At 68.6% G+C, this 54544-nt stretch carries 56 protein-coding genes, 1 tRNA gene and 1 riboswitch (2 of these 58 cut by a window edge); of the genes, 24 read left to right on the top strand and 33 right to left on the bottom strand.

What is annotated here, in order from left to right; all coding sequences use genetic code 11:
- On the bottom strand, positions 1 to 221 hold the 5' portion of the coding sequence (locus ACFY3V_RS23085) for a hypothetical protein (RefSeq protein ID WP_389776058.1). It extends 169 nt beyond the left edge of the window; the window shows 221 of its 390 coding nt (coding positions 1–221); its start codon is at positions 219 to 221; its stop codon lies off the left edge, out of view.
- 214 nt (positions 222 to 435) lie between these two features.
- On the opposite strand from ACFY3V_RS23085, the gene ACFY3V_RS23090 reads away from it, so the two are divergent.
- Positions 436 to 687, top strand: coding sequence for a hypothetical protein (locus ACFY3V_RS23090; RefSeq protein WP_389776060.1), 252 nt, complete (start codon positions 436 to 438; stop codon positions 685 to 687).
- Between the two features lie 121 nt (positions 688 to 808).
- Positions 809 to 1636 (top strand): hypothetical protein, encoded by an 828-nt coding sequence (locus tag ACFY3V_RS23095; RefSeq protein ID WP_389776063.1) that lies wholly within the window; start codon positions 809 to 811, stop codon positions 1634 to 1636.
- 217 nt (positions 1637 to 1853) lie between these two features.
- Here the strand turns inward: ACFY3V_RS23095 and ACFY3V_RS23100 are convergent, their stop codons facing one another.
- Positions 1854 to 2219 carry an AAA family ATPase gene (locus tag ACFY3V_RS23100; protein WP_389776066.1) on the bottom strand — a complete coding sequence of 122 codons (366 nt, stop codon included), beginning with the start codon at positions 2217 to 2219 and terminating at the stop codon, positions 1854 to 1856.
- A gap of 41 nt (positions 2220 to 2260) precedes the next feature.
- On the bottom strand, positions 2261 to 2395 hold the full coding sequence (locus ACFY3V_RS23105) for a hypothetical protein (protein ID WP_389776069.1): 135 nt from the start codon (positions 2393 to 2395) through the stop codon (positions 2261 to 2263).
- A gap of 484 nt (positions 2396 to 2879) precedes the next feature.
- Here ACFY3V_RS23105 and ACFY3V_RS23110 point away from each other — a divergent pair, with 484 nt between their 5' ends.
- The 3 genes from ACFY3V_RS23110 (at position 2880) to ACFY3V_RS23120 (ending at position 6039) form a co-directional block, all read left to right on the top strand.
- Positions 2880 to 4157 (top strand): extracellular solute-binding protein, encoded by a 1278-nt coding sequence (locus tag ACFY3V_RS23110; RefSeq protein ID WP_389776072.1) that lies wholly within the window; start codon positions 2880 to 2882, stop codon positions 4155 to 4157.
- A gap of 72 nt (positions 4158 to 4229) precedes the next feature.
- Complete coding sequence (locus tag ACFY3V_RS23115) at positions 4230 to 5186, top strand: carbohydrate ABC transporter permease (protein ID WP_389776075.1); 957 nt, start codon at positions 4230 to 4232, stop codon at positions 5184 to 5186.
- A 10-nt stretch (positions 5187 to 5196) separates the two neighbouring features.
- Positions 5197 to 6039 (top strand): carbohydrate ABC transporter permease, encoded by an 843-nt coding sequence (locus tag ACFY3V_RS23120; protein WP_362902042.1) that lies wholly within the window; start codon positions 5197 to 5199, stop codon positions 6037 to 6039.
- Positions 6040 to 6264: 225 nt separating this feature from the next.
- On the opposite strand, the gene ACFY3V_RS23125 is transcribed toward ACFY3V_RS23120, so the two are convergent.
- A complete protein-coding gene (locus ACFY3V_RS23125; RefSeq protein WP_389776078.1) occupies positions 6265 to 6693 on the bottom strand; it encodes a hypothetical protein in 429 nt (142 codons plus the stop codon).
- Positions 6694 to 7112: 419 nt separating this feature from the next.
- Positions 7113 to 7844, bottom strand: coding sequence for a LysR family substrate-binding domain-containing protein (locus ACFY3V_RS23130; protein ID WP_389776080.1), 732 nt, complete (start codon positions 7842 to 7844; stop codon positions 7113 to 7115).
- A gap of 54 nt (positions 7845 to 7898) precedes the next feature.
- Here ACFY3V_RS23130 and ACFY3V_RS23135 point away from each other — a divergent pair, with 54 nt between their 5' ends.
- The 3 genes from ACFY3V_RS23135 to ACFY3V_RS23145 all read left to right on the top strand — a co-directional run bounded on the left by ACFY3V_RS23135 (position 7899) and on the right by ACFY3V_RS23145 (position 10108).
- The gene (locus tag ACFY3V_RS23135; RefSeq protein WP_389776083.1) at positions 7899 to 8276 is read left to right on the top strand and encodes a DUF5997 family protein; all 378 of its coding nucleotides are present in this window, start codon (positions 7899 to 7901) and stop codon (positions 8274 to 8276) included.
- A 629-nt stretch (positions 8277 to 8905) separates the two neighbouring features.
- Positions 8906 to 9403, top strand: a complete 498-nt coding sequence (locus tag ACFY3V_RS23140; protein ID WP_389776086.1) for an RNA polymerase sigma factor — start codon at positions 8906 to 8908, stop codon at positions 9401 to 9403.
- Between the two features lie 96 nt (positions 9404 to 9499).
- Positions 9500 to 10108: a hypothetical protein gene (locus ACFY3V_RS23145; protein WP_389776089.1), complete on the top strand. Its 609-nt coding sequence runs from the start codon at positions 9500 to 9502 to the stop codon at positions 10106 to 10108.
- A 151-nt stretch (positions 10109 to 10259) separates the two neighbouring features.
- Here the strand turns inward: ACFY3V_RS23145 and ACFY3V_RS23150 are convergent, their stop codons facing one another.
- Positions 10260 to 11213: a helix-turn-helix domain-containing protein gene (locus ACFY3V_RS23150; RefSeq protein WP_362902053.1), complete on the bottom strand. Its 954-nt coding sequence runs from the start codon at positions 11211 to 11213 to the stop codon at positions 10260 to 10262.
- Between the two features lie 170 nt (positions 11214 to 11383).
- On the opposite strand from ACFY3V_RS23150, the gene ACFY3V_RS23155 reads away from it, so the two are divergent.
- Positions 11384 to 12592 carry an RNA polymerase sigma factor gene (locus ACFY3V_RS23155; protein ID WP_389776092.1) on the top strand — a complete coding sequence of 403 codons (1209 nt, stop codon included), beginning with the start codon at positions 11384 to 11386 and terminating at the stop codon, positions 12590 to 12592.
- Between the two features lie 21 nt (positions 12593 to 12613).
- Here the strand turns inward: ACFY3V_RS23155 and ACFY3V_RS23160 are convergent, their stop codons facing one another.
- On the bottom strand, positions 12614 to 12973 hold the full coding sequence (locus tag ACFY3V_RS23160; RefSeq protein WP_362902057.1) for a YciI family protein: 360 nt from the start codon (positions 12971 to 12973) through the stop codon (positions 12614 to 12616).
- Between the two features lie 179 nt (positions 12974 to 13152).
- Positions 13153 to 14832, bottom strand: a complete 1680-nt coding sequence (locus tag ACFY3V_RS23165; protein ID WP_389776095.1) for a cellulose binding domain-containing protein — start codon at positions 14830 to 14832, stop codon at positions 13153 to 13155.
- 529 nt (positions 14833 to 15361) lie between these two features.
- On the opposite strand from ACFY3V_RS23165, the gene ACFY3V_RS23170 reads away from it, so the two are divergent.
- Complete coding sequence (locus ACFY3V_RS23170) at positions 15362 to 16687, top strand: MFS transporter (protein ID WP_389776097.1); 1326 nt, start codon at positions 15362 to 15364, stop codon at positions 16685 to 16687.
- 47 nt (positions 16688 to 16734) lie between these two features.
- Here the strand turns inward: ACFY3V_RS23170 and ACFY3V_RS23175 are convergent, their stop codons facing one another.
- From ACFY3V_RS23175 to ACFY3V_RS23195, 5 genes are all read right to left on the bottom strand, one after another.
- Positions 16735 to 17736: an NAD(P)-dependent alcohol dehydrogenase gene (locus tag ACFY3V_RS23175; protein ID WP_389776100.1), complete on the bottom strand. Its 1002-nt coding sequence runs from the start codon at positions 17734 to 17736 to the stop codon at positions 16735 to 16737.
- Between the two features lie 90 nt (positions 17737 to 17826).
- Complete coding sequence (locus ACFY3V_RS23180; RefSeq protein WP_362902064.1) at positions 17827 to 18096, bottom strand: hypothetical protein; 270 nt, start codon at positions 18094 to 18096, stop codon at positions 17827 to 17829.
- Positions 18097 to 18447: a winged helix-turn-helix domain-containing protein gene (locus ACFY3V_RS23185; protein ID WP_350941975.1), complete on the bottom strand. Its 351-nt coding sequence runs from the start codon at positions 18445 to 18447 to the stop codon at positions 18097 to 18099.
- A 304-nt stretch (positions 18448 to 18751) separates the two neighbouring features.
- Positions 18752 to 19249 (bottom strand): DUF1203 domain-containing protein, encoded by a 498-nt coding sequence (locus tag ACFY3V_RS23190; RefSeq protein WP_350941976.1) that lies wholly within the window; start codon positions 19247 to 19249, stop codon positions 18752 to 18754.
- A 187-nt stretch (positions 19250 to 19436) separates the two neighbouring features.
- Positions 19437 to 20396, bottom strand: coding sequence for a superoxide dismutase (locus tag ACFY3V_RS23195; protein WP_389776105.1), 960 nt, complete (start codon positions 20394 to 20396; stop codon positions 19437 to 19439).
- 112 nt (positions 20397 to 20508) lie between these two features.
- Between ACFY3V_RS23195 and ACFY3V_RS23200 the strand changes: the two genes are divergently transcribed.
- A complete protein-coding gene (locus ACFY3V_RS23200) occupies positions 20509 to 21360 on the top strand; it encodes a DUF72 domain-containing protein (protein ID WP_362926456.1) in 852 nt (283 codons plus the stop codon).
- Here ACFY3V_RS23200 and ACFY3V_RS23205 read toward each other — a convergent pair.
- Together ACFY3V_RS23205 and ACFY3V_RS23210 are read right to left on the bottom strand one after the other, a co-directional pair.
- Complete coding sequence (locus tag ACFY3V_RS23205) at positions 21347 to 22786, bottom strand: DHA2 family efflux MFS transporter permease subunit (RefSeq protein ID WP_362926455.1); 1440 nt, start codon at positions 22784 to 22786, stop codon at positions 21347 to 21349. The two genes, ACFY3V_RS23200 and ACFY3V_RS23205, sit on opposite strands and share 14 nt — an antisense overlap.
- A gap of 74 nt (positions 22787 to 22860) precedes the next feature.
- Complete coding sequence (locus ACFY3V_RS23210; RefSeq protein ID WP_350941984.1) at positions 22861 to 23349, bottom strand: MarR family winged helix-turn-helix transcriptional regulator; 489 nt, start codon at positions 23347 to 23349, stop codon at positions 22861 to 22863.
- 241 nt (positions 23350 to 23590) lie between these two features.
- Between ACFY3V_RS23210 and ACFY3V_RS23215 the strand changes: the two genes are divergently transcribed.
- A complete protein-coding gene (locus ACFY3V_RS23215) occupies positions 23591 to 24556 on the top strand; it encodes a serine hydrolase domain-containing protein (protein ID WP_389776110.1) in 966 nt (321 codons plus the stop codon).
- 165 nt (positions 24557 to 24721) lie between these two features.
- Here ACFY3V_RS23215 and ACFY3V_RS23220 read toward each other — a convergent pair whose 3' ends face one another.
- The 5 genes from ACFY3V_RS23220 to ACFY3V_RS23240 all read right to left on the bottom strand — a co-directional run bounded on the left by ACFY3V_RS23220 (position 24722) and on the right by ACFY3V_RS23240 (position 29422).
- A complete protein-coding gene (locus ACFY3V_RS23220) occupies positions 24722 to 24967 on the bottom strand; it encodes a hypothetical protein (protein ID WP_350941987.1) in 246 nt (81 codons plus the stop codon).
- Positions 24968 to 25225: 258 nt separating this feature from the next.
- The gene (locus tag ACFY3V_RS23225) at positions 25226 to 26119 is read right to left on the bottom strand and encodes a L,D-transpeptidase family protein (protein WP_389776113.1); all 894 of its coding nucleotides are present in this window, start codon (positions 26117 to 26119) and stop codon (positions 25226 to 25228) included.
- A gap of 558 nt (positions 26120 to 26677) precedes the next feature.
- Entirely contained in the window at positions 26678 to 27097 is a 420-nt protein-coding gene (locus ACFY3V_RS23230; RefSeq protein WP_389776116.1) for a Rieske (2Fe-2S) protein, read from the bottom strand.
- Between the two features lie 50 nt (positions 27098 to 27147).
- The gene (locus ACFY3V_RS23235) at positions 27148 to 28752 is read right to left on the bottom strand and encodes an ATP-binding protein (protein WP_389776119.1); all 1605 of its coding nucleotides are present in this window, start codon (positions 28750 to 28752) and stop codon (positions 27148 to 27150) included.
- Between the two features lies 1 nt (position 28753).
- Positions 28754 to 29422, bottom strand: a complete 669-nt coding sequence (locus ACFY3V_RS23240) for a response regulator transcription factor (RefSeq protein WP_350941994.1) — start codon at positions 29420 to 29422, stop codon at positions 28754 to 28756.
- 194 nt (positions 29423 to 29616) lie between these two features.
- Here ACFY3V_RS23240 and ACFY3V_RS23245 point away from each other — a divergent pair, with 194 nt between their 5' ends.
- Positions 29617 to 30153 (top strand): hypothetical protein, encoded by a 537-nt coding sequence (locus tag ACFY3V_RS23245; protein WP_362902082.1) that lies wholly within the window; start codon positions 29617 to 29619, stop codon positions 30151 to 30153.
- Between the two features lie 332 nt (positions 30154 to 30485).
- On the opposite strand, the gene ACFY3V_RS23250 is transcribed toward ACFY3V_RS23245, so the two are convergent.
- Both ACFY3V_RS23250 and ACFY3V_RS23255 read right to left on the bottom strand, forming a co-directional pair.
- The gene (locus ACFY3V_RS23250) at positions 30486 to 31577 is read right to left on the bottom strand and encodes a hypothetical protein (protein WP_362902084.1); all 1092 of its coding nucleotides are present in this window, start codon (positions 31575 to 31577) and stop codon (positions 30486 to 30488) included.
- Positions 31578 to 31825: 248 nt separating this feature from the next.
- A complete protein-coding gene (locus ACFY3V_RS23255) occupies positions 31826 to 32473 on the bottom strand; it encodes a hypothetical protein (RefSeq protein WP_362902086.1) in 648 nt (215 codons plus the stop codon).
- Between the two features lie 207 nt (positions 32474 to 32680).
- Between ACFY3V_RS23255 and ACFY3V_RS23260 the strand changes: the two genes are divergently transcribed.
- The gene (locus tag ACFY3V_RS23260) at positions 32681 to 33217 is read left to right on the top strand and encodes a peptidylprolyl isomerase (RefSeq protein ID WP_350942001.1); all 537 of its coding nucleotides are present in this window, start codon (positions 32681 to 32683) and stop codon (positions 33215 to 33217) included.
- Between the two features lie 356 nt (positions 33218 to 33573).
- Positions 33574 to 34449, top strand: coding sequence for a rhomboid family intramembrane serine protease (locus ACFY3V_RS23265; protein ID WP_362902088.1), 876 nt, complete (start codon positions 33574 to 33576; stop codon positions 34447 to 34449).
- A 50-nt stretch (positions 34450 to 34499) separates the two neighbouring features.
- Here the strand turns inward: ACFY3V_RS23265 and ACFY3V_RS23270 are convergent, their stop codons facing one another.
- Entirely contained in the window at positions 34500 to 34745 is a 246-nt protein-coding gene (locus ACFY3V_RS23270; protein WP_362513423.1) for a cell division protein CrgA, read from the bottom strand.
- Between the two features lie 211 nt (positions 34746 to 34956).
- On the opposite strand from ACFY3V_RS23270, the gene ACFY3V_RS23275 reads away from it, so the two are divergent.
- The 3 genes from ACFY3V_RS23275 to ACFY3V_RS23285 all read left to right on the top strand — a co-directional run bounded on the left by ACFY3V_RS23275 (position 34957) and on the right by ACFY3V_RS23285 (position 36542).
- On the top strand, positions 34957 to 35607 hold the full coding sequence (locus tag ACFY3V_RS23275) for a class E sortase (RefSeq protein ID WP_362902090.1): 651 nt from the start codon (positions 34957 to 34959) through the stop codon (positions 35605 to 35607).
- Positions 35608 to 35633: 26 nt separating this feature from the next.
- Positions 35634 to 35792 carry a hypothetical protein gene (locus ACFY3V_RS23280; protein WP_350942005.1) on the top strand — a complete coding sequence of 53 codons (159 nt, stop codon included), beginning with the start codon at positions 35634 to 35636 and terminating at the stop codon, positions 35790 to 35792.
- Positions 35793 to 35969: 177 nt separating this feature from the next.
- Positions 35970 to 36542: a gamma-glutamyl-gamma-aminobutyrate hydrolase family protein gene (locus ACFY3V_RS23285; RefSeq protein WP_362902093.1), complete on the top strand. Its 573-nt coding sequence runs from the start codon at positions 35970 to 35972 to the stop codon at positions 36540 to 36542.
- Positions 36543 to 36822: 280 nt separating this feature from the next.
- Here ACFY3V_RS23285 and pknB read toward each other — a convergent pair whose 3' ends face one another.
- From pknB to ACFY3V_RS23320, 7 genes are all read right to left on the bottom strand, one after another.
- Entirely contained in the window at positions 36823 to 38691 is a 1869-nt protein-coding gene (gene pknB, locus ACFY3V_RS23290) for a Stk1 family PASTA domain-containing Ser/Thr kinase (protein WP_389776127.1), read from the bottom strand.
- 82 nt (positions 38692 to 38773) lie between these two features.
- A complete protein-coding gene (locus ACFY3V_RS23295; protein WP_389776130.1) occupies positions 38774 to 40291 on the bottom strand; it encodes a protein kinase in 1518 nt (505 codons plus the stop codon).
- Positions 40288 to 41745, bottom strand: coding sequence for a peptidoglycan D,D-transpeptidase FtsI family protein (locus ACFY3V_RS23300; protein ID WP_389776134.1), 1458 nt, complete (start codon positions 41743 to 41745; stop codon positions 40288 to 40290). The genes ACFY3V_RS23295 and ACFY3V_RS23300 overlap by 4 nt, the downstream gene beginning before the upstream one ends.
- Positions 41742 to 43118, bottom strand: coding sequence for an FtsW/RodA/SpoVE family cell cycle protein (locus ACFY3V_RS23305; protein ID WP_389776137.1), 1377 nt, complete (start codon positions 43116 to 43118; stop codon positions 41742 to 41744). The genes ACFY3V_RS23300 and ACFY3V_RS23305 overlap by 4 nt, the downstream gene beginning before the upstream one ends.
- A gap of 4 nt (positions 43119 to 43122) precedes the next feature.
- Positions 43123 to 44433 carry a PP2C family serine/threonine-protein phosphatase gene (locus ACFY3V_RS23310; protein ID WP_350942013.1) on the bottom strand — a complete coding sequence of 437 codons (1311 nt, stop codon included), beginning with the start codon at positions 44431 to 44433 and terminating at the stop codon, positions 43123 to 43125.
- Positions 44430 to 44897, bottom strand: a complete 468-nt coding sequence (locus tag ACFY3V_RS23315; RefSeq protein WP_350942014.1) for an FHA domain-containing protein — start codon at positions 44895 to 44897, stop codon at positions 44430 to 44432. Before ACFY3V_RS23315 ends, ACFY3V_RS23310 begins: the two co-directional genes overlap by 4 nt.
- Positions 44898 to 44914: 17 nt before the next feature.
- Positions 44915 to 45655 (bottom strand): DUF3662 and FHA domain-containing protein, encoded by a 741-nt coding sequence (locus ACFY3V_RS23320; RefSeq protein ID WP_350942016.1) that lies wholly within the window; start codon positions 45653 to 45655, stop codon positions 44915 to 44917.
- Between the two features lie 158 nt (positions 45656 to 45813).
- On the opposite strand from ACFY3V_RS23320, the gene ACFY3V_RS23325 reads away from it, so the two are divergent.
- Positions 45814 to 45896 (top strand) — tRNA-Leu (locus ACFY3V_RS23325).
- Positions 45897 to 46299: 403 nt separating this feature from the next.
- Here the strand turns inward: ACFY3V_RS23325 and ACFY3V_RS23330 are convergent.
- Positions 46300 to 47334 carry a hemolysin family protein gene (locus ACFY3V_RS23330; RefSeq protein WP_350942017.1) on the bottom strand — a complete coding sequence of 345 codons (1035 nt, stop codon included), beginning with the start codon at positions 47332 to 47334 and terminating at the stop codon, positions 46300 to 46302.
- Positions 47331 to 48812 carry a hemolysin family protein gene (locus tag ACFY3V_RS23335; protein WP_362902102.1) on the bottom strand — a complete coding sequence of 494 codons (1482 nt, stop codon included), beginning with the start codon at positions 48810 to 48812 and terminating at the stop codon, positions 47331 to 47333. The genes ACFY3V_RS23330 and ACFY3V_RS23335 overlap by 4 nt, the downstream gene beginning before the upstream one ends.
- A gap of 507 nt (positions 48813 to 49319) precedes the next feature.
- Here ACFY3V_RS23335 and ACFY3V_RS23340 point away from each other — a divergent pair.
- The 5 genes from ACFY3V_RS23340 (at position 49320) to ACFY3V_RS23360 (ending at position 54181) form a co-directional block, all read left to right on the top strand.
- Complete coding sequence (locus tag ACFY3V_RS23340) at positions 49320 to 50408, top strand: LCP family protein (RefSeq protein WP_362902104.1); 1089 nt, start codon at positions 49320 to 49322, stop codon at positions 50406 to 50408.
- A 373-nt stretch (positions 50409 to 50781) separates the two neighbouring features.
- Positions 50782 to 51396: a DM13 domain-containing protein gene (locus ACFY3V_RS23345; protein ID WP_389776143.1), complete on the top strand. Its 615-nt coding sequence runs from the start codon at positions 50782 to 50784 to the stop codon at positions 51394 to 51396.
- Between the two features lie 15 nt (positions 51397 to 51411).
- On the top strand, positions 51412 to 52017 hold the full coding sequence (locus ACFY3V_RS23350) for a transcriptional regulator (RefSeq protein ID WP_362902108.1): 606 nt from the start codon (positions 51412 to 51414) through the stop codon (positions 52015 to 52017).
- A gap of 270 nt (positions 52018 to 52287) precedes the next feature.
- On the top strand, positions 52288 to 52611 hold the full coding sequence (locus ACFY3V_RS23355) for a rhodanese-like domain-containing protein (RefSeq protein ID WP_350942023.1): 324 nt from the start codon (positions 52288 to 52290) through the stop codon (positions 52609 to 52611).
- 63 nt (positions 52612 to 52674) lie between these two features.
- Positions 52675 to 52813: riboswitch (TPP riboswitch) on the top strand.
- Positions 52805 to 54181: a cytosine permease gene (locus ACFY3V_RS23360; RefSeq protein ID WP_350942025.1), complete on the top strand. Its 1377-nt coding sequence runs from the start codon at positions 52805 to 52807 to the stop codon at positions 54179 to 54181. It overlaps the preceding riboswitch by 9 nt.
- Positions 54182 to 54288: 107 nt before the next feature.
- Here ACFY3V_RS23360 and ACFY3V_RS23365 read toward each other — a convergent pair whose 3' ends face one another.
- Positions 54289 to 54544: the 3' portion of a methylated-DNA--[protein]-cysteine S-methyltransferase gene (locus ACFY3V_RS23365; protein ID WP_362902111.1), read on the bottom strand. 329 nt of this gene lie beyond the right edge of the window; only the last 256 of its 585 coding nucleotides appear in the window; its start codon lies beyond the right edge, outside the window; it ends in the stop codon at positions 54289 to 54291.

Raw genomic sequence — 54544 nt, forward strand, 5'->3', positions numbered from 1 at the left:
TGCTGCAGATGGAACGCGCGTGCGTCGTCGGCTCGTTTCCATCCTTCGCGGCGGGCTTGGGTATCGGCCGGTGTGAGGACCGGGGTGATGCCGATGAACGCGCGCCGTTCGGGCCTTGTGGCCGAGACCTCGATGACCAGACGCTGTCCACATCGTAGAGCGGTGAGTTTGTCGATGGGCCAGGAGCGCTCGCTGCTGTTCGGGCGGGATGAGGTACTCATGCGGTGGCCCTCCCGGTCGGTCGGACGGGGCAGGGACCATGGTAGGCATCGGGCGTGCCTTCCCGACCGACGTTGGCGCGTTGGTCATGCTTAAGATCTCACGTGATCATCGGGAAGGTACACCCCTTCCCGGCAGATCCACAGGTTTCAAGCATTGCTCGCATTAATCCATTCTGGTCTTATGGTTGAGGGGTTTTCCCGCTAAGCTTTGGGGATGCTTAGTTGGGAAGCTTTCGGCTTAATCGGAGTCCCTGTCGCGTTCTTTTCTTTTCTCGTCTTCGCATGGGTGAAGGCCACTCGGCAAAAGCAGGTGCTCAGATATACGGATCCGATACGTGCGATGGAAATTACGGGGCGGGTCCGTCAGCTCAAGGTTCGGGGGCGAGAGGAGGAGGCCGTCCGCCTCGTTCACGAAGAGCTGGCGATGGAAATCGACAAGGCTCGGAGCTGGGTGAAGAGCATCTGACGTTGATGGTAGGCAAACTATGCGGCGGAATATGATGTGATATGGCAGACGGTGCACTGCCACCATCTGATCCTATGATCAGGTTCGACATGTCTGCCTCCCGACAAGGAGTGAACCATAGGTGGAGGACTGGATCGATGAGCCGATTGTTGATCCGATCGTTTCGGAATCGGATCGGCAGAAGATCATCAGTATGCCCGTCCTCCTGCGCGGATCATCTGAGCTTTCCCCGCGAACAAGGCAATTTTTTACCGTCAGTGGTTATATCGCTGGAGTGATCGGAGCTTTTCTGGCTGGTGTGGCCATCCAGTCCGATTCCCAGTATGCAGCCTTTGTAGCTGTTCTGGCCCTTATCATAGCTGGCCTCTTTGTCAGCAATGGACGCCCCGGTCTCGCCGCGCGACTGCAACATCTCTATGGGGACTGCTACATAGTTCCAGCGGATCTAGATGACAGTTCCTTGGGTCTGATCCGTCGTGCGCGGAAAGCGATTGATAGCGTGTCCGCATCCAGAGTAAATCGCTTAGGGATGCTTGACGACATAGCCAACGATGTCGTTCTTCCAGAGAAACTCTGGAGTATCGCCCGCCTTCTCCGAACTCAGGTGGCCTTACGGGCAGAGCAGGACGAGGCGATGAGTGAGGTGGTAACCCCCGAGTTGACGGCGATTCTCGCCCCGCAGCAGGAAGCCCTGAATCGTTCGGTAGCGTCAGTCGTCAAACAGGTTGTTGAACTCGAAGATTATGCGAATCGCGTTCAGGAGGCCGACGCGGCACTTCGGGCTCATGAGCTATTGAAGAGCAACGATAAATACCGAGACCTCTTGGCTCAGACCGACGATGCTCAGGGCCTTCGTAATCTCACTGAACAGGTCAATTTACTCGAAAGCACGCTCGCCAAAAATTTGCGAGACGCGATTGACGCAGGCCAAACTCTAGCGACCCCGTAGGACATCGACGCAGTATGAATCAAGGCATACGTCCTTCTTTCGTACGGAGGCTTGAGACTTCGTTCCTAATGAAGGTACGGGCGCGTTATTTGGTTCGGTCGATGTGGCTGATGCCCCATGGTGGTCAGGCGTTCGCGCAGCTCTGCCGGCAGCTCCATCCGGTCGGCATGTCCTTCAGGGGAGTCAACAATCGTCTGGACGAGTGGTTCCGAAGTGATCAGCGAAGGTGGTCGGTCACGTATCGGGCGCGTTCTTTCACGGGCACGCGAGGAAGTCGCACCAGCTCGTAGCCGTACTCGGTGTAGGTGGTGACCATGGACTCGTGGGTTCGTTCCGCCTCGGCGAGTGACTGCTTGCGTTCGGCGTCCTGTCGGTAGATCTCCGGCCAGGGCGGGGCGATGAAGACGCGCGGGTGGTAGCGGAACGTGCGGGCGGCGGTGTGAAGGTGGGCAGGCACCGGCCTGCCTTCGAGAAGGAGGTAGCCGATGATGTCGGGGATGCCCCGGTCGAAGAAGACGGATGTCTCAGCCCCAGTCCAACGGGCTTCGGTGGTGACCGCCGAGCAGAGTGCTGATCTACCCATCGGTGGCCACCGCGTCACGGAGCGCCGGCGTCCGCTCCGGCTCATTCCCACGCCCGCGTGCGATCGGCGTGATCAGTGAACCACGCCAGGGTACGGAACTCCCGCTCCTCCGCGGCGGAGCGTTCGGACAGCGCCGCCAGCTCGGCGAGACGTCCACGTTGTTGCTGTTCGGTCATGCGGCGATCTCGGGAATACGACGGGCCGAGACCGCCTGATGGTGCCGGTGGTCTCGGTCCACAAACGCACGCCGTCGTCCATCGTCACGAACCGCACCGGGCGAGCCTACGCGTCACCTGAGGCGTCTCCCCGTCTCGGGGAGAGGGCGTTGTGTCTCCGAAACATAAAACCGTTGAACCGATTGTTTCAGACGCATTGCCGTAAGAATATTGACGCTCAGGTCAGCAGAGCCCTAATGTCCTGGATCAATGACCGGTGTGACATTCCGAAAGTTTCATGTTCAAGAGCGATGTCAGAAGGCTTCGCAGGTGAGGCGGCAGGTCGGCATGGCGGTGTCGAACCTGTCCGGCGTTCGCGATCCGGAGTCTGAGGCGGCGCGGCACCGTCCTGCGCGCGGAGGAGGTGCCCGGCGAGCGCGGCGCATCCTCGCGTTGCCGGGCCGCACATCGCATCCCTGACCACAGCAAGCGAAAAGAGGTCGCCGTGAAGTTCCGTAACGTCTCAGCGGTCGTGTTGGCCGCTACCGCGGCCCTCAGCATGGCAGCGTGCTCAGGCTCGTCGTCCGGGACTCCCTCCGGCGAATCGGACGGCTCGTCGTTCGAGTTCTGGTCGTTCACCGGGATCAACCAGAAGGCGTCCGTCGCCGAGTACCAGAAGAAGAAGCCGGACGTGCAGGTGAAGCTGACCGAGGTGGGGAACGCGCAGGAGACGGCGCAGGCACTCACCACCGCGCTCGCCGGCGGCAAGGTGCCCGACCTGGTGCTGATCCAGGGCGACGACCTGCCCAAGTTCGTCCAGCAACCGCAGAACTTCGTCGACCTGCGCACGCTGGGTGCCGACAAGGTCAAGGGTGACTACCTGGACTGGGTGATCAGCCAGCCCACGGCCAAGGACGGCTCGATCATCGGCATCCCGACCGACGTCGGCGGTATGGCCATCGCCTACCGGACCGATCTGTTCAAGGAGGCCGGGCTGCCGACGGACCGTGAGGAGGTGGGCAAGCTCTGGCCCACCTGGGACGCCTTCATCGAGATCGGCAAGAAGTACAAGGCGGCCACCGGCAAGGCGTTCATCGACAACGCGGGTGGGAGCGTCTACTCGCAGGTGGTCAACCAGGGGCAGGAGAAGTACTACGACCCCGCGGGCAACCTGGTGTACGAACGCAGCCCTCAGGTCAGGGCCGCCTTCGACCAGGCGCTCAAGGCCGTGGCCGCCGGGATCACCGCGAAGCAGAGCTCGTTCACCGAGGGGTGGAGCGCCGCGATGAAGCGGGGGGACTTCGCCGTCGCCGCCGCACCGGTCTGGTTCCTCGGCCAGATCCGCGACAACGCCCCGGACACCAAGGGCAAGTGGGACATTGCCACGATCCCCGGCGGCTCGGGCAACTGGGGCGGCAGTTTCCTCGCGATCCCCAAGAACGCCAAGAACCCGAAGGCCGCCTGGGAGTACATCGCCACCATGCAGTCGCCGCAGGGCCAGCTCGAACACTTCTCCGAGGCCAGGTCGCTGCCCGCGACCCCGTCGGTCTACCAGGACCCGAAGCTCACCTCCGCCAAGGACGAGTTCTTCTCCGGCGCACCGATCGGCAAGATCTACACCGATTCGCTGCTCGGCCTCAAGCCGTTCCTCATCGGGCCGGAGAGCACGACGATCGGCACGGAGTTCACGAACGCCATCACCAACGTCGAGCAGGGCAAGGGTGATCCCGCGAAGGCGTGGGACGCGGCGGTGACCAACATCAAGACCGCGATCGGTGGCTAGGCCCCTTCGCGAGCGTCGCCGGCGCGGGCCGTTCCAAGGGGCCCGCGCCGGTGGCGGGGAAGCGAGCAGACCGTGACGACGAGCATCAGCCCCACCAAAGCGGACCTGCCCCCGGCCCCGCCGGTGGAGGCGGCGCGGCGCGGTTTCGCCGAGATCGTTGCCCCCTACGCCTACATCGCCCCGTTCTTCGTGCTCTTCGCGGTGTTCGGTCTCATCCCGCTGCTGTTCACCTTCTACGTGGCGCTGTTCGACTGGAACCCGATCGGCGAGCAGGTGTTCGTCGGCCTGGACAACTTCGATCGGCTGCTCGGGGACGTGCGGTTCTGGAACGCGGCGCGCAACACCGTGAGTATCTGGCTGCTGTCCACCGTGCCGCAGTTGCTGGTCGCGCTGCTGCTCGCGCACCTGCTCAACCACGTACGGCTGCGCTTCGCCGTGTTCTTCCGCATGACGATGCTCGTGCCGTACATCACCTCGGTGGCCGCCACCGCCATCGTGTTCGTCCAGATGTTCGACCGCGACTACGGGGTGCTGAACTGGCTGCTCGGCCTGGTGGGCGTCGAGCACATCGACTTCACCCAGTCGGTGGGGGGCAGCCATGTGATGATCGCCGTCATGGTGGCCTGGCGGTGGTTCGGTTACACGACTCTGCTCTACCTGGCCTCCCTGCAGGCCGTTCCCCGAGCGATCTACGAGGCGGCCGCCGTCGACGGAGCCGGAGGTGTGCGGCAGTTCCTGCACATCTCCCTCCCCGCCCTGCGGCCGGTCATCGTGTTCACGATCGTGACCTCGACGATCGGCGGGCTGCAGATCTTCACCGAGCCGCTGCTCGTGAACCGCGGCGCGGCCACCACCTGCGGGCCGATCCGTCAGTGCCAGACGCTCACCCTCTTCCTGTTCGAGCAGGGGTTCACCCAGTTCAAGTTCGGTTACGCCGCGTCGGTCGGCGTGGCGCTGTTCGTGATGGTCGTCGTGCTCGCCGGCCTCAACTACTTCCTGTCCACCCGGATCCGCCCGGTCAAGGGCTGAGGAGGCGATCGTGAGCACGACGAGACCACGCTCCGGCGATCGTGTCCGATGGTGGACCTACGCGCTGCTCGCGCTCGCCGTCTTCTTCTGCCTGTTCCCGCTGTACTGGATGTTCATCGTCGCCACCACCGACACCGCGACGGCGACGAATCTGCCGCCCGAGATCGTGCCGGGCGACAACTTCTTCCACCTCGCGGGCCTGGTGTTCTCGACCGTGCCGTTCGTCCAGTCGATCGTCAACAGCCTGATCGTGGCCGGGTCGATCGGCGTGGGCCAGGCGGTGCTGTGCGCGCTGGCGGGCTTCGCGTTCGCCAAACTGCGCTTCCGCGGCCGCAACACGCTGTTCCTGGTCGTCGTTCTGACGATGACCGTGCCGACCCAGCTCGCCATCGTCCCGCAATACATGATCATCTCGTCGCTGGGCTGGGTGGACACGCTCCAGGCGCTGATCGTCCCCGGCCTGGCCAACGCCTTCGGCATCTTCTGGATGCGCCAGCACATATCGTCCGCCATCAGCGACGAGATCCTTCAGGCGGCCCGCATCGACGGGGCGTCGACCTGGCAGATCTTCTGGCGGGTCGCGTTCCCGCTGGTACGCCCCGCCGCCTTCGTGCTCGGCCTGCTGGGCTTCGTCACCGCGTGGAACGACTTCCTGTGGCCGTTCGTGGTGCTGAAGTCGCCGGAGATGTACACCGTCCAGATCGCGATCAAGGCGTTGCAGAACAGCTTCAGCATCGACCTCGGGCTCGCGATGTCCGGCTCCTTCCTCGCCACCCTCCCGCTGCTCGTCCTGTTCGTCTTCGTCGGGCGGCGCATGGTGGCCGGGATCATGAACGGCGCCTTCAAGGGCTGAGGCCGCCGCTCACCTGTCCCTCGGCTCCACTTCAAAGGCCACCTCTCGTGATCGGGAAGTGGCCTTTGTGATCCCGTGCGGCAGTGAAAAGCGGTAGCGGCGAATCCGGTCGCTCACCGAGCCGCTTGAGAGATCGGGAGCTGTGGAATTCGAACCGGGTCAAAGAGACTTCCAGGCCGGTAGGGCCGACCGCCTCACCGAACGAGGTGGTCGGCCCATGCCACGTCAGGAGAGGGTCATCTTCTCGTGCCAGGTGTAGTAGAGGTAGGTGCTGCCGGGGCCGGTCAGCGTGCCGTAGACCTGCCAGAAGCTGTTGGGAGCGAGCGTGTAGCGGAAGATCTTGTCCCCGGGCCGGTCGTCCACGAACGACGTCTGTGTCCCGTTGTTCCAGATCCGTACCTCGATGGTGAACGTCGAGGTGTCCGGGATGTCAAGGCAGATATCGAACGTGTACGTCAACGAGCCGCCGATGTTGTAGCTGCGGCCGTCTATCGCCCCCCTCTCGAGGTTGGTGGGCACGTAGCTGTTCAGGACCCGGGTGTACTCGCCCGTGGAGCAGTCGACTGCGGAGGCGGCCGCGGACGCGGGGCTGACGCCGGTGAGCGTGGCGCCAAGGGCGACGGCGGCGACGAGAATGGAGATGATGCGCTTCATGCCTCTCCTCATCCGTGCAGTGACCCTCCAACCAATTAGTTGAAGGCTGAACTGATTTTGACTCGGTTACCGAATCCGAACAAGCCCGGGCAAGAATTTGTGCGGTGCCGAGTCAGCGGGTCGTGTTTCGCCCTTCATCGATGAACCTGGCCTGCGTGTTCTCGTGAAAGCGCGGTTCGCGAGGGTGCGGCACCACCTCGCACAGGCACACGAGGTCGAGTCTCGACCAGCTCTGGAGCAGGGCGAGGAGCCCGCCACGTCGCGAAGGGCTCCCGTTGGTGAGCGGGAATTCAGGGGTTGGAATCTTCGCGGCTCCACGGTGACACCATGAAGGCCGATGAGCGTCGACTTACCGCCTCAGCCTGACAGCCGTCGGTGCTCATTCCTTACCAAGGGTGATCGGCGTATCTGTCCGCAGGTCACCGAGGTCGGTGGCCCTTCTTCTTGCGGCCGGTCGGCACGGCCCGGCGACCGGAGCCGTTCTGCGCGGGTTTCTGTGCCTGCCGCTTCGCCGGTTTCTTCGCGGGGGAGGCGGGAGTAGTACGGCCCCGCGAGCTGTTCACCGTCCGGCCGCGGACGATGCCGATGAAGTCCTCCACCAGGTCGGTGGTCGCGTCCGTGGGCCAGACCAGCGCGACCTGAGACTGCGGCGCGTCCGGCACCGGCCGGTAGGTGAGATCCCTGCGGTGGTGGAGGCGTGCCAGCGACAGCGGAACCAGGAGAATCCCGGCGCCGGACGCTGTCAGCTCGACCGCGTCCGCCGTTGTGGCCGGGCGGGTGAACGCGGGCAGCCCGGGCCGGACCGTCCACTCGACGGTGTCGTCCAGAGGGTGGAACACCTCGTCGTCGTCAAGGTCGGTGAGGGCCACCTCGTCGGCGGCGGTCAGCACGTGGTCCTTGGGCACCACGACCACCGTGGTCTCCGTGTAGAGAGGGATCACGCTGAGCCCGTCCCGGTCGACCGGCAGTCTGGCGAATCCGGCGTCGGCACCGCCGTTCCGCAGGAGTCCCACCACCTCGGCGGCGGGAACCGCGACCAGGGTGATCGGCACCTCGGGCATTCGCTCGATCCAGACGTTGACCCATTTCGCGGGTGTCACCCCGGGCACGTACGCCAGTCGAAACGTCCCGCCGGTCTCTCCATCAGTCACTTCCCCAGGGTAGCGATGTCAGGGGACCTGTTCCGGCTGACTATTCTTGACGTCATGACCTCGCCCAAACCGAAGACCACCCAGACGATGAAGCCCGCGACCGCGGCCAAGAAGCTGGGTGTCCCTTTGTTGGCCACTCCGGCCGAGTTCCAGGCGGGTGTCATCTCCAGGGACGAGCTGAACGAGTTGCAGGCGACGCCACCCGCCTGGCTCGCCGATCTGCGCCGCAACGGCCCGCACACCAAGCAGGTCATGGCCGCGAAGCTCAGGATCTCCGTCGCCGGCCTGCTCAGGGGCGGGATCACCGAACCGCTCACCACCGCTGAGATCGACGCGCTGAAAGCGGAGAACCCGGCGTGGCTGGAGCGCGAGCAGACTCTCCAGGCCGAGGTCCGCAAGGAAGCACTCCGCCTCAAGCAGCGCGACAGCTGAGATCCCGTACGTCTCCGACCCGGGTCGCGCCTCCAGGCCGTCGCCGCCGTCGCCTCGCCGAGCGACTATCCGGGTGAACTCGCCGACGACGGCATCGACCTCATGATCTGAAAGTCCTCCGAAGGTGGTTTGCTCACCACCCGGACCTGCTCCCACGTTCCGACGACCGACCCGAGGTCGCCCGGCGTACCGGTCGCGACGAGGGTCTTTTGTCCGTTGACGCGCTTGGTGGCCGCATCGCTCAAGACGACCCGGCCGTCCTCGGCACGGTCGACGTCGAACGGCTCCTCCGTCCCTGACAACCGGACGGGAACCCCAGAGATCCGGACACGGCCTGCCCGGCGTCGTTCCGGCCACGGCATCGAACTGTTTCGATCCTGATCAGAACCGAGAGCGGAAGTGCTCGGCGGCGGCGACGTCGGTGACCGGCCGGCGCGTGCGACAAGCCGGGTCAGGATCAGCGGCGGACATTGTCCGGCCATTGTCAAAGTGGCCAGGAAATGTCCGACGGCGGTCCTGGTGATATCCGGTCTGTTTGTCGGGAGACGAACTCACCTAACGGGCGGCTGGGGGCAGGCGGCTTTTTTTCGTGCTTCTTCGCCTGCGCGAAAATCGGAGAGGGCCGTGGCATGAATGTCACAGAACAACGCTGGCATGTCCTGATGGCGCACCGGCCGAGGCTGCTGGCCTTGGCGGCGCGCATGGGGGCGGGGGCGGACGCGGAGGACGTCGTCCAGGACGCGCTGCTGCGCACCGCCACCTTCGCCAACCTGATGGAGGAGCGGGCGTGGCCCTTCCTGGCCACCGTCACGGCGCGACTCGTGGTCGACCACCACCGTCGAACAGCTCGTGACCAGCTGTTAAGCCGTCATGCGGCGCTGATGCCGCGCCCCCAGGAATTCGAGGAGGCCGTGGCCGACGGGGACGAGGCCCGGCGTGCGGCAACCCTGATCGCGCGGCTCGACCCCGAGATCCGCCACCTGCTCTGCCTGCGGATGGAGGGCGCGACCTGGGTGCAGATCGGGAGCGCGCGCGGTGAGTCGGCCGCCGCCGTCGAGATGCGGTATCGCCGTGCGACGGCCCCCGTGAGGCGGGCCGTAAACCGTGCGGCCGGAAGTCGGAAATAAATTTGTCGAGCTTCCCTTCCAGGGCCGTACTACTAGTGGAAGGTCCATTCACTCAGGCCGATATGCGATTCTTCGCGATCGCGGAAGAGGACGGCAATGAAAAGCCTGCGAAGGCGTGTTCCGCTCGTACGACATGCGTTTGTCCTGCTGCTGGTGGCGGCGCTCACCTGCTTGACGCTCGCGCCCGCGGCGGGAGCGGAGAGCACGATGTCCCAGAAGGTCTCGTCGGCGGATCCGGACACCGAACTGGCCACCGTGGAGAACGGCGAGGAGCCGTTGGAGACCGTCTCCACCGAGGACTATCTCGCGAAGCTCGCCCAGAACGAGGTCATGGTCTCCGCGGAGGAGCGGGCCCAGATCATGGCGAGCTCGTGCTGGATCTCGACCGTTTACCGGGGAGGCAAGAACCGTGTCGGCCAGTGGCTCTGGAAGTACTTCCAGAGGATGGACTACTGCCGCGACGGCACCCGGATCACCAGCGCCCACTTCTACACCAGGTGGGCCGAGGTCTACATGGTGGGCTGGTCGTTCAAGGGCCACGAGTCGCTGGTGAGCAACGGCGGCCGAGGCTCGACCCAGTGGCGCAAGCGGACCCAGGGCGTCTTCTGCCTTGTCCCGTACCTCCAGTGCATCCAGGAGTCACACCCCTGGGTGGACCTGACCGTCTTCGGTAACGGCGCGACGTCCTCCAGCGGCGGCGGCTGACGCCGAACGCGCGCGCGAGCGCCGGGCGTGGGCGATCCGTGCCCCGCCCAGCGGCGGCTGACGCCGAACGCGCGAGCGCCGGCCCGGGGCCTTCCCGGGCCGGCGTCCCGTGTCGTTCACGGCGACCACGGGGCGACCGCAGGACCAAGCGTCATGATCTTCCACGGAACCGCGACGGCGAGACCCCGGCCCATGCCACGAACGCCTGCCGTAAGGACTCGGCGGAGGCGAACCCGCACCGCCGGGCGATGGCCGCGACCGGCTCACGGGTCGCGGTGAGCAGTTGCGAGGCCGCTTCGAGGCGCGCGTCGCGGACCACCCGCGAGGGGGTCCGGCCGACGCACTCGACGAACAGCCTGCTCAGATGCCGCTCGCTCACCCCGGCGAGCGCGGCCAGGCGGGCGACGCTGAGGTCCTCGTCGAAGTGGCTGACCACGTAGTCGATGGTCCGCCGGACCAGGACCTGGTCGGAGTGCGGAATCCTGTTGAACAGGCTCACCTGCGCCTGATTCCCGGGGCGTTTCAGGTACGTGACCATGCCCATGGCCACGCGACGGGCGAGTTCGGACCCGTGGTCCTCCTCGATGAAGGACAGCGTGAGATCCAGAGAAGCCGTGACCCCGCCCGACGTCGCGACGCTGCCGTCCCGGACGAAGATCGGCGCGGGATCGACCCGCACCTGCGGGAAGCGGGTGGCGAGCCGTCCGGCCTCGTACCAGTGCGTGGTGGCCCGGCGGTTGTCGAGCAACCCGGCGGCGGCCAGCACGGTCGCCCCGGTGCACACCGACGCGACCCGCCGCGACAGCCTGGCGAGCCGTACGACCTGGCTGACGAACCGAGGGTTGGCGGCGGCGGTCTCGTGCCCCTGGCCACCAGAGACGATCAGGGTGTCGATAGGGCCGTCCATCGTGTCGATCCGGCCCTGCCCGGGCAACTCGAGTCCGGAGTCGCACCGCACGGGCCGGCCCATCGGGGTCGCGAACACCACCTGGTACGCCGGGTCGGCCCCCTGCCGGTTGGCGTAGTCGAAACCGGTCGTCACACACGCGACGTCGACGAGCTCGATGCCGTCGAAACCAACGACGACGACCAGCCGTCCCACCATGGCTACACCATATGGGCGGGCGACGGGGACATGCGATAGGAATCCCAGCGAATCGGACGACGCGGCTGGGTGTCGGCCCATGTCATCGGTCCAGCAGAGGGGATGGGTGCCGGCCTTCCGGCTTGAGGCTCGCGCGGCGCTCGCTCCTGCGAATATCGCACACTGATGTGGTGGACGACGTGGCAGAGCTGTTGGACCGCATCTGGCGGACGGACGCGGCCGGCATGCTCGGTGCGCTCAGCCGGCGGCTCGGCGACTTCGACCGGGCAGAAGAGGCGCTGTCGGACGCGCTGGCCGAGGCTCTCAAGCGCTGGCCCGACGAGGGAGTGCCGCGGAGTCCCACCGGTTGGCTGGTCACCACGGGCTGGCGCAAGGCGCTGGATCGGCTACGCCGCGACGCCGTCGGTCGCGAGAAGCTGGCACGGGTGGCCGCGGAAGCGCCGCCGGAACCGGGTGCGGACGATCGGCTCGCCATGATTTTCGGGTGTTGCCATCCAGATCTCGCCGAGCCGGCCCGGGTCGCGCTGACGCTGTACGCCGTCGGCGGCCTGAGTACGGACGAGATCGCCGCCGCGTTCCTGGTGCCGGTGCCGACGATGGCGCAGCGGCTTTCCCGGGCCAAGCGTCGGCTGCGGGAGCGCGGTATCCGGTTCGAGGTGCCACAGCCGCATGAGTACGTCGACCGGTTACCGGCCGTGCTCGCGGTCATCTACCTCGTTTTCAACGAGGGGTATCTGTCCGGTGGCCGCTCCGCCCAGCGGCGCGAGTTGGCCCGCGAGGGGGTCGAGCTGGCATGCCGGCTCGCCGAGCTACTGCCCCGCGAGCCGGAGGCCGCGGGCCTGGCGGCGTTGCTGGAACTGCACCATGCCCGCGCCGACGCGCGGTTCGACTCGTGGGGTCGCATCGTGCTGCTCGAACAGCAGGACCGGCGGCTGTGGGACAAGGCGGCGATCGGACGGGCGGTGCTGCGGTTGCGGGCGGCGGTGCGCCAGGGCCGGCCCGGGTCCTACCAACTGCAGGCCGGTATCGCCGCGCTACACGCCCTGGCCACCTCGTACGAGGCCACCGACTGGGCCGACGTGAGGGCACTGTACGACCGGCTGTACACGCTGGACCCGTCGCCGGTGGTGCTGCTGAACCGGGCGGTGGCCACACGGTTCGCGGTGGGGCCTGCCCCGGCGCTGGACGAGGTCGACGCGCTCGGGGCGCGGTTCGCCGGTTACCACCTGTGGCACGCCGCCCGGGCCGATCTGCTGACCACGCTCGACCGTCCGGCCGAGGCGCTGACGGCGGCGGAGCGGGCTCTGGAGTTGGCGAAGAACCCGGCCGAACGGGAGCTGATGTCGCGTCGGGTGGGGGAGCTGAGGCGCCGCCTGTGAGACCGGCGCCCAGCACCACCGCTACTCGCGGTTCGTCACCGGACGGACCTCCAGCGCGCTCATCCCGGCAGTGAGCGGCCAGGTGGCCGCGATCCGCCCGGCCTCGTCGATGTCGTCGCACTCCAGCATGACGATCGCGCCGATGACCTCCTTGAGCTCCAGATATGGCCCGTCTGTGATCACCGGTTGACCGTTAACGTCGGCGCGCACCGTCTTCGCCGTGTCCCGGGGCCGCAGTTCGGCACCGCCATCGGCGATCTTGCCGGTCGGCTGCCACCGCTCGTACCACTCGTAGATCCGCTCCATCGTCTCCTGCTCCTCGGCAGGGGAGAGCGCACCCCACTCGCGATCGTCGCCGAAGATCAGCATCGCGTACCTCATCGTTGCTCCTCGTGGTCGGAAGGGCTGTGTCGTACGGGTGACGAACGGCCGCCACCGGTTTTCGACAGGTTCCGCCGAATTTCCTGCCCGGGTTCCGGTGTCCGATTGCGCGGCCCCTCCGGTGTCGGAGGGGCCGCACCTGTTCCTTCGCCGGTCGGGCCTCGAGGAAGCGTTGCCGGTCAGACCACGGTGCAGGCGATGCCGTTGAGGGTGAAGGCGGTCGGCTTGGCGGTGTTGCCGGTGTGGTTGGCCTGGAAGCCGATGTCGATGGTGGCTCCGGGGGCGAGTGTGGCGTTGTGGCTGACGTTGACGGCGTTCACCTGGCCGCTGGAGGGCGAGTAGGTGGCGTTCCAGCCGGAGGTGATGGACTGGCCGGAGGGCAGGGTGAAGACCAGCGTCCAGCCGTTGATCGTCGTGTTTCCGGTGTTGGTGATGCTGATGTTGGCGGTGAAGCCGTTGTTCCAGGAGTTCATCGTGTAGGCGACCCGGGGCGCCGTCCCGCCACCGGGGGTGGGGCTGACGGTGGGGGTCGGGGTGGGCGTGGGGTCAGGGGTGTTGGTCACGCCGGTCACGAAGGTCATCATGCTTCTGGCGGGAAGCGTGACGGTGAGGGAGCCGTTCGACATGGTGGTCGTTCCCTGGGGTGCGACGGTCCTGCTCGCGTCGGTGAGCCAGGAGGAGACGCTGGACGATCCGGTGGCGTTCGACACGGTGAACTGCTGGCTCACCGCCGAGGTGTTCTTGTTGACGACGACGATGACCGTGGAGTTACCGCCCCGGTACGCCGAGACGTAGACGTTCGACGCCGGGTTCGCGGTCGCGTCGACCCGCACGTATCCGGGGCGGACGAACCTGGCGAAGTGCGCCATCATCGCGCCGCGCTTGCTGATCTGGCCGTCCTCGCGCATGGGGCCGTAGCTGCGCCGGATGTACCACCAGATGTACGCCTGGAACTCGGCGTCCACCATGGCGCGGTGGATGTGCTCTCCGACGTCGAGCGCCTGGGGCCAGAGGTCCGCCGAGTCGCTGCTGTTGGGGTGGTAGACCTCGGTCATCCAGAGTTCTTTGCCCGCGCCCCTCTGCTTGAAGAGGGGGTAGGGGAAATTGGAGAACTGCGTGCCGTAGAGGTGGGCGCCGAGGATGTCCATGTTGGCGAGCGCCGTGGAGTCGTTGAGGATCGGGTCCGAGATGTTCTTCAGATACTGGAAGGACTCGGGCGCGATCACCTTGGTGTTGATCGAGCCGGCGTTCTCCCGCATGAATTTGAGGATCTCCGCGGGGGTCCACCACGTCCAGTCGTGCGCGTAATCGGGCTCGTTCTGCACTGAGATGGCGTACAGGTTCACGCCGTTGTTCCGCATGTGCGTGTTGAAGTCGTTCAGGTGCTGGGCGTAGGCCGCGTACATGTTGGCCCTGAGGCGTTTCGCGTTGGTCTGGCTGCCGCGGGTAAATGTCTCGATCATGTTGGCGGGGGGATTCCACGGCGACGCGATGACGGAGGCCCCGAGTTCGATCGCGCGCTTCGCCGTCGCCACGTCACGGCTCCAGTCCGCCTGGTTCTCGGGGACGGGGATTCTCAGCACGGAGAACCCGAGCCGGCCCTCGCCGGTGCCGAACGCCGTTTCCCGCTGGGCGGCCGTGAGGTCGCCGATCCAGGCCGCGAAGGTCATGCCGCCGAAGCCGCGGATCGTCTGCCGCTGCGCCGACGGGTTGATGACCGCCGTTGCGGCGGTGGCCTCCGTGGCCGCGACGACGGAGGCCGCGCCGAGGACCGGCAGGGCTCCCAGCGTGGTCAGGACGGCCCTGCGGCTCAGCGGGTTTCGCTCGCCGTTCTCGGGCTCGTCGTGGTTCTGTGTCATGTCTCCTCCTCGTGGCTGTGGATGCCGATCCGCGCCTTCTCGGTCCCGTCGGCGCCGGTCTTCGGTGCCGACGGGATGATTCCTGGTCGTTTCGGTGTCGATCGGCTCCCACGATTGTTAGCGTTAACATTTCCTCGCGTGGACCGGCACGCGAATGCGACGGGAATGCGGATCGCTCACGTGGTCGCGCGGAGGGGTGATACTCCGGCGGAGTCTGACCCGGCCCTCGGCGGGGGGCAAGCACGAGACAGGCCGAATAACAGTGAACTGTAGAAATGCCTCGCCGAGCGTGAAAATTTCAGGTTAAAAATCTGCGGCCTCGCGTCTGTTCCGCCGTCGAAGATCGTCATATGCTGAGCCCCTCAGGCAAAGCGGATGGCAAGACACCCCCCCAAAAGTGCTTTCCTGGGTGATCACCCGAGTGGCGAAGCCTCCGGGAGAGGTCGGACGACGGTGGGCCGCCGTGGAACCGCACCTCCACCGGACGGTTCGGAAACCATCCGCATCACATGACCGTGCTGGAGAGCATGTGCCTGTCTTGAGCAGCCCTTGGCGGGCTCCGGTCGTCCTGGCGTACGCGACCTTCGTACTGGCCGGGTTGAACGCCGGTGTGGGCGGAGTGCTGCTGCCCACGCTGATCGGTGACTACGGCGTCGACATGACGACGATCGGCATCACCTTCTTCGTCTCCTCCGCCGGGTTCATGCTCGCCGGATCCACCACGGGCCCGCTGCTCGAACGCCTCGGTACGCGCCTCTCCCTCGCCGTCGCCGGCGGCCTGTACGTGATATCCACGCTGTACATGGCGACCCGCCCTCCGTTCGCGGCCTTCGTGGCGGTGCAACTGGTGGTCGGTTACGGCACCGGCGTGCTGGAGTCGGTGCTCAACGCCTATCTCGCGGAGCTGCCCTCGGCCACGACGCTGCTCAACCGCCTGCACGCGTTCTTCGGTGTCGGCGCGCTGCTCGGTCCGTTGCTGGCCGCCTGGACGCTCACCTTCCTGCCGTGGACCGCCGTGTGGCTGGTGCTCGCGTTGGCGTGCCTGCCGCTGCTGGCCGGTTTCCTGGTCGCCTATCCCAGGCGCACCGCCGACGTCGCCGATGCCCTCGATGCCTCCGTGAAGCCTGGCGTGCCTGTGCCTCCGGCAGTCCCCGAGCCCTCCGTGAGGCCCGGCGCCCCGTCGTCCGAGCCCTCCGCCAAAGAGGAGGCCCCATATCCGGACCCCCCGGTGCCTTCGGCGGGTCTCCTGGGTTCCGAACCGGAGCGGAGCGGTCTGCTCACCTCCGTGCTGCGCACGCCCGCGGTGGTGCTCGCCTCGGTGTTCCTCGCCGTGTACGTCGGCCTGGAGATCAGCGTGGGCAACTGGGGGTTCACCTTCCTGGTGGAGGAGCACGCGCAGACCGGTCTCACCGCCGGCTACATCGCCAGCGGTTACTGGCTCGGGCTGACCCTGGGGCGGTTCCTGATCAGTCCGGTCGCCACCAGGGTGGGGCTGACCGCGGTCGGCATGACCTACGTCTGCCTGGTCGGCGTGACGGCGAGCACGGTGCTCACCTGGGTGGCGCCGGGAGTGGTCGTGGCGACCGCCGGTTTCCTCCTGCTCGGCTTCTTCCTCGGGCCCGTCTTCCCGACGGCGATGGCGGTGGTGCCCACCCTGACCACAGCCCGGCTGGTGCCGACGGCCATCGGCATCATGAACGGGGTGTCGGTCATCGGCGGTGCGGCGCTTCCCTGGCTGACCGGTGCCATCGGGCAGAGCGTCGGGATCTGGACCCTGATGCCCGCTGTCGTGCTCCTCGCCCTGCTGCAACTCGCCCTCTGGCGGACGATCGTCGCCCGGATGGCTCCTGCCTGATCCGGCACCGGAGCGAGTTCCCCGAGGCGAACAGCACCCGTACGGCCTCACACGGTGATAACGATCTTCGCTCGCGCGTGCTCCTCGCTGAAGTACCGCATCGCCTCGGGGAGCTCGCTCAGCGGGTAGGTCTTCTCGACCGCGGGTGTGATCCGCCCGGACTCGATCAGATCCTTGAGATCGACGAGGCTCTCCCGGCTTCGCATCGCCATGCACGGGCGCAGGTTCTGCCGTACGAACGGCGCCAGCACCAGCGCCCCCAGGAGCCGGAGCACCGGACCGAAAAAGCGCCCGCCTTTCGAGCTGGACAGTACGAGGGTCCCGCCGGGGCTCAACGCGCGCCTGCAGTCGGAGAGCGAGTGGTTTCCCGCCAGGTCGAAGATGAGGTCGTAACGTCGGCCGCTCCTGGTGAAGTCCTCCCGGGTGTAGTCGACGACATGGTCGGCACCGAGCGAACGGACCAGCTCCATGTTTCTGGTGCTGCACACCCCGGTCACCTCCGCCCCGTACGACGCGGCGATCTGTACGGCGAAGGTGCCCACGCCGCCCGACGCCCCGTTGATCAGGACCTTCTGTCCGGCCTTTATCCCGCCACGGTCGCGGAGACCGTGCAGTGCGGTGTTTCCCGCGCAGGGGACGGCGGCCGCCTGTTCGAAGGTGAGGTTGGCAGGCTTCGGGCACGGCAGGTCCTCGGGGACGCGGACGTACTCGGCGAAGCCTCCGCCGTTGACCTCGACGTACACCTCGTCGCCCGGCCGCAGGCGCGTCACGTTCCTGCCGACGGCCTCGACCTCTCCGGCGATGTCGCGGCCGGGGACCTTCTGCTTCGGCGTGGGCAGCCCGAACACGAGGCGGCCGAGGTACGGCACGCCCGTTATGGTCGCCAGGTCGCCGTGGTTCACCGACGCCGCGCGAACGCGCACCAATACCTCGTCGTCGCCGGGCACCGGCTTGTCGATCTCGTCGAGTCTCAGGACGCCGGAGAGGCCGTACCTCTCCTGGGTGATCGCTTTCATCGTGTCCTTCTTCTGGGTGGTGGGCCTGTTCATGGGGAGTCCTCCTGGTGGGCGACCGGTGGTGAAGCAGGAACCCTCACGGGTGACCGTGGGGAATCCCCTCCCTTCGGGGAGGGGAGGAGGTCATTCGACGGTCCGCAGGATCTGCTCGATCGAGGTCGCGCGCGCTCGCACGTCGGAGAGCTCGGTCGACATCCGCTGCTGGGCGTCCATGGTGTTCTCGGCGAGTTGCTCGTAGCGGCGTACCAGCTGTCGCAGGTCCTCCTGGACGGTGGCGGATATCTTCAGCTTGCGGAACTCGTGCACCGTCGCCGCGGTGCCGATGAGCAGGATCAGGGCGAGGAATGACAGGCCCAGGATCAGGACCGTGCCAGGCCAGGTCGTCGCGTCCATTCAGGACTTCTCCTTGGGGGCGGGACCCTTCTCGGGGTCCGATCGGGTGAGGGTCTGGACCGCCTCGGCCAAGGTCGAGGCGGTGAGGCGCAGGTGGAAGTCCGTGACCTCGTAGTACTTCATGGCCTTGCCGTCCTCCGAGAGCTCAAGGCTGCCGACGACCAGCCCGGCCGCCTCCAGCCGCTGCAGGTGCATGTGCAGGAGGGGGCGGCTGATTCCGATGTCGCGGGCCAGGTGGCTCACGTAGTCACGCCCGTCGGCGAGCCTCGCGACGATGCGCAGCCGCAGCGGGTTGGCGAGCGCCGCGAGCACCACGACCAGTTCGTCGCCGGTCGGCACGGCCCCTGTCATGACGCTCCTTCACCTGTAATAATTTTCTTACAGGTGAAATATAACTCATGCATGCCGATCCGACCAGAGTCGATGGTGTCGATGACCGTGAACTCGTACTCGCAGGGCCGCCGGCGACGGCGGCACGCATACGGCGCGGAGGGTCTCGTCGATCCGGGCGATGATCGACGAGACCCTCCGCGCCGTTGGGGTCACCGGGGAAGAAGCCGGTGAAGATCTCCGACGCCGTCGTCACATGACGGCGTCGTCCGAGGCGGGCGGCGAAGAATTCGCCGCCTGTGGTCAGGCGAGGTGCACCTCCAGGTCAGGCACGGTGCACCTCGAACAGGAAGCAGCCGAACTCCACCGCCCGTACGTGCACCAGCGCCACGCCCGGGTCCGCGAACTGCTCCGCCAGGACGGCCTCCGCCGTGGCGGCGTCGAGGCTGAGGTGGCGGTCCACCAGCCGTCCGCCGAGAATGTTGCCGACCGCGTCGTAGGCGCGGAAGACCCGCCGCTCGCCGCACATCTCGACGGGAAAACCCGTCCCGCCGGGTCCCTCGCACTGCGCGGCGTGCACGAACACCGGGCCCAGCTCCTCGTACGGGCCGGGATCGCCCCCGGTCCGTGCCGCCCACCTGCGCAATGGCGCGTACGCGAGCAGGGCGAGCCGCTCGCCCGGCAGGCTGCGACGCAGGCAGCATCGCAGCGGAGCGCCTCCCTCGGTGTCGGTGACCACGCGGGGCGGGCGCCCGGCGTCGTCGCGGACACGCAGCTCGGCGGCGACCTCGGCTTCGATGGCGAGCGTACGAAGAGTACTCATGGATCCATGCTCGGCCGCGCCGAGGCGGCACGCTGGCGGAAATCGGCCGTCGTCGTGGGCTCCGCTGCCGCCCCTTCGCGCGGCCGGCCGATTTCTCGGTGCGGCTTTCTCGGTGCGGCGGACGTGCGAGGGCGTGCCCGCGGGGGCGGGCACGCCGATCAGCGGCGGGCGGGCACGAGAGGAACGATCAGTGCCCCTTGACGGCCACCACGTTGTACGGGGTCGTCGGGGTGGGGGTCGTGGTGAAACGGGCGTTGGGGAGATAGAGGCGGTCGCGGAAGGAGGCGACGGTGGTGGGAACGTCGAAGCGTTCGTCGACGAGTTTGCGGATCACCTTCCCCGAGGTGGCGGCGCGGTCCAGGGAGAGGGAGGTGAGGAGGTTCAGGCGGTTCTGTACGACGTGGAGGGTACGGCCCTCCAGCAGCAGGCCGTCCCCGCCTTCCAGGGACTCGGCGCCGATGTCCACCAGGGTGGCGACTCCGGTCGAGGGGTCGACGCGGAACAGCCTGCCGGTGTTGGACTGCACGACGAGCAGGCCCTTGCCGTCGGGGGTCTGGGCGATGCCGTTGGCGTTGTTGCCGGTCGTGTAGACGATGTCCCCGCTCAGCGGCACCTTCGCCGCCTGGGAGGGCAGCGCTCCCCCGCGCCCGAACGGCAGCCTGTACAGCACGGGGTTGGCCGAGTCGGTGAAGTACGCCGCGTCGCGGGTGAGCACGACGTCGTTGACGAACGCGGCGCCGGTGGTGAGCCGGTAGCTCGCGAGCACCTTGCCGGTGCGGGTGTCGATCACGCGGGCGTCGCCGCCCGTGCCGCCGGCGACGAACAGCCGCCCGCGCGGGTCGACCTTGAGACCGAGCGACGGGGTGCCGGGTCCCGGATTGATGATCCGGCCTTTCCCGGTGCGCAGGTCGGCGCGGTAGATCGCGCCGGTTCCGCGCGAGCCGAAGTACGCGGACGGCCCCGGGCCGATGGCGATCCCTTCCGGCTGGAAACCGTCGGGAAGGGAGAACTCGGTGGGATAGGCCGGCTTCGCGGAGGAGGCGGAGGCCGGGGAGGCGCCGGTCCCGGCTCCGATCTCGGCCGCCACCGGGGGCGGGGCCGCCACGAGTATGGCCAGGACCCCTGCCGCGATAGATATCGCCTTCATTGGGAAACATCCCATCTGTCGCGAATGCGATGGTCTATCGGGATGCCCGGTCGGATGATGGATCTAACGTACGACGCCCGGTTCGCTCCCGTCCTTGGATAGCGTCGAGGTCATGCGGCTTCATGTGGGATGCGCGATGTGGACCCTCAAGTCATGGCAGGGGAACTTCCTGCCCCACCCGCTCCCGCCGGGAGAGCGCCTGCGGGCCTACGCGTCCTGGTGCAACGCGGTGGAGGGCAACACGACGTTCTACGCGACACCGTCGAGGAGCACGGTGGAGTCGTGGGCGAGGCAGACCGCGCCCGACTTCCGGCTGGTGGTGAAGCTGCCCAAGTCGATCACGCACGAGAGGCGCCTCACCGGCGTCGACGAGGAGGTCCGGTCGTTCCTGGAGACGATCGAGCCACTCGGGCCGCGAGCCCACGCCCTCTGGATCCAGCTGCCGGGGTCGTTCGCCCCGACCGACCTCGGCACCCTCGCCGCTTTTCTGCACCGGCTCCCTCGTTCGCACAGGTACGCCGTCGAGGTCCGCCACCGCGCGTTCTTCGACGACGCGCGGTCCGCGCGGCTTCTCGAAGGGGTTCTCGCCGGTGTCGGCGCCGAGTGGGTGCCCTTCGACACCACGACGCTCTTCCGGAGCCCTCCGACCAGCGACACCGAACGGGAGGCGTGGTCGAGGAAGCCCCGGATGCCGCTCCGGTCGGTCGCCCTCACCGACCGGCCGATCGTCCGCTACCTCGGCAGGGACGACACCGAGAGCACGATCAAGGGCTGGCAGCACTGGATCGGCACGGTCACCGGCTGGCTGCGCGAGGGCCGCTCGCCGACCGTGTTCGTGCACACCCCCGACAACGCCGACGCGCTCACGCTCGCCCGTCGCTTCCACGACGACGTACGGGCCCTGCTGCCGGAGGTCGAGCCGCTGCCCGAGCCCATGCCCGCCGAGCCGCTCACCCTCTTCTGACCGGCCCGGGCTGCCGCAGCACGACGAGCGCGACGGCGAAGGCGGCGAGGAGCAGGGCGGCGGCGACACCGAAGGCGAGGTGGTAGCCGCCGGTGAGCGCGGAGGCCGTGCTCTCTCCCGCCGAGAGCAGTTCCTCGGTGCGCCGGGCGGCCAGCGTGGACAGCACCGCGACGCCGACGGCCATGCCGATCTGCTGGGTGGTGTTGAACAGCCCGGACGCCAGGCCCGCGTCGTCGGCCCCCGCGCCGGACATGCCGAGCGTGGTGAGTGCCGGGAGCACCAGCCCGCCGCCCGCGATGAGCAGCATCACCGGGAGCAGGTCGGTGACGTAGTTCGCGCTCACCGGTACGCGGGTGAGCAGGCACATCGCGCAGAACAGGAGCACCAGGCCCGCGAGCAGGACGGCGCGCTCGCCGAAACGGGTGTTGAGCCGGGCGGAGAGGAACAGGGACACGCCGCCGATCGCCACCGCCGCGGGGAGCATCGCGAGGCCGGTGTCGAGGGCGCCGTAGCCGAGGACCCGCTGCATGTAGAGCGCGACGATGATCTGGAGGGCGAACATGGCCGACAGCGTCAGGATCTGGGCGAGGTTCGCGCCTGAGACGTTGCGCGAGCGGAGGATCCGCAGCGGCATCAGCGGGGTCCTCGCGGTCGCCTGGCGGACGAGGAACGCGGCGAGCAGGGCGATCGAGACCGCGCCGAGGCCGAGGGTGTGGGTGGCGAGCCAGCCGTACTCCTCGATCTTGACCACGGTGTAGAGGCCCAGCATCAGCCCGCCGGTGACCAGCACGGCGCCGAGGACGTCGGCTCCGGCGGCGAGCCCGACCCCGCGCTCGCCCGGCAGCGCCCGGATCGCGATCGCGATCGTGACCAGCCCGATCGGCAGGTTGACGAAGAAGATCCAGTGCCAGCTGAGCGCGTCGGTGAGGACCCCGCCCAGGACCTGGCCGATCGAGGCTCCGGCGGCGCCGGTGAAGCTGAAGACGCCGATCGCCTTCGCGCGCTCCCCGGGCTCGGTGAACAGCGTCACCAGGATGCCCAGCACGACCGCCGAGGCCATCGCGCTGCCGACGCCCTGCAGGAACCGGGCGGTGATCAGCATGCCGGGCCCTGTGGACAGTCCGGCCAGTAGCGACGCGGCGGCGAAGACCGTGTTCCCCGCGAGGAACATGGTCTTGCGGCCGATGAGGTCGCCCAGCCGACCGGCGAGGAGGAGCAGCCCGCCGAAGGCGATGAGGTAGGCGTTGACGGTCCAGCTGAGCCCGGCGGGCGAGAAGCCCAGGTCCGCCTGGATGGTCGGCATCGCCACGGTCACGATGCTGCCGTCCAGGATCGTCATCAACATCGCGGCGGACAGCACGGCGAGCGCCGTCCAGCGCGAGGGAGACGTATCGGCGGGGCGTGCGGAAGGTGCGGTACGCGACATGGGGTCGCCTCCTGTTCGAGGGGAACAGGAGAGACCGTAGCAGATGGTTTTGTTGTAGACGATCCTCTATGGATTCACTTTGTGCGCTGCCGTGCCCGCCGGACTCCCTGCGGTGCCTCCACGGGGGTGGCGAGATGTCCGGCCACCAGGCGCTTCAAGGCTCGTACGAGCACCTCGCCCTCGTCTCCCGGCAGCGCGGCCAGGGCCGCCCTGTGCACGCCGTCGACGATCTCCTGGCTCTGCCGCGCGACCTGCGCGCCCTTCTCGGTGACCGCGATGATCCGGGCCCGCCGATCCGTGCTCGACGGGCGGCGCTCGGCGAGGCCCGCCTTCTCCAGGGCGTCGACCGTGACCACCATCGTGGTCTTGTCCATGTCGCCGAGCTCGGCGAGCTGAATCTGCGTGCGCTCCTCCTCCAGGGCGTGGACCAGCACGCAGTGCATCCGTGCGGTGAGCCCGATCTCGGCGAGCGCCGCCGCCATCCGGGTCCGCAGGACATGGCCGGCGTGGTCCAGCAGGAAGGAGAGATCCGGCTCGGTACGGGCGGGTGCCATCGCGGTCATGCTCCTCACCATAGCCAACCGGTACCGTTCCGGATTATCCGCAAGCGGACGCACTCGCCGGGCCCCGGCCGACCGCGTTCGCCCGGCGAAGTCCCGTCGCGGTCCGCAGTCCCGCAGGGGGTCTGCCGGAAACGAGGCGAGGAAAGCACGGCCGGCGGGCGCGAACGGCCCCGGTTCTCCACGCGCGTCGTGATCGACGAGGGGTTGATCCTGACACGGTGGCAGGGCGTAGAACGGAACCATGAGCAGCGACACACTCAACGACCGTCTCGCCCTGGCCGTGGAGCAGGGCCGGGTGCCCGTCCGCCACGGCGCGGTCGCCGTCCGCCACGGCCAGGTGATCCTTGAGCACTACGGCGAGGGCGAGGACTTCAAGCTGAACGAGCCGCTCGGCCGGGTGCGCTTCACACCCGACACGCTCCACGACCTCCGCTCGATCACCAAGAGCGTCGTCGGCCTCCTGTACGGCATCGCCCTGGCCGACGGCGAGGTGCCGGAGCCGCGCGAGCCACTGCTCCGGCACTTCCCCGAATACTCGGACCTCCCGCAGGATCCCCGGCGCGCCGCGCTCACGGTCGAGCACGCCCTCACCATGACGCTCGGCCTGGAGTGGGACGAGAGCGCCCCCTACACGAGCACGGCGAACAGTGAGATCGCGATGGAGTTGTCCCCCGACCGGTTCCGCTACGTCCTGGAGCAGCGCATCGTGGAGGAACCGGGCACGAAATGGTCCTACTGCGGAGGCGCCTCCGCGCTGGTGGCGCGGCTCATCGCGAAGGGCACCGGACGGACGCTGGAGGACTACGCGCGTACCAGGCTGTTCGAACCACTGGGGATCACGCGCTTCGAGTGGTCGTCCGGCGAGGACGGGACGGCGATGGCCGCCGCCGGGCTGCGGCTCACCCCCCGCGACCTCCTCGCGATCGGGCGGCTCGTGCTCGAAGGGGGTGGCGACGTCGTCCCCTCGTCCTGGCTGAAGACGGCCCTGCACCCGCACGTGCGGATCGCCGAGGACCTCCACTACGGCTACCACTGGTATTCGGGCGACACGTGGAAGGGAGGGTCGGGCAACGGCGGCCAGGTGATCTACGTGGCGCCCGCGCTGGACCTGGTCGTCGCCATCACCGGAGGGCAGTACAACACGCGCGATCGCTCGATGACCTCGATCGTGCTCGAAGAGGTGATCCTGGAGGGGATCAGGTCCTGAAGACACGCCCGTGGGTGATGTCGATCGCCGGACGCCGCCAGAGGTGGCCGGGGAGTCGGGGACGTGTTCGACCGTGGGTCCGTCGGCTCGCCGGGGCGTTCTCGTCCGGTCACCGGAGGGCGCGTCGAATGTGCGCGACAGCGTCCCTCCACGCAGGGAAGTGTGTCAGGGATTCTTCGCCCGCGGCCGCTGCGTGATCGTGTTCCTCACGATCCACAGGACGCTCTGGTGGATCGCCACCCCGGCGGAGACGTTGAGCACTCCCAGCGCGGCCGCCGTCATGAGTGACCCGTCGAGCCCGATCGCGTCGCCGGCCAGGAGCACCACGGGCCAGAACACGGCGGCGGCGAGGAGGGAGGCGCGCCACCAGCGCCCGAAGACCAGGCCGAACAGGATCATGGTTGGTATCACGATGCACGCCCTTCGGAATGATCAGCCGACATCCTCATCATCACCTCGGGACATCGGTTCTAAGCTTCCGAGATCGGCTCGATCGGCGTACAGGCCGGGATTTTCGCGGCGGAACCGGCGCGGGGCGCCCGCACGGCTCGTCGCCAGGCGTCCGCGCGCAGGTGGGGGCGCACCGCGAGCCGGGCCAGGCCGCCCGGCTTGTCACAGGCGCCCGCACCCACCCGGCCACGACCTCCCCGCTCCGATGCGCCCGCACGCTCACCGGTGGCCACCGGTGTCACCTCCCGTCCGCCGGCCGGTGGAGCGCCCTGGACGCGAGGATTTCTTGGACGAGCGGTGCGGAGCCTCGACAGGTCGTGCCTTCGGGATTCGCGGGCGCCGCTCCCCGCGAACCCTCATCGCACGTCCGGTGGGAGCCTCCGGGCGGCGGACGTACACCGGAGTCCCCGGCTGAAGGAACCGGTAGAGGTCGAGGGCGTTGTGCAGCGGGACCCGGACGCACCCGTGGGACGCGGGGAAGCGGGGGACGAGGGTGGAACCGTGGATCGCGATGCCGCCGTTGAAGTAGACGGGATAGAACATCGCCCCGAGGATCCCCGTGGACCAGCCGGGGACCCGCACTCCCACCCGGTAGTCGCCGACCGGGGTCGAGGCGAACCCGCAGTGGCCCTTCTCGCAGTACGGCCTGCGGGCGCCGGTGGAGATGTGGGTCACCAGCACGGGTTTCCCGTCTCTCCACGCGACGAGGAGTCGGCGCCGCAGATCGATCTCGGCCCTTTCCCGCTCCCCGTACGTCACCAGGGGCCTGATCCGGCGAGGGCGCAGGAGAGCCTGCCAGGTCGGCAGGTCGATTCTGTCGACGGGTTTCAATCCGTTCGCCTTCTGGAACGCCCATACGGTCATTCGCAGAGCGGAGTCGTACAGAGGGCTGAGATTCCCCGGGGAAAATCCCAGATCCTTGAGTCTTTTCTTCGCGTTGTGCACCTCCATTCCCCTGCTGCCCGTTCTGAGGACCGTGAATTGATCCGGGAGGGGGAGGTGCCGGGAGTCGGGGGTGGGGTCGGCCACGGCGGGTGCGATGCCGAAGGGGAGGGTTGTGGCCAGGGCGAAGACGGTGCCGGTGATCAGGGAACGTCGAACTGTGCCTCGCATGGTGTGACGTCTATCCGCCGTCAGGCGCGATCAACCCTTTGACATTACTTGCCGGAGAGTGAGACTTGTACATCCGCATGCGATTCACGGGTTATCTCAGATGGATTTTCCCGGGTAAATATTCATATATTCCCCGGTGGCGTTATGTGACGATATCAATTAGATATTTCGGAAAACGTTCACCGGGTGCGCGTGGCGGGCCGTCCGGTCGCGAGCGCGGAAGCCAAGCGTCTCCCATCGCCGTGCGGACATCGGATGCCTCTCACCGAGCGGGAGCTCCCGGCGGCCTCCGCCTCCCCCGTGGCCGGGCGGTCATCGGATGTCCCGCCCCGGGAGTGACGTCTCCTGCCCCTCGGGAGCGGGTGCGATCCGCCAAGACCGTCCTGGCCGCCGGGCGAAGCGTATTGATTCACGTGAAACCTTCGCCGACGTCCGGGGAGGTCACCGGTCACGGTCCACCCGTCCGGTCCACCCGTCCTGCCTGCTCGGCCGGCTCCGTTCGGCTCGCCTGCTTGGCTCGCTCGCGCGGTCCGGCCCGCCACGTCCGAAGCCGAGCGGTCAGCTCAGCCTGATGATCCCCTTGGAGACCTTGATCTTCCTGCGGGCCAGCGGCCGCTTGGCGGGGCCTCTGGCCACCGAGCCGTCGGCGATCCTGAATTTGCTGCCGTGGCAGGGGCAGTTGATGGTCCCGCCGCGGATGGTGGCGACGGTGCAGCCCTGGTGCGTGCACTTCGCGCTGAAGGCGCGGAAGGTGCCTTTCACCGGCTGGGTGACCACCCATGTTCCCTTGATGATCCGGCCGCCGCCGACGGGGATGCCGCTCGTCCTGGCGAGGATGGGACCGGCGGACTCCTCGGACTCCTGGGTCTCCGAGGATGCCCGGGCGGGGCGTACCCATGTGGCGGCCGACGCGATCACGGCGGCGGCGCCGCCCGCGAGACCTCGGAAGATCATCAGTCGACGGGTTGGGGCGGGCATGGTGGGCCTCCTGGGGAGTGAAGGGCGCCGTGATAGATCACCTGAGGGGTTCATATCACAGGAAAACGGGCCTGTAGCCAGGCTTCGCGATCTTTCCCCGCGACGCGCAGACTCCCGCCGTGCCGTACCGCGATGTCCCTCGCGATGGCGAGCCCGAGCCCCGCACCGCCCGCGTCCCTGTCCCTGGCCTCGTCCAGCCGGGTGAAGCGGTCGAAGACCGCCTCGTGGTGCTCGGCGGGAATGCCCGGCCCGTCGTCGCGCACGTCGAGCACCGCCTCGCCGCCGTCCACGGCCAGCCGGACGGTGACCGTGGAACCCGCGTGGCGTACCGCGTTGTCCACCAGATTGGCCACCAGGCGGCGCAGTTGGCCGGCGGAGCCCATGACCACGGTGTCGGCCGCCACCTTCAGCGTGACCTTGACCTCCGGCCTGGGCCTCGACCTGGCCGCCTCCTCGGCGGTCACCTGGCCGAGATCCACCTCCTCGTGACAGGCGGGTTCACCGGCGTCCAGGCGGGCGAGCAGGAGGAGATCGGAGGTGAGCGCCTGGATCCGCTCCACGTCGGTCAGCGCCTCGGCCGCGAGCGGTTCCGGCTGGGCCAGCTCCAGGCGGGTCCGCAGGATGGCGAGCGGGCTGCGCAGCTCGTGGGCCGCGTCGGCGACGAAGCGCTTGTGCCGGCCGACGGCCAGTTCGAGCCGGTCGAGTGTGCTGTTCATGGTCTCGGCGAGGCGGGCGATCTCGTCGCGCGATTTCGGTACGGGAACCCTTCGGTGCAGGTCGTTCGCGGTGATGTCGGCCACCTCGGCGCGGATGGCCGAGACCGGTGCCAACGCCCGGCCGACGGTGAGCCAGGTCAGGACGGCGACCAGCAGGAGCAGCGCGGGAATGCCGGGAAGCAGCAGGCCGCGCAGGGACCTCAGGGCGTCCATCGTGGGCTCCATCGATGCCCTGGCCTGCACGAACAACGTTCCGTTCGCGGTGTCCACCGGCATCGTGGCGAGGGCGAAGGAGTCACCGGACGCCCATGGCGCCGGCTCGGCGAGTTGGAACGCCGGCGCGCCCGCCACGCTCCGCAGCGCCACCGCCGGGGGTGACACCTTGTTCGCGGTGCCCTTCGCCGCCGCTTCCGAGGGCGACGCGGTGCCCTTCACGGCCGCTTGCGGGGGTGACGCCGCGTCCGATGTACCTTTCGCTGCCGCCGCATGGGGCGACGGCTCGTCCGCCGTGCCCCGGATGGCCACCTCCGGGGGTGACGTCGTGCCCTTCCTCTCGGACGATGGGCCCGCGACCGCCGGAGCCGGCCATACGGGGTGCGTGAAGATCTTGATGTCGGGATCGAGAAGGGTCGCCTCCGAATGCCGGAGGACCCCGGCCGCCGTTCCGGTGACGGTCACCACGGTGGCCGACGGAGCCTCGGCCGTCGCGGGAACGGCGGCCCGCGTAACGTCGATCGCCGGAACGTCGAGCATCACCGTGCCACCGGCGAGGACGTCGGCGGTCGCGGCGGCGCGGCGGGTGGCCTCGTCGGAGGCGCTGCGTGTGAGGCTCCCCGTCAGCACGCCGACGAGCACCGCCGACGCCACTCCCAGCGCGACCGCGACGATCGCGGTGGCCGCGAGGGTCGCCCGGAGTCGTACGGAAAGACGTGATGCCATCTCAGGCCTCCAACCGGTAGCCGGCGCCGCGCACGGTCACCAGTGACGAGCGGCCGAACGGAGCGTCGATCTTGCGGCGCAGCGCGCTGACGTAGACCTCGATGATGTTCGGGTCACCGTCGTAGGAGAAGTCCCACGCCTGGGCCAGCAGCTCGCTCTTGGAGACGACCTCGCCCTGTCTGCGCGCCAGGCCGTGCAGGACCGCGAACTCCTTGGGCGTGAGGGAGATCTCCGTGTCGCCCCGGCGGCAGCGGAGCCCCGCCGGATCGACGGTCAGGTCGCCGACCACGATGGACACCGGCCGCGCCCCGCCGCCCCTGCGCACCAGCGCGCGCAGCCGGGCCAGCAGCACCACGTAGGAGAACGGTTTGGACAGGAAGTCGTCCGCGCCCGTGTCCAGGGCCTCGGCCTCGTCGTGCACCCCGTCCTTGGCGGTCAGCATCAGGATCGGCGTCCAGTTCTCCGCGTCGCGGAGCTTGGCGCAGACGGCGTAGCCGTTCATCCGGGGCAGCATGACGTCGAGCACGATCACGTCGTACGGGTTCTCGGTCGCCATCCACAGGCCGTCGCGCCCGTCGTACGCGACGTCGACGGCGAACCCCTCGCCTGCCAGCCCTTCCTTCAGGAGATGGGCCAGGCGTTTCTCGTCCTCAACCAGCAGCACGCGCATGCCGCTCAGACTGCCGTACCGCGCCTAAAGCCAACCTGAAGACGACTTCCGGCGCCTTCAGCCTGGGTTCAGGCAGCGGGCGGGAAGCTGTGGTCTCCGGAACCGCGGGCCGGTCCGCTTCCCGATTCGTTCATCGATCCGCCTGACATATCGATCCGTCTGACATCGATCCGTCTGACAAGGAGAACAAACACATGCGTATTCGCATGCTCGCCGCCGCCGTGGTGACCGCGGGGGCTCTGATGGCCACGCTGACCGGGGCCGCCAGTGCCGACACCCCCACCCCCGCGCCCCTTCCCAAGGATGGTGTCGCGCGGCTCGTCGACTGCGAGGGCGGCGGCAAGATAAGCCTGACGACGCGCACGCTCACCGAGGCCGAGCGCAGGGAACTGGAGAAGGGCGGAGCCGCTCTCGCGGTGCCCGCCGTCCCCGCCCCGCCGCTCGGGGAGACCGGTGAGGCCAGGAAGGCCGAAGCCGGCCGCGTCACGATCACCAAGGACTTCAGGGCGGCGAAGCCGGCCGCGGAGCCCTCCGCCCTGCCCGAGGACGTCACGGTCATGGCCGTGCCCGCCGTTCCCGCAGGGGTACCGGAGTCCGGCGAGGCGGCCACACTCTCCACGGCCGTGCCCGTCCCCGACGGGGACGCGGTCACCGAGGTGAGGGTGGCGCAGAAGTCCTCGGAGGGCGACGTGCCCACCGTCACCTGCGTCATGAAGGCCGAGGAGAAGTGACCTCGCGGGGACGCCGTGCGAGCGGAGAGGCGTCCCCGTGAAGACCTGCGAACCGGCCGGGGCATCCGTGCGGGAATGGTCCGGCCGGTTCGCAGCCGGTTGCTCGGAGGCGATCTGGGAAGCCTGGCAGGTCCGTGGCCACCGGGTCACGGAGCCACCGGGCTACAGAACCGCCGGGGACGACCTCGAGCGACCGCAGGACCGGCCCGGGAGTCCGCGCCGTACGGGGGACGGTGCGGTTCACCCTCCGGTAAGGTCTTCCATCGCTCGTGCCCGGACTCGGGAAGAACGGGCTCCGAGCGATGGAAGACCTCCCGAAAGGGACGCGGTGTTCAACCTTCGGGGAAGGACGGGTGCGGCCCCAGGGCCCAGTACTCGTACAACCCGTAGCCGATCCGGCCGTCGTACTCGAAGCGGCCGACCGCGTCGACCATGCCCCACATCTTCTGGGCGTCCTCGGGCAGCGTGTGGGTGACGCCCTGGACCACCGGGTGGGAACCCTGGTACATGCCGTGCTTCCAGTCCGATTCCAGGCCATATCCGGTGCCCACCATCAGGTGCACCGGGAGAATCGGGACGCAGTGCAGGTCGAAGGGCTTCCCGCCCGGCGGGGAGAAGGAGATCGTCGCCTCGCGCACCTCCCGGGTGCCGTCCAGGTACGTCGGGCGATACTCGGGACGGCCGAGATACTCCTCCTCACCCTCCCGCGCGGACCCGAACCCCCACACGCGCACCGCCTCCTCCAGGACTCGGCGGCCCTTCTCGTCCTCCTGGATGATGCAGAGGATGGCGTGGTCGTCGAACCGGACAGGCGTGTAGAGCCAGTAGAAAGTCCCCGCGTTGCGTGCCTGGATGCCCGGGGGCTCGGGCTCGCCGACGGGGCGGATGCCCCACGAGCGGTCGCGGGTGCCCTGCCAGCGGTCGGGGGTGACCTCGACGCGCTCGTCGCCGATCAGGATGTGCCCGGTCCACCGGCCGGTCTGGGCCATCCGCGAGGAGTCGAACACCACGCGCTCCTGCCAGCGCAGGAAGTGCCGGGGTTCGAGCGTGGCCGGTACGGTGCCCTCCCAGGTGAGGTCGAAGGACAGGCCGTGCTCTGTGGGGTCGAGCACCACCCGTAGCCGTCGCAGTCCCTCGATCACCTCGACCCTGAACGGGCCGACCCTCGTGTCCATCCGGTCGTCGCCGAGCTCCCGGGAGGCCCTGACCACGCGGTGCAGGTTCCGGTGGCGCACGCAGGCGAACGCGTCGGTGACCCCGAGGTTGGGATACTGGCCGAGACCGACGATGAGCATCAGCTCGTCGGATCCGGCGTGGCAGTTGAAGTAGTACCGGTCGTAGAAATTGCGGTCCGACGTCGTGACGTGCCGCATCACCTCGGACGACTGGTGTACGGGATGGTCGTCGAGGGGCGACAGCGTCATCGGTGCTCCTTGGGCCGGGGAACACGTTCTAACAAGTGCTTGGTGATCGGTCAACGGGTCGCCACCCGGAAGTTCGATCAGTGGGGTACCGCGCGGAAACACGGCCGACGGGCCGCCACACGAAAGTACGGCCCGCACCTTCGCGGTGCGAGCCGTACTTTCTGCCGACGTCGTACGCCGTGATCGGTTGCGCGCCATCTCCGGGGGCCGAGCGGGAGCCCGGTCATCCGAGAGGCGCGCCCCGTCCCCTAAGGGGTTCTCTTCGGCGTTTGCGACGTGTGCGACGCGTGTTCGGCCTTGGTGTCGGCAACCTTGTCGGTGACCTTGGCGCCGACCTCCTCGGCCTTCTTCACGGCGTCGTCCACCGCGCCGGAGGTCTTTCCGGCCACCGCCTCCGTCTTCTGACCCACCCACTGGGACGCGTCGGAGGCGCTCTCCTTCAGAGTGTCCGCCCACTGGTCGGCGTTCTTGCGGTACAGAACGTAGCCCGCCGCAGCGATCGCGATGCCCGTGAACAGCAGGAACATCGGTGTTTTCCTGGACTTCACGGGAGTGGGATCGATCCTCGCGGCGGCCTGGGACAGCGCGGCGCTGAGTTTCGGCGCGAGCTGCTCCTCGATCGAGTGTGCGGCGGCGTCAAGCCTCGGTGCCGCCCACCCACGTGCCACGATGATCTTCTCGCTCGCCATGCCGCGGGCCTGGCCGGCCACTTCACGGGCCTGACCGGCCATCTCACGGGCTTGACCGGCCACATCGCGAGCCTGAAGGGCTACGTCATGTGCGTGCTGACTTGCCGCGTCACGGGCATGACTGGCCATTGGGCCGACCCGATCCGCGGCTCGGACGGCCTGAGCCTTCACGTGGCGCAGCCGCCTTTCCGGTGCCACGATCTTCATGTGGCGCTTTCCAAACAGTGCTAGAGGCACAACAACCTCCCCATTCGTTGGGGCCCCGTCGCCACCCCTTCCCGCTCGAAGGCGGCTCAATCATGACGGCCCGTGGGAGGATGCTTGGGGATGCGGCCACGGCCGAAATCGTCAAAGTGCCACAAAAGCAATACGTTGCTCAGGTATTGCCTACGACCTGAAGGGGGCAGTCCGATCATGGCTGAGAAGTTGATCGCGAACCTCAACACCAACCGCGGCAGCGTGAAGGTCCAGCTCTTCCCGGATCACGCGCCCAAGACCGTGAGAAACTTCGTCGAGCTCGCCGAGGGCACCCGCGAGTGGGTGCACCCGGAGACCGGCCAGAAGTCCACCGCCAAACTGTACGACGGCACGATCTTCCACCGGGTCATCTCGGGATTCATGATCCAGGGTGGCGACCCGCTGGGTCAGGGCGTCGGAGGCCCGGGTTACAAGTTCGACGACGAGATCCACCCGGACCTCTACTTCAACCGTCCCTACCTGCTCGCCATGGCCAACGCCGGTGTCCAGTTCGGCCGCGGCACCAACGGCTCGCAGTTCTTCATCACGGTCGTGCCCACGCCGCACCTGAACGGCAAGCACACCATCTTCGGTGAGGTGATCGAGGGCCAGGACGTCGTCGACGCCATCGCCAAGACCGACACCGACGCCCGTGACCGTCCCACGGAGCCCGTGGTCCTGGAGTCGGTGACCATCGAGCGCGTCCAGAGCTGATCTCATGCTCGGCGGCCTCCGTCGGAGGCCGCCGTTCGCGTTCCCGCACACCCTCGTCCGGCCCCTCCGGCCCCACGCGCTGCCGCCGGGACGCGCCGGTCCCGTGCAGCCTCACCTCGGTCCTCGCCCGGCTCTTTCCGCCCTGTCCTTCGGACCCGCCCCGTCCCTCGGCGGCGCCCGCGCCGTCCCTCGGACCCGCCCCGTCCCTCGGATTCGCTCGTCCGAGACCGCCTCACCTCGACCTGGGCTTCGCCCGGTGCGGCTCAGTCGCCGTTAGCGGGTGCACAGGCGCTCGGGATCGTGAATAGGCTGGCAGTCTGTGGATAACAGCACGCTCGAAGGGGCCAACCACACACATGACCACCCAGCCGTCCAACGAGCCCGACACCGTTGTCCCCACCTGCTACCGGCACCCGGAACGTGAGACCTACGTCCGCTGCCAGCGCTGCGAACGTCCCATCTGCCCCGACTGCATGCGCGACGCCTCGGTGGGCTTCCAGTGCCCCGAGTGCGTGAACGAGGGCAACAGGGGCATGCGGCAGGCGCAGGCGGTCTTCGGCGGCCGGGCGGTCACCACCCCCCGGGTCACCTGGACGCTGCTGATCGTCAACATCCTGGCGTACGCCGTCGAGACCGTGAACACCAACTGGGTGCTCGCGAACTTCACGATGAACGCCTACGAGGTCGGTTATCAGGGCGAGTGGTGGCGCCTCATCACCGGTGCGTTCCTGCACCAGCCGCTGGGTGGCTCAAGCTGGGCACTGACCCACATCCTGTTCAACATGTGGGCGCTCTATGTCATCGGCCCCGAGTTGGAGCGGCGCCTCGGGTCGGCCAGGTTCCTGACGCTGTATCTTCTCTCCGCGCTCGGCGGATCCGTCGCGATCTACCTGTTCGGCATCGCCGCGGTCGGCGCCTCGGGCGCGATCTACGGCATGTTCGGCGCGCTGTTCGTGCTCGCGAGGAGGCTCGGCTACAACGCCCAGGGCGTGCTCTGGCTGATCGGCGTGAACGCCGTGATCACCTTCGTGATCCCCGGCATCAGCTGGCAGGGGCATCTCGGCGGTCTGATCGTCGGCACCCTGGTCGCCGTGATCTTCGCCTTCGCCCCCGCCAAAAACCGCAGCGCGATCCAGTGGGGAGGTTGCGCGGTGATGCTGGTCGTCCTGGTCGCGATGGTGTTGGGTCTGCCACCGTTCGCCGTCCAGGCCGAGCTCGGGATCTTCGGTTGATCTCCACACCCTGATGCTTCCCCAGGGTGTGGACAATTCCTGTGGAAAAGCTAGCGCCACCGAGTGGACAGGACCACCCCGAGGATGATGAACGCGAACCCGACCAGCAGATTCCAGTTCTGAAGGTCGCCGAGGAGGGGCGCGGTGGGCGCCACATAGTAGACGGCGATCCACAGGATGCCGACGATCCAGCAGGTCACCATGACCGGCGCCAGCCAGCGCGGGCTGACCTTGATCTGCTGTGACGTCTGCGGCGGGGTGTAGACCGGCTTCTTACGAGTCTTGGGCTTGGGCACTGGGGTTCTTCTCCTGCGTCAACCCTGCGCGATCCGGATCGTGCGCAGGCCGTGTCGGTGAGCGTGGTCGCTAGCGTGTGAAGTTCCGTGTAAGGATAGTCGGCGCAGGTGGGCCGTGGCGATTCCACAGGGCACCATCCTGTGGCAAATGTTATGCCGGGCCCGTGATCCGGCTCGCCGCGGCGGCCTTTCCCGTCACTACCCTGCCCCCATGAGAGCAGCGCTGAGGGCTCTGGGCGACCTCAGCCTCACCGCGGGGCTGGTCGTCCTTCTCTTCTGCGCCTACCTGCTGTGGGGCACCGGCTCCTACACCGCCGAGCAGCAGGCGCTGCTGCGTGAGGAACTCCTGGCGCAAGCCCCACCGGGCGGGAAGGCAGGGGGGCGGCGGGACAGGGCGGCCTGGCCGGTCCGGCTGGGCGGTGCGGTGGCGATGCTGACGATCCCCAGGCTCGGTGACGACTACCGGTACGCCATCGTGGAGGGCGTCGACCAGGATCGGCTGAGGATGGGTCCTGGGCACTACCCAGGAACCGCCATGCCAGGAAAAATCGGTAATTTCGTACTTTCGGGCCATCGGACCACCTACGCCGCCCCCTTCAACCGCATCGACGAGCTCCGCAGGGGCGATCTCATCCTGGTCGACACCCGCGAGACCCGCTACACCTACCGCGTCACCGGCAAGCGCGTCGTCGACCCCACCGAGATCGGCGTGATCGCCCCGGTCCCCGACCGGCCGGGCCGCGAGCCGGACAGAGCGCTGATCACCCTGTCCACCTGCCACCCGGAGTACTCGGCCGCCCAGCGCCTCATCGTCTCCGGCGAGCTGGAAGGCCGTGAGAACCACCCGGTACGGCCCGGGTAACCAAGATCGGAAAGAAGGCGGGCCTCATGTACGGCTGGATCTGGCGGATGCTTCCCGGCAACCTCGTGACCAGGGTGTTCGCCACCCTGGTGCTGGTCGGGCTGGTCGCCGTCGTACTCTGGTATGTCGTGTTTCCCTGGATCGAACCTCGCATCTCCCTCGACCTGACCACCGTGGGCCGATGAACCGCGCCCTACCGGCCGTCGTGGGCCGACGAACCGCGGGCCGACGAACCGGCGTGGACCGTTGAACAGGACCTTCCTGACCGCCCAGGGCCCGACGAACCGGTGTGGGCCGTTGAACGGGACCCTCCTGACCGCCCAGGGCCCGACGAACCGCGTCGCCTCGATCGTCGTGGGCCGATGAGCCGGGTCCTCGTCGTCGACAACCACGACAGCTTCGTCCACACCATCGTTCAGTATCTCCGCGAACTCGGTGCCACCTGCGACGTGCGCCCGCGCGACCAGGTCACGGTCGAGGACACCCGTGGCTTCGACGGGGTCCTGATCAGCCCCGGCCCCGGCACCCCGGAGGACGCCGGGGTGAGCGTCCCGCTCGTCGGCCACTGCGAGGCCCACGGCATCCCGCTCCTCGGCGTCTGCCTGGGACACCAGGCCATCGCCGTCGCCCACGGGGCGACCGTGGCGCGGGCCCCCGAACTGGTGCACGGCCGCACCAGCGCGATCGAGCACGACGGGCAGGGTGTCTTCGCCGGCCTGCCGTCCCCGGTGACCATGACGCGCTACCACTCGCTGGCGGTCCTGCCAGAGACGGTTCCCGAGGTCCTCACGGTCACCGCGACCACCGAGGACGGTGTGATCATGGGCTTGCGCCACCGTACCGCCCCCGTCGAGGGCGTGCAGTTCCACCCCGAGTCGGTGATCTCGGAACACGGTCGTCAACTGCTCGGAAACTGGCTGGAAAGATTGTTGTAACGCGGGACCCATCCTGGACGATTGACCAGTGAGAGCCCTTCCGCCATCGCCCCCGAGTGGCGGAAGGGCTCTTCCCCGTTTCAGGGCCCACCTGTTTTCCAGACCTCCCCGTCCCATGGCCCCCGCCTTCAGGACCTTTCCCGTTCGCGTGTCCCGTGCGCGTGCCTCTCAGCTTCGCGTGCCTCTCAGTGGGAGACCGCGCCGGGTCGGAGGACGGGAGACGACGAAGGCCCCCGCGGTCGCGAGGGCCTCCATCGGATGATCCGGTCAGCTGCTCGGATCAGAACTCGTCACTGGGCGCCTCGTCGAAGATCGTGCCCTCGTCGGGATTCGTGGGCGTCTCATCCGGCTGCTCGTCGGGAACGGTCGGCTGCTCGTCGGGGAAGGTCGGCTGCTCGGTCGGCTGGGGCGGCGCCCCGCTCGACACGATCAGCGTGATGGTCGTCCCCGGCTGATACTTGCTGCCCGCCTCGGGAGACTGGCTCAGCACGGTGCCCTTGGGCAGGTCGCTCGGCTGCTCGGAGATCTTCGCCTTGAAGCCCGCCTCCTTGAGCGCCCTCGTGGCGTCCTCGACCGTGAGGTTCACCACGGACGGGACCTCCATCGCCTCCTTCGGGACGTAGATCCGGACGGTGCTGCCCTTGTTGGCCTTCTTGCCCGCCTCGGGCACGGTCTCGAAGACGATTCCCTGCTTGCGGCTGGAGGCCTTCGTCTGCACGCTGACCTTGAAACCGGCATCCGCAAGGACCTGCTTGGCCTCCTCCGTGGTCATGTTGAGCACGGAGGGCACCTCGACCTTCTCGACGCCCTTGGAGACCTTGAGCGTCACCTCGGTGTCCTTCTCGACCTCGGCGTCGGCCGCGGGATCGGTCTCGATCACCGACCCCTTCGGGATCTCGTCGTCGTACTCCTCGACCGTCTTCACCTTCAGGCCGAGCTCGGTCAGCTTGTTGGTCGCCGCCTCCTCGGTCTGCGAGACCAGCTGCGGGATCGTCACCTTGGCCGAGGCAGTGGGATCGCCGGGCGAGCTGAGGAACTTGACGCCGACGCCGATGAAGGCACCGATGATCAGCAGCGGGACGATGATCCACGCCGCGGTCTTGACCGCGGTGTTCCCGCCGCTCTGCTGCCGGCGTCGGCCGCCCCCGCCGGTGCGCCCGCCGCCGCCCTCCTCGCCGTACTCGTACGGGGGGACGGCGGTGGTGCGCTGGGTGGCGGGGCCGCCGGGGCCGGGCGGCTGCATCATCGTCCGGGTGGCCGAGCCGTACTCGTTGTTGGCGCTCAGGGCCATCGTCTGGGCGTCCGTCGGAATGCCGGACATCGCCCGCTGGATGTCGGCCCGCATCTCCCCGGCGCTCTGGTAGCGGTGCGCCGGATCCTTCGCCATCGCCTTGAGCACGATGGCGTCGGCCCACGGCGGGATGTCGGGGTCGATCTGCGACGGCGGGATCGGGTCCTCGCGCACGTGCTGGTAGGCGATCGCGACCGGGGAGTCACCGGTGAACGGCGGCTGCCCGGTCAGCAGCTCGTACAGCACGCAGCCGGTGGAGTAGAGGTCGCTGCGGGCGTCGACCCGCTCGCCCCTCGCCTGCTCCGGCGAGAGGTACTGGGCGGTCCCGATCACCTGGGCGGTCTGCGTCATGGTCGCGGCCGAGTCGGCCATCGCGCGGGCGATGCCGAAGTCCATCACCTTCACGTCGCCGTTGCGAGTGATCATGATGTTCGCGGGCTTGATGTCACGGTGGACGATGCCGCCGCGGTGGCTGTAGTCCAGCGCCCGCAGGATCCCGTCGACCAGCTCGGCAGCGCGCTCGGGCAGCAGCCGCCGGTCGGCCCGCAGCAGGTCGCGCAACGTGCGGCCGTCGACGTACTCCATCACGATGTAGGGCACCGGCGCGCCCTCGGAGACGTCCTCGCCGGTGTCGTAGACCGCGACGATGGACGGGTGGTTCAGTGACGCGGCCGACTGCGCCTCCCGGCGGAAGCGCGCCTGGAAGATGTGATCCCTGGCCAGGTCCGCGCGGAGGGTCTTGATGGCGACGATCCGATCCAGCCGGATGTCTCGGGCGCGATAGACCTCGGCCATGCCGCCACGCCCGACGACGCCGTCAAGCTCGTAGCGATCGCCGAGGCGTCGGGGCTGAGTCATTTCCTGCACTGTCCCTTACCGTTCATCTTGGGTGCCGGTGAGCTCTTGGGCCACCGGTGTCCATCATCGACCCGTTCCCGCATCACGTCTCCTCGTTCGGTGGCTCTGTGTCACCGGGTTCAGGAGTCGGGCTCGGTGTGGGGCTCGGTGTCACCGTCGGGCTGGGTGTCGGGCTGGGCGTCGGGCTGGGGCTGGGCGGTGGCGACGTACTCGGCCTTACGGTGGGCGTGGCCGATGTGCTTACCGTAGCCGACGGCGTGACCGAAGGGCGGGCCGAGTTCGTCGGTGAGAGCGGCGGTCTGCTCGTCGGAGACCTGGTTTCCGTCGGTCTGGCCGTCGGAGACCTGGTGGCAGGGCTCGACCGTACGACCGGCTCTCCCGGCTCGTTGTCACCGGGCCGGCTCGTCAGCTCGTGGACCGTGAGGGCGCCCAGCCCGACCGCGGCGGCACACCCCGCGACCGCTGCGACGATCACCGTCTTCCTGCGCAGGCCGCGGCGCCCGCGCACCGGAGCGGTGCCCGCCCCGTTCGCGCCCGCCCCGTTCGTGCCGGCGCCGTGACCGGGCCCGGGACCGGAACCCCCGCCCTGACCGGCCCCGGAACCCACGCCCGCGCCGAAACCCGCACCCGCTCCCGCACCGACACCTGCTCCCGCACCCGAACCGGGGCCGGACTCGGGCCGGGGAGGGACGGCGAGGGCGGAGGTGACCTCCTGAGGCCACTCGCTCGCGGGCTCCGCGCGCCAGCCCACCGGGTCGGTGAGCATGCCGAGACCGGTGGAACCGGTGGAGGTCAGCGCGTCGAGCAGCATGTCCGCCCGCTCCGACAGCTCCCTGGCACCGGCAGGCCGCCGCAGCGGGTCCTTGGCCAGGCACGCCATGACCAGCTCGCGAACCGCGGGAGGGACGCTCGACGGCAGTGGCGGCGGTGGCTCGCCGATGTGCATGAGGGCGATCGCCACCTGCGTGTCGGCGCGGAACGGCGGCCGACCGGCCAGGCACTCGTAGGCGACCACCCCGAGCGAGTAGATGTCGGTGGCGGCCGTGAGCGGCTCGCCCGACGCCTGCTCCGGGCTGACGTACTGCGCGGTGCCCATCAGGATGCCGGTCTGGGTGACCGGCACGGCCTCCAGCGCTCGCGCGATGCCGAAGTCTGTGATCTTTATCACGCCCGCCTCGGTCACCAGAAGGTTCCCGGGCTTGATGTCCCTGTGGATGATCCCCGCGCGGTGCGCGGCGTGCAGGCCCATCGCGGTCTGGCGGACCACGTCGAGGGTGATCTCCGGGCTCAGCGCGCGGTCGCGTGCCAGGATGCCGGCGAGGGACTGCCCCGGCACCAGCTCCATCACCAGGTAGGCGACGCCCTCACCCTCGCCGTAGTCGAAGACCTGCGCGATGCCGGGATCGGACAGCCCGGCCGCGATGCGCGCCTCGGAGCGGAACCGCAGGCGGAAGGCCGGATCCTCCGCCACGTGCGGACGCAGCAGCTTCACGGCGACCTCACGGCCGAGGAGCTCGTCCTCGGCCCGCCACACCTCACCCATGCCGCCCGACGCGATCCGCCCCAGCGGGCGGTATCGGCCCCCGAGCAACGCGGTCATCTACCCAGCACCGCTTCCATCACGCTCTTGGCGATCGGGGCGGCGGTCTGACCACCGGAGGCGTCGCTGCCGGCGCTCCCGGACTCGACGATCAGCGCGACGGCGACCTTGGGGTCCTCGGCGGGGGCGAAGGAGATGAACCACGCGTGCGGGTCACGGCCCCTCGCGGTCTCGGCGGTGCCGGTCTTGCCGGCGACCGTCACCCCCGGGATCTGCGCCGCGCTCGCCGTGCCCTTGTTGACGACGTTGACCATCATCTCCTGGAGCTTGCGCGCGCTGTCCTCGCTCATCGCGGTGTCCAGCTCGTCGGGGTCGGCGCTCTCGATCTCGCCGCCCTCGGCGTCCGCGATCTTGTCCACCAGGTACGGCTTCATGACCACGCCGTTGTTGGCGATGCCGGCGGCGATCATGGCCATCTGCAGCGGGGTCATCTGGTTGCTGCGCTGGCCGATCGAGGCCTGGGCGAGGGCCGCCTGGTCCTCCTCGGGGCCGATTCCGCTGCCCGCGACCGGCAGCGGGATCTCGATCGGGTCGCCGCCGATGCCGAACTTGAGCGCCTGCTCGCGCAGCGCGTCGTAGCCGAGGTCCATCGCGATCTTGCCGAACGGGGTGTTGCAGGACTTCTCCAGCGCGAACGAGAGCGTCACCCGCCCGGCTCCGCACGCCGCACCGCCGTAGTTGGGCAGGTCGGCGGTGGTGCCCGGCAGGTCGAGCCGCTGCGGGGCGTCGACCTGGGTCTCCGGGCCCACGGTGTCGTCGCTCTCCAGGTATGCGGCGGTGGTGACCACCTTGAAGGTCGAGCCGGGCGGGTAGGTGCGCTCGATGGCCCGGTTGACCAGCGGTTTGTCCTCGTCCTTGTCCAGCTTGTTGTAGGCCTCGTTCACAGCCGCCTTGTTGGCCTTGGACAGGGGGTTGGGGTCGTAGGTGGGGATCGAGACCATCGCGAGGATCGCCCCGGTCTTCGGCTCGATCGCGACCAGCGCGCCCTTCTTGCCGCTCTCGCCCAGCGCCTTGTACGCGGCCTCCTGCGCCCTGGGGTTGATCGTCAGGTCGACGTTGGCGCCCTTGGTCTGCTTGGCGGTGAACAGGTCGATGCTGCGCCGGATCAGCAGGTCGGCGCTGCTCCCGTCGAGCAGGCTGTTCTCCGCCCGCTCCATGTCGCGCTCGCTCTCCGGCGCGAAGAAGCCGGTGATGGGCGCGTAGACCTTGCCCTCGGGGTAACGCCGCTCGAAGCGGAACTCGGGGTTGCCGGTGTCGATCGACTCGGCGAGGACCTTGTCGCCCGCGGTGATGCGGCCCCGCTCGACCTCGTACCGCGCGTAGAGGTTGCGGTCGTTGCGCGGGTTCGCGCGCAGATCATCCGCCCGTACGGCCTGCAGGTAGTTCACGTTGATCATGAGCAGGCCGAACATGATCATGCAGGCGAGTGCGGCACGCTTGAGGGGACCGTTCATCGCTGGAACACCTGCGTCATTCCTTCGTCCTGGATGGCCTGGGGCGGAGGTTTCCTCGCCGTATCCGACATGCGTACCAGCAGCGCGATAAGAATCCAGTTAGCCAGCAGCGCCGATCCGCCCTGGGACATGAACGGGGTGACCAGGCCGGTCAGCGGGATCAGGTTGGTCACGCCGCCCACGATGATGAAGATCTGCCAGGCGAGGATGAACGACAGGCCACCGGCCAGCAGCTTGGAGAACGGCTCGCGGGCCGCGATCGAGGTGCGCAGACCGCGCTCCACCAGCAGGGCGTAGACCATCAGCAGGGCCATCAGCCCGGTGAGGCCGAGCTCCTCGCCGGCGGCGGGGAAGATGAAGTCGGAGAAGGCGAGCGGGATCTCGTAGGGGTGGCCCTGGCCCAGACCGGTGCCGAGCATGCCGCCCGCGCCCATGGCGAACAGGCCCTCCATGAGCTGTGCGCTGCCGCCGACCTTGTCGAAGAGCGCCGGGTCCTCAGGGTTGAGATAGACGATGAAGCGGTCCTGCACATGGCTGAAGAGCAGCCCCGCCACGACCGCGCCGCCGACGAAGAGCAGGATGCCGATGAGCACCCACGAGGTGCGCTGGGTGGCGATGTAGAGCATCGCGATGAACGTACCGAAGATCAGCAGCGAGGAGCCGAGGTCCTTCTGCAGGATCAGCACACCCAGGCTGAGGCCCCAGGTGATGAGGACAGGTCCCAGGTCGCGGGCCCTGGGCAGGTCGATGAAGAGCAGCCGCCGCCCCGCCAGGGCGAGCACGTCGCGCTTGGCGACCAGGTAACCGGCGAAGAAGATGACCAGGGCGAGCTTGGTGAACTCCGCGGGCTGGAGGGTGAAACCGCCGACGCCGATCCAGATGCGCGCACCGTTGATCTCCTTGCCGATGAACGGCAGCAGCGGTGAGATCAGCAGGGCGAGGCCGAGGGCGCCCATGGTGTAGGTCAGACGCTGCAGCGCGCGGTGGTCGCGCAGCACGATCAGCGTCACGGAGAACATGACGACCCCGACGGCGGTCCACAGCAGCTGGTTGGTGGCCGAGGCACCCGGCATGCCGGAGGCCTCAAGGCGGTAGATGACCACCAGCCCGATGCCGTTGACCAGCGTCACCAGCGGCAGGATCAGCGGATCGGCCCAGGGGGCGAACTTCGCCAGGACCAGGTAGGCGGCGAGCATGAGACCACCCAGGCCGAGGCCGTAGGTGAGCATTCCCGATGGGATCTGGTTGTCGAGGGCCAACCCCACGTTGGCGTACGCCAGCATCACGATGGCGACCGCGAATGCGAGCATCGCCAACTGGGCCACCCGCCGTTTGGCGGGAAGCGGGACCGGCTCGGCGCTAGGGGTGCTCATGTGTCTACTGTGACCTTGTGGGTTCGGGGGCCCTGGCGGGCGCGGAGGACGCGGAGGCGCTCGGGGTCGCGGTCGGCTCTTCCTTCCGATCGGCTTTGGCCGCGGACGACTTCAGCTCTTCGATCTTCTTCAGGCCCGCTTCGACGGTGGGAACGGGGATGCCGTCGCGGACCTGACCCTGCTGGAACGCTCCGAGGGAGGTGATCGATTCCGCGGTGCTCTGGGCCACGTCGAAGAGCTCGAAGGGGCCGAGGTTGGTCTTCACGCCCTGGAAGACCACGATCTCGTTGCCCTTGGCGCCCACGAAGTACTGGTCTTCCAGCCACTGGCCGCCGAAATACCAGCCCAGGCCGCCTCCGACGACGACGACGCCACCCACCACGGCCAGGAGCGGCCACAGTCGGCGGCGTTTGGCGGGTCGGGCCGCGGCCCTGATGATCGGCTCGTCGATGTCGTCGTCGTCGGAGATGACGGGCTGCGGCATGGTGACCGCGCTGGCGCGACCCGCGGGGGTGTCCGGCAGCTCCGACCGCGGCATGCTGGAACCCGCGGCGCCGACCACGGCCGCGTCGGTGCGCGGCACGTGGCTCTCGTCCACTTCCAGCACGTCGGCGAGGACGCAGGTGATGTTGTCGGGGCCGCCGCCACGGTTGGCCAGGTCGATGAGGGTGCGGACCACCCCCTCCGGGTCTTCGATCGTGGAGAGCGTGTGGTGCAGTGTCTCGGCGCTCACCACCCCGGACAGGCCGTCGGAGCAGAGCAGGTAGCGGTCGCCGACCTGGGCTTCGCGCAGGGACAGGTCGGGGTCGACCTCACCGCTGCCGTCGAGCGCCCGCAGCAGGATCGACCGCTGTGGATGGGTGGCGGCCTCGTCCTGGGTGATGCGGCCGTCGTCCACCAGTGACTGCACGAGGGTGTGGTCGTGCGTGATCTGGTAGAGCTCCCCGGCGCGCAGCAGGTAGGCGCGTGAGTCGCCGACGTGGACCAGGGCGACCCTCGTCCCCGACCAGAGCATGGCGGTGAGGGTGGTGCCCATGCCCTTGAGGCTGGGATCGCGCCCCACCATCTCGTGCAGCTTGCGGTTGGCGTCGCGTACCGCGGCCTCGATGGCGCTGAGCAGGTCACCCCCTTGGGCGTCCACGTCGAGCGAGGACATCGCGGCGATGGCGACCGAGCTGGCCACCTCGCCGTGTGCGTGGCCGCCCATGCCGTCCGCGACGGCGAGCAGGCGGCCGCTGGCGTAGGCGGAGTCCTCGTTGCCTTCGCGGAGGAGGCCGACGTCGGAGCGGGCGGCGTAACGGAGTGCGATGGTCATTTGCGCAATTCGATGACGGTCTTACCGATGCGGATCGGAACACCGAGCGGCACCGGAGTCGGACGGGTGACTTTGGAGCGGTCGAGATACGTGCCGTTGGTCGAGCCGAGATCTTCCACGATCCACTGACCGTCCTGGGGAAAGAGCCGGGCGTGCCGGCTGGAGGCGTAGTCGTCGCTGACTACCAGCGTCGCGTCGTTCGCCCGGCCGATGGTGATGGGCGTCTCCGAGAGGGTAATGGTGGTGCCTTGGAGGGGGCCACCGGTAACGATCATCTCCCGTGGCTCCCCCTTCCTGGATTTGGCCGCGGGCTTCACAGGCTTGGGGGCCTTGCGCGCGGGGACGGCGGCGGCCGTGCGTGATCCGAACAAGTCTGTCCGGATCACACCGACCGCGGCAATCACGAAGAACCACAGCACCGCGAGGAAGGCGAGCCGGATCAGCAGCAGCGTGAGCTCGGACATGGACCGTCTGTTTACCTTTAATCGCGCCGGAAAACCAGAGTCGTTCGCCCCAGCGTCACACGAGTGCCGTTCTGGAGCTCGACCCGGCGAACCGGCTGGCCGTTGACGAAGGTGCCGTTCGTGGAGCCGAGGTCGACGAGCGCGACCAGGGGGCCCTCCACTCGCAGCTCGGCGTGGTGCCGGGACACACCCGGGTCGACCAGCCGTAGATCGCAGTCGGTGCCCCTGCCGAGCAGGGTCACCGGTGTTGTCAGGTCGAAGGACCGCTGGCCCTGCGGGTCGTCCTGGGTGGAGACCAGCAGGCGGGGGCGGCCCCCGAAGGCGTGCGACCGTGCGGGGGGCACGTCGCTCACCGGGGTTCGGATCTCGTCCTGCTCGACCGTCGCCCCGCGGATCACGCCCGAACGGATGCGGAACAGGCCGACCGCGAGGTCGTCGGCCGTCTCGAAGCGGACCCTGACCGGTCCCACGAAGGAGTAGCCCTGTTCCTTGGCGTACTCCCTGGCGAGGTTGGCCAGCTCGTGGCTGATGCTGTCGGAGTAAACCTCCAACCGCTCGCTGTCGGTCGTGGACAGTTCGACCACGAAGTCGTTGGGCACGAGAGTGCGGCCCTGGGCGACGATCGCCGCCCGCTCGTCCATTTCCCGTTGGACCGCACTGGCGACCTCTACCGGCTGAAGGTCAGATTTGAACGCCCGCGCAAAGGCTCCCTCGACCAAGCCTTCGAGCCTCCGCTCGAAACGCTGAAGGACTCCCATCGGGTACCTCCCCTCCTCCGTCTATCTGGTCGCGGCCGCTTGGGGGCTCGTTCCTCGCTCTCTCGCACCCAGCTGCTCCGCTTCCGCATCTAGGAGGATCGTATCCGGGTTCATGGGTACCGGCTGATTCGTGCTAATGTTTCGACCGCACCCAACAAGGGCGGGTGGCGGAACGGCAGACGCGCACGGTTCAGGTCCGTGTGTCCGAAAGGACGTGAGGGTTCAAATCCCTCCTCGCCCACAAGATCACTACCCCGGTCATGCGAGCATCGCGACCGGGGTCTTGTCGTTTTCCGGGAAACCGCGTATTCATCTGAGCCGTCCGTAAGGTCTCGTGCCGGACCGAGTGGATCATCGATCAAGATAGTCGCTCGCTCCGTTATAGAGAAGTCTCAGGGGTTACGCATGGGTCTTGTGGTTTTTGGCCCACTACGGCATGCCTCACCCTTCTACCCTGCCGTGCTTGCTGATCACTTTCGGATGACTTGCAGGGGTTCGCCGGTGTCCGGATTACGCTGACAGAGAACACGGGCCGGGGAAAGAATCTTTCCCCGGCCCGCGCCGTCTCCCGCCGATCCCGAGACCGGTTCTGCCGGCTCCCGACGGCTCCCGCCGGTCGGCGGGTCGCGAGTCAGGAGGGCCCGCTAGCGGGTCGCGAGCACCCGCACGTCCAGGACCTCGCCGAGCAGGTCCGTGAGGCTCACCATGCCGACCACCTCGCCGCCGTTCTCGGTGACCAGGCCCAGGTGCGCGTGGGCGTCCTGGAGTGTGGAGACCGCGTCGGGGATCGTGGTGGCCTTGTCCAGGCGGGGCACCGGGCGGGCGAGCTCGGCGGGGCTCGCCTCCGGCCGGACGAGGATGTCCCTGACGTGCACCACGCCCAGGACGTCGCCCGGCCTGCCGGAGGTGACCAGCATGCGCAGGTGTCCGTCGCGTGCGGCGACCTGGCGCATCTGCTCGCTCGTCGCGTCGTCGGGCACCGAGGTGGTCTTCTCCAGCGGCAGCATCAGCCGCTCCACCGGCTGCTGGTGAACCCGCAGGGCCCGGGTGAGCAGGTCGTGCTCGTCGCGGTCGAGCAGGCCCATCCGGCCCGACTCGCCGACCAGCATCGCCAGCTGGACCGGGGTCCTGGTGGTGGCCAGCTCGTCCTTGGGATCCACTCCGAACAGCCTCAGGATCCCGTTCGTCAGGCCGTTGAGCGTGGCGAGCACCGGCCTCATGAGCCAGGTGAAGCCGCGGAACGGCATGGCCAGCCCCATCGCCGCGGTCTCCGGGTGGGTGAGCGCCCACGACTTGGGGGCCATCTCGCCGATCACCATGTGCAGGAAGGTGACGAACGCCAGCGCGATCACGAGCGAGACCGCGACCCGCAGTGATTCGGGCAGGCCGACCGCGCCGAAGACCGGCTCCAGCAGGTGCTCGATGGCCGGCTCCGTCACCATGCCGAGGCCGAGCGAGCACAGCGTGATGCCCAGCTGGGCTCCGGCCAGCATCAGGGAGAGCTCCCTGCTGCCGCGCACGGCGGCGCGGGCGGCGAGCCGGGTGAACCGGCCACCCTTGCCCGCCATCTCCTCCAGGCGGTGCCTGCGGGCCGAGATCACCGCGAACTCGGCGGCGACGAAGAAGGCGTTGCCGATCAGCAGGGCCACGCCGAGCAGGAGGGCGGAGACGGTGCTCATCGCCGCCTCACCCCGCTCCGCTCGATCATGGGCGGCTCGGGGCCACGCTGGATCATCCGCGGCGCGTTCATCTCCGGCTCTTCCTCGTCCCCGGTCTTCCCGGGTCTCGTCTCCGTGTCCTGGTCGCCATCGGTCTCCCGTGGCGCGTTGAGCGACAGCCGAACCCACTCGGGGACCCTGCGGTGCACGGAGAGCACCGTGAGCACCGCCTCCTCCTCGTCGACGTCGTCGCTCTCCAGCGGATCGTGCCGCGGCGTCAGCGTGACGGTCGCCTCGTCACCGGGCTCGGTCATCCGGCCGAGGGTGGCGAGCACCAGGCCCGCGACGGTGTCGTAGTCGTCGCTCTCGGGGAGCTGCAGCCCGATGGCACGCTCGATCTCGTCCAGCCGGAGCGTGCCCGGGAGGTCCCAGGTGCCCTCCTCGCCCACGACGACCCCCGCGGGCTCCGGGTCGTTCTCGTCGATGAGCTCGCCGAAGAGCTCCTCGGCGAGGTCCTCGATGGTGACCACGCCGGCCAGGCCGCCGTACTCGTCGATGACGCACGCCAGGTCGTCGCGGGCGGTGCGCATGCGCTCCAGGACGAGAGGCAGCGGTGACGAGGTGGGCACCAGGAGCGCGGGACGGGTGATCTTCTCCAGCCTGCCGTCGGTCAGCCCCGACTTGAGCAGCTCGCGTACGCCGGTGACGCCGACCACGTCGTCGCCGTTCTGGTCGCAGAGCACCGGGTAGCGGGAGTGACCGTGCCTGCGGACCGCGTCGACCAGGTCGGAGATCGGCCGGTCGTCCCTGAGCAGCACCAGGCGGGGGCGCGGCACCATCACGTCCTCCGCGGTACGGTCACCGAACTCCAAAGCCCGCTCCAGCAGCTCCGACAGCCTCGGCGGCAGGTCACCCGCCGTGGCGGACTCGGAGATGATCCGCGACAGCTCCTCGGGGCTCGCGCCGTGCTCGATCTCCTCCACCGGCTCCACGCCGACCCGGCGCAGCAGGCCGGTGGCGGCGGAGTCGAACAGCCGGACGACCGGTCCGGCGATCCGCAGGTAGATCAACGTCGAGCGGGCGAGGAACTTCGCCACGGGCTCGGGACGGGCGATGCCCAGGTTCTTGGGGGCCAGCTCGCCGAAGACCATCTGGATCACCGTGGCGATCGTGACGGCGAGCGCCACGGCGATGCCGGGCACGGCCCCCGACGGCACTCCCGCGTTCTCCAGCCAGGGACGGACGACCGTGGCGATGGCGGGTTCGGAGAGGAAGCCGACGAGCAGGGCGGTCACGGTGATGCCGAGCTGCGCGCCCGACAGCATGAACGACAGCCGTTTCGTCACCTCCAGCGCCCGTGCCGCGGCCGCGTCGCCGGAGTCGGCCTGCTCGCGCAGCACACCCCGGTCCGCCGCGACGAAGGCGAACTCCTGTGCGACGAAGTAACCGGTGGCGAAGGTCAGGAGGAGGATGGCCAGAAGGCCCAAAGCCGTGTTCACCGGGCGACTCTCCCGGTTGGTTCAGTGGTGCCCGTGCGTTCGCACGGGCAGATACTCCACGGGTCCGGAGTGGACACGATCATCCTTTCGAGCAGAGGTAGTCCTCTACCGTAACGATCCGGGTGGGGGTCAATGTTTCCGGATCGGCCGACGATCGCATTGTTGGTCGCTAACCACCTGTCTGAGTACTTTTACATAGGGAAACCTTGGCCGCCTCGCGGCAGGTTCCTGAGCCACGACGTAGCGTCGATAATGACGTTTTCACCATGAGATCGAGAAGTGGCGGGACAAGACGTGGCTGACAGGCCCGAAGACGACGATCGCACCCGCGCGTTGCGATCGCCCACGCCGGGGCCCGTGCCGTCGAGAGCGGCCGGGCAGCCCGCCTACCCCTCGCCTGGCGGCCCGGGGGCGCCCGTCAGGGGGGCGTCGGCCTCCTCACGGGATACGCCCGTCCGACAGGAGGCGTCCGCGCGCGAGGTGCCGCCCTCCCGGGGAGGCGGGCGGGTGTACGGCAAGGCCAGATCGGGTTCCGGCCCGGTCAGGCCGCTGAACGCCCCCTCGGCCCAGCCGGGGGGCTCGGGCGGAGGCTCCGGCGGCCAGGGCGGCGGGTTCGCGTCGCGCATGCCCGCCTGGCGGCCGAAGCGCCCCGGCAGGCTCGCCGTGCGGATCCTCGCCGGACTGGTCGTCGTGCTGCTCATCCTGGTCGTCGTCGGGTATTTCACGGTCAACTCGCGGCTGACCCGGGTCGAGGCGCTCACCGACTACGAGGGCCGTCCCGCCGACACCCCCGGCACCAACTGGCTGCTGGTCGGCTCCGACAGCCGTGAGGGCCTGACCGCGGCCCAGCGCAAGAAGCTCGCCACGGGCAAGGCGGTGGGCCGCAGGACCGACACGATGATGCTGCTGCACATCCCCGAGGGCGACGACCGCCCGACCCTGGTCAGCCTCCCGCGTGACTCGTACGTGCCGATCGACGGCCACGGCAGCAACAAGCTCAACGCCGCCTATGCCTTCAAGGGCGGTCAGCAGTTGCTTCCCAAGACCGTGGAGCAGGTCACCGGGCTGCGCATCGACCACTACATGGAGATCGGCTTCGGCGGCTTCGTGGGGATCGTGGACGCCATCGGCGGGGTCGAGATCAACGTCAAGCAGGCGATCAAGGATCCCAAGGCGGGGATCAACCTGAAGAAGGGCCTGCAGACCATGGACGGCGGGACGGCCCTCGGCTACGTCCGCACCCGCGCCACCGGCGCGATCCCCGACCTTGACAGGACCCAGCGCCAGCGCCAGTTCTTCTCCGCGGTGGTGAAGAAGGCGGCGAGCCCCGGCGTCCTGATCAACCCCTTCACCTCCGTCCCGCTCGCGCTGAGCGCGGCCGACTCGGTGACCGTCGGCGAGGAGACCGGCGCGTTCGACCTGCTCTCCCTCGGCCTCGCCATGGGCGGCGACCCGATCACCACGGTCGTGCCCATCGGCTCCCTGCCCACCATCGACGGCCAGTCCGTCGTCAAGTGGGACCGGGAGAAGGCCCTGCGTATGTTCGAGGCCCTCGCCCAGGACAAGCCCGTCCCCAAGGACGCCCTCGGCAAGTGACCTTCTCCCCGGCCTTCCGACTCCCCGGCCTTCCGAGGACCTCGGCCCAGCCCGTTTTCGATCTTCGCGACCCGCTCGTCCCGTGCCGGACAACGGCGTCGGAGGTCGAACGGAGGCGACCGGGCCGCGTCCTTCGGAGACCGGGGAGTCCCGTCGTGTCACGCGGGAGCGGGGCGGGGCGTCGAGGGGCGGCGGGGTCGAGGCGGTCGGCGCCGTCGTGTCACGCGGGAGCGGGGCGAGGACTTCGCGGTCGTAAGCAGTCCGTAATCGATCGAGGGCGGCGCCGCGGATAGCGTCGGCGTCGAGGCCGGAGGGACATCTCGGCTTTCTCCTCGTGGCCGGAAGCCACGGGACCCGACGCCGGAGGTATCCCATGAGAGTCAAGAGGTTGCTCCGACACCCCGTCACCTGGGGCGTCCTGGCGTTGGGCGCCGTCGCGCTCGGTGTCGCGCTGTACCTGTTCCAGCCGTGGCGCCTGTTCACCGTCGTCGAGGTGAACGAGGCGCTGCCCGTGGCGACCGCGCCACCCGGAGCCGAGGCCGCCCCGCAGGGCGAGCCTTCCGCGTCCTCGGAGTCCTCGGAGTCCTCGGAGTCCTCGGAGTCCTCCGCGCCCTCCGAATCCCCTGCGCCCGCTCGGGAGCCGAAGACCCTGTCCAAGGGCACGTTCATCTCCCACGAGCACAAGACCGAGGGCAGGGCGAGGGTGCTGGAGCTGCCCGACGGGAGCCGGGTCCTGCGGATCGAGGACCTGAACACCTCCGACGGGCCTGACCTGCGGGTCTGGCTCAGTGACCAGCCCGTCAAGGAGGGCACCGCGGGATGGTTCAACCTGGACGACGGCAAGCACCTCGAACTCGGCGACCTGAAGGGAAACAGGGGCAACGCCAACTACGCCATTCCCGCCGGAGCCGACCTCGACAGCCTGAAGTCCGTCACCATCTGGTGCAAGCGCTTCAGCGTCTCCTTCGGCGCCGCCGCCCTGACCTGACACAATCTCCGACCCATGAGGGTTTCTGAGGAACTGCACGCGATCGGCCGCCCGCTCGTCGAGGCGCAGCTCGCCCACCCGACGGTGGTGGGCATCGCACGGGGAGACCTGCCGGAGCGGGTGTTCCGGTCGTGGCTGGAGCAGGACTACCTGTTCCTGCTCGACTACGTCCGTGTCTTCTCGCGACTCGCCTGGCAGGCTCCGGACGGGCATCTGGGCGACCTGGTGGACCTGGCGCACGCCACCTTCCACGAGGAGCTGAGCCTGCACCGGTCGCTGTCGGCCGAGTTCGACGCCGACCTCGGCGGCGCGAGGAAGGGGCCGGCCTGCGCGGCGTACACCTCCTTCCTGCTCGACTCCGCGGCCGTCTACGCCGACGGTCTGGCCGCGCTCTACCCCTGCATGTGGGGCTACTCCACGCTCGGCCGCGTCCTGGCGGAGAACCCGCCCGAGGAGCCCCGCTACCGCGCCTGGGTGGACACCTACGCGCACCCCGCCTTCGCCGAGCTGACCGAGCGCATCGCGGTGATGATCGACGAGGTGGCGCCGGATCCCGGCAGGGCGGGGAGGCTGTTCGCCGAGGGGATGGCTCACGAACTCGCCTTCTGGGACGTGCCCTGACTTCTGGGACGTGCCCCGACAGCGGGACGTGGGTGAACGCCTCCGCGGCCGGGTCCTTCCGCCCTCCGCCGATCTGCCGGATTATCGGTTCTCCGTTGGGCGCTCCCGGCCGCCCTCGGTGAACGGCTTCCCCGCCCCGCCGGTGAACGGACAATTCGGCAGGCTGGATGTCCCCAATTAGCCTGCTATCAGGGGAAATTGAAGGTCCGGATGAGGGCATCCGAGCGGCTTCGTGCCCCATCCGGTGGGGGACGTTGGAACAATGAGCGCATGAGTGTTCCTGAAGTTGAGGTGCAGGCCGTGCCGGAAGACGCGTTCCTGCTCGACGTACGCGAGAACGACGAGTGGCGTGCCGGGCACGCGCCCGGTGCCGTCCACATCCCCCTGGGCGAGCTGCAGGCGCGGGTCGACGAGGTGCCCAAGGACACACCCGTCTACGTGGTCTGTCGGGTCGGCGGCCGTTCCGCGAACGCCGCCGCCTGGCTCAACCACGTCGGCTGGGACGCGATCAACGTCGGCGGCGGCATGCGGTCCTGGGACGGCGCGGGACGCCCGATGGTCGCCGAGAGCGGTCAGGACCCCTTCGTCGCCTGAGCCGTACGCACCGGGCGAGGGGGAGCCCTTGCTAGGAAAGGAATGAATGGCATAATCGGGGCGAATGTCTACCGCGGGAGCTCGGGCGTAACCGGGCTGAGAGGGCGGAATCACGCAGAGGGTCTCGAACCCTCCGACGCGCCGCCGACCGCATGAACCTGTCCGGGTAATGCCGGCGTAGGGAGTGTGCGTGATGACGTCTGCCGCCGTTGATTCCACCAAGGGCCCCGGAGATCCCGGGGACTCAGGGGCGGTCGAGGCGCCCCTCACGCTCGGCGAGGCTCCTCCCAAGGCCCTCGGCGTGCTCGACCAGGGCGCGCTCTGGGCCAACCTGGGAGTCAGCCTGCTCGGGTTCTCCGGTGCGATCGCCCTGATCAACCCGCTCGGGGACCGGCCGCTGAGCTTCGTGGCCGCGATCCTGGCCGCCGTCGTGGGCAGCGTCATCGGTACCGCGATGGTCGGCCTGGCCGCGATTCCCGGGCAGCGGACCGGCGCTCCGGCGATGGTCCTGCTGCGCGGCCTCTTCGGGGCCAGGCTCTCCTACCTGCCGACCGTGCTGAACATCATCCAGATGCTGGGCTGGGGGGCCTTCGAGCTGTGGGTGATCGCCCAGGGCGCCCAGGCCATCGCCGGGTCCTTCGGTGTCGAGGTGCCCTACGCGGTCTGGGTGGTCGTCGCGGGGGTGATCACCACCGCGCTCACCATCCGGCCGCTGGGAGCGGTCCGCCTGCTCCGCAGGTACGTCACCGCCGGTGTGGTGATCTCGATGATCTGGTTCACGATCGCGCTCTTCCAGCGGGGACCGGCGATCGGCGGCGGATCCTGGGAGGCGTTCGCCCCCGCGGTCGACTACGTGATCGCGCTGTCGGTCTCGTGGGTGCCGGTCGCGGCGGACTTCGCCCGCTTCTCCCGCTCCGGCAGGGCCGCGTTCACCGGGGTCGTCGGCGGCTACACGATCGCCCAGGTGGCCTGCCTCGTCCTCGGCATCGCGGCGCTCGCACTGGTCGGCAACGACCCGAACCAGGTCTGGGACCCCTTCGTCGCCGCGGCGCTCGGCCCGCTGTTCTTCGGCATCCTGGTGCTGCGCGAGACCGACCAGTCGTTCGTGAACGTCTACTCCACCGCGATGTCGCTGCAGAACCTGCTGCCCAGGCTGGACCGCCGGATCATCTCCGTCGCCATCGGCGTGCTGGTCACCCTGCTCGCGATCTTCGTCAACGCCGAGACCTACACCGGCTTCCTCGGCCTCATCGGAGCGGTCTTCGTGCCGATGTTCGCGGTGCTCGCCGCGGACTACTTCCTGCTCGGCGGCGCCGATCGCTGGGACACCTCGGAGACCGCGCCCTCGCGCCCGCTCATGGTGGTCGCGTGGGTGCTGGGCTTCGTGACGTGGTGGATGCTCGCCGCACTGCCGACCGCTCCGGAGGTCGCGTGGTGGACCTCGTTCTGGAACGGCGTCCGCGACGCGCTCGGCTTCGTCCCGCAGCCGTGGATGAGCGCGTCCGTCGGCGCGTTCCTCGTCGCGGGCCTCGCCACCCTGGCCCTCGGCGCGCTCCGGCGCCGCTCCTGACCGTGCCGGCCGTGCGGTTTCCGGTCGGTGGCATACGAGGGCGTAAGGCTTCCTGTCGCACGGGAGCGTACGCCTTCGGCCGGGCGGGGAGGGACGGGCGAGGCGGTCTACGCGCCGCCGGGCGCGCGGGCCGTGGCGGTGGACTCGATGCGCAGCAGGCGTTCCTTGGCGGCGGACCCTCCGGCGTACCCGCCCAGAACGGCCTCGCTCTCGACGACCCGGTGGCACGGCACGATGACGCACACCGGGTTGCTGCCCAGCGCGTTGCCGACCGCGCGCAGCGCCCGCGGCCTGCCGATCCGCTCGGCGATCTCGCGGTAGGTCGTCACCGTCCCGTACGGCACCGCGAGCATCATCTGCAGG

The organism is Streptosporangium sp. NPDC000095 (assembly GCF_042899335.1).
Lineage (GTDB): Bacteria > Actinomycetota > Actinomycetes > Streptosporangiales > Streptosporangiaceae > Streptosporangium.

What these genes read in the sequence shown, in the direction of transcription:
- ACFY3V_RS23330 (WP_350942017.1), bottom strand. Translation starts at nt 47,334, where the DNA reads ATGAGCACCGTCTCCGCCCTCCTGCTCGGCGTGGCCCTGCTGATCGGC.
- ACFY3V_RS23255 (WP_362902086.1), bottom strand. Translation starts at nt 32,473, where the DNA reads ATGAAGATCGTGGCACCGGAAAGGCGGCTGCGCCACGTGAAGGCTCAG.
- ACFY3V_RS23185 (WP_350941975.1), bottom strand. Translation starts at nt 18,447, where the DNA reads ATGACAGGGGCCGTGCCGACCGGCGACGAACTGGTCGTGGTGCTCGCG.
- ACFY3V_RS23240 (WP_350941994.1), bottom strand. Translation starts at nt 29,422, where the DNA reads ATGCGCGTGCTGCTGGTTGAGGACGAGAAACGCCTGGCCCATCTCCTG.
- ACFY3V_RS23295 (WP_389776130.1), bottom strand. Translation starts at nt 40,291, where the DNA reads ATGACCGCGTTGCTCGGGGGCCGATACCGCCCGCTGGGGCGGATCGCG.
- ACFY3V_RS23250 (WP_362902084.1), bottom strand. Translation starts at nt 31,577, where the DNA reads ATGACGCTGTCGCCCCTCGACGACCATCCCGTACACCAGTCGTCCGAG.
- ACFY3V_RS23230 (WP_389776116.1), bottom strand. Translation starts at nt 27,097, where the DNA reads ATGCCCGCCCCAACCCGTCGACTGATGATCTTCCGAGGTCTCGCGGGC.
- ACFY3V_RS23210 (WP_350941984.1), bottom strand. Translation starts at nt 23,349, where the DNA reads ATGACCGCGATGGCACCCGCCCGTACCGAGCCGGATCTCTCCTTCCTG.
- ACFY3V_RS23280 (WP_350942005.1), top strand. Translation starts at nt 35,634, where the DNA reads ATGTACGGCTGGATCTGGCGGATGCTTCCCGGCAACCTCGTGACCAGG.
- ACFY3V_RS23150 (WP_362902053.1), bottom strand. Translation starts at nt 11,213, where the DNA reads ATGGTGGGACGGCTGGTCGTCGTCGTTGGTTTCGACGGCATCGAGCTC.
- ACFY3V_RS23260 (WP_350942001.1), top strand. Translation starts at nt 32,681, where the DNA reads ATGGCTGAGAAGTTGATCGCGAACCTCAACACCAACCGCGGCAGCGTG.
- ACFY3V_RS23285 (WP_362902093.1), top strand. Translation starts at nt 35,970, where the DNA reads ATGAGCCGGGTCCTCGTCGTCGACAACCACGACAGCTTCGTCCACACC.
- ACFY3V_RS23305 (WP_389776137.1), bottom strand. Translation starts at nt 43,118, where the DNA reads ATGAGCACCCCTAGCGCCGAGCCGGTCCCGCTTCCCGCCAAACGGCGG.
- ACFY3V_RS23165 (WP_389776095.1), bottom strand. Translation starts at nt 14,832, where the DNA reads ATGACACAGAACCACGACGAGCCCGAGAACGGCGAGCGAAACCCGCTG.
- ACFY3V_RS23225 (WP_389776113.1), bottom strand. Translation starts at nt 26,119, where the DNA reads ATGCGAGGCACAGTTCGACGTTCCCTGATCACCGGCACCGTCTTCGCC.
- ACFY3V_RS23145 (WP_389776089.1), top strand. Translation starts at nt 9,500, where the DNA reads ATGAAAAGCCTGCGAAGGCGTGTTCCGCTCGTACGACATGCGTTTGTC.
- ACFY3V_RS23190 (WP_350941976.1), bottom strand. Translation starts at nt 19,249, where the DNA reads ATGAGTACTCTTCGTACGCTCGCCATCGAAGCCGAGGTCGCCGCCGAG.
- ACFY3V_RS23200 (WP_362926456.1), top strand. Translation starts at nt 20,509, where the DNA reads ATGCGGCTTCATGTGGGATGCGCGATGTGGACCCTCAAGTCATGGCAG.
- ACFY3V_RS23160 (WP_362902057.1), bottom strand. Translation starts at nt 12,973, where the DNA reads ATGAGGTACGCGATGCTGATCTTCGGCGACGATCGCGAGTGGGGTGCG.
- ACFY3V_RS23100 (WP_389776066.1), bottom strand. Translation starts at nt 2,219, where the DNA reads ATGGGTAGATCAGCACTCTGCTCGGCGGTCACCACCGAAGCCCGTTGG.
- ACFY3V_RS23090 (WP_389776060.1), top strand. Translation starts at nt 436, where the DNA reads ATGCTTAGTTGGGAAGCTTTCGGCTTAATCGGAGTCCCTGTCGCGTTC.
- ACFY3V_RS23180 (WP_362902064.1), bottom strand. Translation starts at nt 18,096, where the DNA reads ATGGACGCGACGACCTGGCCTGGCACGGTCCTGATCCTGGGCCTGTCA.
- ACFY3V_RS23195 (WP_389776105.1), bottom strand. Translation starts at nt 20,396, where the DNA reads ATGAAGGCGATATCTATCGCGGCAGGGGTCCTGGCCATACTCGTGGCG.
- ACFY3V_RS23175 (WP_389776100.1), bottom strand. Translation starts at nt 17,736, where the DNA reads ATGAACAGGCCCACCACCCAGAAGAAGGACACGATGAAAGCGATCACC.
- ACFY3V_RS23355 (WP_350942023.1), top strand. Translation starts at nt 52,288, where the DNA reads ATGAGTGTTCCTGAAGTTGAGGTGCAGGCCGTGCCGGAAGACGCGTTC.
- ACFY3V_RS23265 (WP_362902088.1), top strand. Translation starts at nt 33,574, where the DNA reads ATGACCACCCAGCCGTCCAACGAGCCCGACACCGTTGTCCCCACCTGC.
- ACFY3V_RS23140 (WP_389776086.1), top strand. Translation starts at nt 8,906, where the DNA reads ATGAATGTCACAGAACAACGCTGGCATGTCCTGATGGCGCACCGGCCG.
- ACFY3V_RS23275 (WP_362902090.1), top strand. Translation starts at nt 34,957, where the DNA reads ATGAGAGCAGCGCTGAGGGCTCTGGGCGACCTCAGCCTCACCGCGGGG.
- ACFY3V_RS23360 (WP_350942025.1), top strand. Translation starts at nt 52,805, where the DNA reads ATGACGTCTGCCGCCGTTGATTCCACCAAGGGCCCCGGAGATCCCGGG.
- ACFY3V_RS23320 (WP_350942016.1), bottom strand. Translation starts at nt 45,655, where the DNA reads ATGGGAGTCCTTCAGCGTTTCGAGCGGAGGCTCGAAGGCTTGGTCGAG.
- ACFY3V_RS23345 (WP_389776143.1), top strand. Translation starts at nt 50,782, where the DNA reads ATGAGAGTCAAGAGGTTGCTCCGACACCCCGTCACCTGGGGCGTCCTG.
- ACFY3V_RS23245 (WP_362902082.1), top strand. Translation starts at nt 29,617, where the DNA reads ATGCGTATTCGCATGCTCGCCGCCGCCGTGGTGACCGCGGGGGCTCTG.
- ACFY3V_RS23315 (WP_350942014.1), bottom strand. Translation starts at nt 44,897, where the DNA reads ATGTCCGAGCTCACGCTGCTGCTGATCCGGCTCGCCTTCCTCGCGGTG.
- ACFY3V_RS23205 (WP_362926455.1), bottom strand. Translation starts at nt 22,786, where the DNA reads ATGTCGCGTACCGCACCTTCCGCACGCCCCGCCGATACGTCTCCCTCG.
- ACFY3V_RS23135 (WP_389776083.1), top strand. Translation starts at nt 7,899, where the DNA reads ATGACCTCGCCCAAACCGAAGACCACCCAGACGATGAAGCCCGCGACC.
- ACFY3V_RS23310 (WP_350942013.1), bottom strand. Translation starts at nt 44,433, where the DNA reads ATGACCATCGCACTCCGTTACGCCGCCCGCTCCGACGTCGGCCTCCTC.
- ACFY3V_RS23125 (WP_389776078.1), bottom strand. Translation starts at nt 6,693, where the DNA reads ATGAAGCGCATCATCTCCATTCTCGTCGCCGCCGTCGCCCTTGGCGCC.
- ACFY3V_RS23300 (WP_389776134.1), bottom strand. Translation starts at nt 41,745, where the DNA reads ATGAACGGTCCCCTCAAGCGTGCCGCACTCGCCTGCATGATCATGTTC.
- ACFY3V_RS23105 (WP_389776069.1), bottom strand. Translation starts at nt 2,395, where the DNA reads ATGACCGAACAGCAACAACGTGGACGTCTCGCCGAGCTGGCGGCGCTG.
- ACFY3V_RS23350 (WP_362902108.1), top strand. Translation starts at nt 51,412, where the DNA reads ATGAGGGTTTCTGAGGAACTGCACGCGATCGGCCGCCCGCTCGTCGAG.
- pknB (WP_389776127.1), bottom strand. Translation starts at nt 38,691, where the DNA reads ATGACTCAGCCCCGACGCCTCGGCGATCGCTACGAGCTTGACGGCGTC.
- ACFY3V_RS23215 (WP_389776110.1), top strand. Translation starts at nt 23,591, where the DNA reads ATGAGCAGCGACACACTCAACGACCGTCTCGCCCTGGCCGTGGAGCAG.
- ACFY3V_RS23235 (WP_389776119.1), bottom strand. Translation starts at nt 28,752, where the DNA reads ATGGCATCACGTCTTTCCGTACGACTCCGGGCGACCCTCGCGGCCACC.